General features: G+C 68.4%; 41 protein-coding genes. 33 read left to right on the plus strand and 8 right to left on the minus strand.

What is annotated here, in order from left to right; all coding sequences use genetic code 11:
- A partial coding sequence (locus tag MRBLMU1_RS20860) for an ABC transporter permease (protein ID WP_363505144.1) occupies positions 1 to 1,185 on the plus strand: 1,185 nt, incomplete at its 5' end.
- 2 nt (positions 1,186 to 1,187) lie between these two features.
- Complete coding sequence (locus MRBLMU1_RS20865; protein ID WP_363505147.1) at positions 1,188 to 2,327, plus strand: ABC transporter permease; 1,140 nt, start codon at positions 1,188 to 1,190, stop codon at positions 2,325 to 2,327.
- A 12-nt stretch (positions 2,328 to 2,339) separates the two neighbouring features.
- Here MRBLMU1_RS20865 and MRBLMU1_RS20870 read toward each other — a convergent pair whose 3' ends face one another.
- The 3 genes from MRBLMU1_RS20870 to MRBLMU1_RS20880 form a co-directional block, all read right to left on the minus strand.
- Positions 2,340 to 4,571, minus strand: a complete 2,232-nt coding sequence (locus MRBLMU1_RS20870; protein WP_363505150.1) for an FN3 associated domain-containing protein — start codon at positions 4,569 to 4,571, stop codon at positions 2,340 to 2,342.
- Between the two features lie 115 nt (positions 4,572 to 4,686).
- Entirely contained in the window at positions 4,687 to 5,076 is a 390-nt protein-coding gene (locus MRBLMU1_RS20875; RefSeq protein ID WP_363505153.1) for a bacteriohemerythrin, read from the minus strand.
- Between the two features lie 116 nt (positions 5,077 to 5,192).
- Positions 5,193 to 6,683, minus strand: a complete 1,491-nt coding sequence (locus tag MRBLMU1_RS20880; RefSeq protein WP_363505156.1) for a TolC family protein — start codon at positions 6,681 to 6,683, stop codon at positions 5,193 to 5,195.
- A gap of 91 nt (positions 6,684 to 6,774) precedes the next feature.
- Here MRBLMU1_RS20880 and MRBLMU1_RS20885 point away from each other — a divergent pair, with 91 nt between their 5' ends.
- The 3 genes from MRBLMU1_RS20885 to MRBLMU1_RS20895 all read left to right on the plus strand — a co-directional run bounded on the left by MRBLMU1_RS20885 (position 6,775) and on the right by MRBLMU1_RS20895 (position 11,702).
- Complete coding sequence (locus MRBLMU1_RS20885; protein ID WP_363505159.1) at positions 6,775 to 7,392, plus strand: TetR/AcrR family transcriptional regulator; 618 nt, start codon at positions 6,775 to 6,777, stop codon at positions 7,390 to 7,392.
- An 84-nt stretch (positions 7,393 to 7,476) separates the two neighbouring features.
- Positions 7,477 to 8,583 carry an efflux RND transporter periplasmic adaptor subunit gene (locus MRBLMU1_RS20890; RefSeq protein ID WP_363505162.1) on the plus strand — a complete coding sequence of 369 codons (1,107 nt, stop codon included), beginning with the start codon at positions 7,477 to 7,479 and terminating at the stop codon, positions 8,581 to 8,583.
- Positions 8,580 to 11,702, plus strand: a complete 3,123-nt coding sequence (locus MRBLMU1_RS20895; RefSeq protein WP_363505165.1) for an efflux RND transporter permease subunit — start codon at positions 8,580 to 8,582, stop codon at positions 11,700 to 11,702. Before MRBLMU1_RS20890 ends, MRBLMU1_RS20895 begins: the two co-directional genes overlap by 4 nt.
- Here the strand turns inward: MRBLMU1_RS20895 and MRBLMU1_RS20900 are convergent.
- The 3 genes from MRBLMU1_RS20900 to MRBLMU1_RS20910 form a co-directional block, all read right to left on the minus strand.
- Complete coding sequence (locus MRBLMU1_RS20900; protein WP_363505167.1) at positions 11,650 to 12,231, minus strand: TadE family protein; 582 nt, start codon at positions 12,229 to 12,231, stop codon at positions 11,650 to 11,652. The genes MRBLMU1_RS20895 and MRBLMU1_RS20900 overlap by 53 nt on opposite strands.
- On the minus strand, positions 12,228 to 13,697 hold the full coding sequence (locus MRBLMU1_RS20905; protein ID WP_363505170.1) for a pilus assembly protein TadG-related protein: 1,470 nt from the start codon (positions 13,695 to 13,697) through the stop codon (positions 12,228 to 12,230). The genes MRBLMU1_RS20900 and MRBLMU1_RS20905 overlap by 4 nt, the downstream gene beginning before the upstream one ends.
- A 142-nt stretch (positions 13,698 to 13,839) precedes the next feature.
- A complete protein-coding gene (locus MRBLMU1_RS20910) occupies positions 13,840 to 14,694 on the minus strand; it encodes a MipA/OmpV family protein (protein WP_363505173.1) in 855 nt (284 codons plus the stop codon).
- A 177-nt stretch (positions 14,695 to 14,871) separates the two neighbouring features.
- On the opposite strand from MRBLMU1_RS20910, the gene MRBLMU1_RS20915 reads away from it, so the two are divergent.
- From MRBLMU1_RS20915 to MRBLMU1_RS20935, 5 genes are all read left to right on the plus strand, one after another.
- A complete protein-coding gene (locus MRBLMU1_RS20915) occupies positions 14,872 to 15,585 on the plus strand; it encodes a 4'-phosphopantetheinyl transferase family protein (protein ID WP_363505176.1) in 714 nt (237 codons plus the stop codon).
- 145 nt (positions 15,586 to 15,730) lie between these two features.
- A complete protein-coding gene (locus MRBLMU1_RS20920; protein WP_363505179.1) occupies positions 15,731 to 17,029 on the plus strand; it encodes an MFS family transporter in 1,299 nt (432 codons plus the stop codon).
- Positions 17,030 to 17,138: 109 nt separating this feature from the next.
- A complete protein-coding gene (locus MRBLMU1_RS20925) occupies positions 17,139 to 18,011 on the plus strand; it encodes an RNA polymerase sigma-70 factor (protein WP_363505182.1) in 873 nt (290 codons plus the stop codon).
- 200 nt (positions 18,012 to 18,211) lie between these two features.
- Complete coding sequence (locus tag MRBLMU1_RS20930) at positions 18,212 to 21,130, plus strand: patatin-like phospholipase family protein (RefSeq protein ID WP_363505185.1); 2,919 nt, start codon at positions 18,212 to 18,214, stop codon at positions 21,128 to 21,130.
- Between the two features lie 112 nt (positions 21,131 to 21,242).
- Positions 21,243 to 21,716 carry a carboxymuconolactone decarboxylase family protein gene (locus MRBLMU1_RS20935; RefSeq protein ID WP_363505188.1) on the plus strand — a complete coding sequence of 158 codons (474 nt, stop codon included), beginning with the start codon at positions 21,243 to 21,245 and terminating at the stop codon, positions 21,714 to 21,716.
- 18 nt (positions 21,717 to 21,734) lie between these two features.
- Here MRBLMU1_RS20935 and MRBLMU1_RS20940 read toward each other — a convergent pair whose 3' ends face one another.
- Positions 21,735 to 23,192: a right-handed parallel beta-helix repeat-containing protein gene (locus MRBLMU1_RS20940; RefSeq protein ID WP_363505191.1), complete on the minus strand. Its 1,458-nt coding sequence runs from the start codon at positions 23,190 to 23,192 to the stop codon at positions 21,735 to 21,737.
- Positions 23,193 to 23,435: 243 nt separating this feature from the next.
- Between MRBLMU1_RS20940 and MRBLMU1_RS20945 the strand changes: the two genes are divergently transcribed.
- The 19 genes from MRBLMU1_RS20945 to MRBLMU1_RS21035 all read left to right on the plus strand — a co-directional run bounded on the left by MRBLMU1_RS20945 (position 23,436) and on the right by MRBLMU1_RS21035 (position 48,190).
- Complete coding sequence (locus tag MRBLMU1_RS20945; protein ID WP_363505194.1) at positions 23,436 to 26,222, plus strand: TonB-dependent receptor; 2,787 nt, start codon at positions 23,436 to 23,438, stop codon at positions 26,220 to 26,222.
- Positions 26,223 to 26,224: 2 nt separating this feature from the next.
- Positions 26,225 to 27,145, plus strand: coding sequence for an EamA family transporter (locus MRBLMU1_RS20950; protein WP_363505197.1), 921 nt, complete (start codon positions 26,225 to 26,227; stop codon positions 27,143 to 27,145).
- A gap of 25 nt (positions 27,146 to 27,170) precedes the next feature.
- Positions 27,171 to 28,472: a D-tagatose-bisphosphate aldolase, class II, non-catalytic subunit gene (locus MRBLMU1_RS20955; protein ID WP_363505200.1), complete on the plus strand. Its 1,302-nt coding sequence runs from the start codon at positions 27,171 to 27,173 to the stop codon at positions 28,470 to 28,472.
- On the plus strand, positions 28,466 to 29,656 hold the full coding sequence (locus MRBLMU1_RS20960) for an SIS domain-containing protein (protein WP_363505203.1): 1,191 nt from the start codon (positions 28,466 to 28,468) through the stop codon (positions 29,654 to 29,656). Before MRBLMU1_RS20955 ends, MRBLMU1_RS20960 begins: the two co-directional genes overlap by 7 nt.
- The gene (locus tag MRBLMU1_RS20965) at positions 29,640 to 30,620 is read left to right on the plus strand and encodes an N-acetylglucosamine kinase (protein ID WP_363505206.1); all 981 of its coding nucleotides are present in this window, start codon (positions 29,640 to 29,642) and stop codon (positions 30,618 to 30,620) included. The genes MRBLMU1_RS20960 and MRBLMU1_RS20965 overlap by 17 nt, the downstream gene beginning before the upstream one ends.
- Positions 30,621 to 30,832: 212 nt before the next feature.
- Positions 30,833 to 31,942, plus strand: coding sequence for an amidohydrolase family protein (locus MRBLMU1_RS20970; RefSeq protein ID WP_363505209.1), 1,110 nt, complete (start codon positions 30,833 to 30,835; stop codon positions 31,940 to 31,942).
- A gap of 97 nt (positions 31,943 to 32,039) precedes the next feature.
- The gene (locus tag MRBLMU1_RS20975) at positions 32,040 to 32,867 is read left to right on the plus strand and encodes a DeoR/GlpR family DNA-binding transcription regulator (protein ID WP_363505212.1); all 828 of its coding nucleotides are present in this window, start codon (positions 32,040 to 32,042) and stop codon (positions 32,865 to 32,867) included.
- A 63-nt stretch (positions 32,868 to 32,930) separates the two neighbouring features.
- Positions 32,931 to 35,099: a glycoside hydrolase family 36 protein gene (locus tag MRBLMU1_RS20980; protein WP_363505215.1), complete on the plus strand. Its 2,169-nt coding sequence runs from the start codon at positions 32,931 to 32,933 to the stop codon at positions 35,097 to 35,099.
- Positions 35,100 to 35,305: 206 nt separating this feature from the next.
- On the plus strand, positions 35,306 to 37,288 hold the full coding sequence (locus tag MRBLMU1_RS20985) for a TonB-dependent receptor plug domain-containing protein (protein ID WP_363505218.1): 1,983 nt from the start codon (positions 35,306 to 35,308) through the stop codon (positions 37,286 to 37,288).
- A 10-nt stretch (positions 37,289 to 37,298) separates the two neighbouring features.
- A complete protein-coding gene (locus MRBLMU1_RS20990) occupies positions 37,299 to 37,784 on the plus strand; it encodes a YfiR family protein (RefSeq protein ID WP_363505221.1) in 486 nt (161 codons plus the stop codon).
- An 8-nt stretch (positions 37,785 to 37,792) separates the two neighbouring features.
- Positions 37,793 to 39,676 carry a putative bifunctional diguanylate cyclase/phosphodiesterase gene (locus MRBLMU1_RS20995; protein ID WP_363505224.1) on the plus strand — a complete coding sequence of 628 codons (1,884 nt, stop codon included), beginning with the start codon at positions 37,793 to 37,795 and terminating at the stop codon, positions 39,674 to 39,676.
- Between the two features lie 525 nt (positions 39,677 to 40,201).
- Positions 40,202 to 40,813 carry a helix-turn-helix domain-containing protein gene (locus MRBLMU1_RS21000; protein WP_363505227.1) on the plus strand — a complete coding sequence of 204 codons (612 nt, stop codon included), beginning with the start codon at positions 40,202 to 40,204 and terminating at the stop codon, positions 40,811 to 40,813.
- Complete coding sequence (locus tag MRBLMU1_RS21005; protein ID WP_363505230.1) at positions 40,810 to 41,559, plus strand: substrate-binding domain-containing protein; 750 nt, start codon at positions 40,810 to 40,812, stop codon at positions 41,557 to 41,559. The genes MRBLMU1_RS21000 and MRBLMU1_RS21005 overlap by 4 nt, the downstream gene beginning before the upstream one ends.
- A complete protein-coding gene (locus MRBLMU1_RS21010; protein ID WP_363505233.1) occupies positions 41,552 to 42,385 on the plus strand; it encodes a substrate-binding domain-containing protein in 834 nt (277 codons plus the stop codon). Before MRBLMU1_RS21005 ends, MRBLMU1_RS21010 begins: the two co-directional genes overlap by 8 nt.
- Positions 42,386 to 42,402: 17 nt before the next feature.
- Positions 42,403 to 43,509 (plus strand): TAXI family TRAP transporter solute-binding subunit, encoded by a 1,107-nt coding sequence (locus tag MRBLMU1_RS21015; RefSeq protein WP_363505236.1) that lies wholly within the window; start codon positions 42,403 to 42,405, stop codon positions 43,507 to 43,509.
- Positions 43,510 to 43,513: 4 nt separating this feature from the next.
- Positions 43,514 to 45,370, plus strand: a complete 1,857-nt coding sequence (locus MRBLMU1_RS21020; RefSeq protein ID WP_363505239.1) for an SLC13 family permease — start codon at positions 43,514 to 43,516, stop codon at positions 45,368 to 45,370.
- Positions 45,370 to 46,398 carry an ABC transporter substrate-binding protein gene (locus MRBLMU1_RS21025; RefSeq protein ID WP_363505242.1) on the plus strand — a complete coding sequence of 343 codons (1,029 nt, stop codon included), beginning with the start codon at positions 45,370 to 45,372 and terminating at the stop codon, positions 46,396 to 46,398. The genes MRBLMU1_RS21020 and MRBLMU1_RS21025 overlap by 1 nt, the downstream gene beginning before the upstream one ends.
- Before the next feature lie 126 nt (positions 46,399 to 46,524).
- Positions 46,525 to 47,622, plus strand: a complete 1,098-nt coding sequence (locus MRBLMU1_RS21030; protein ID WP_363505245.1) for a poly(3-hydroxybutyrate) depolymerase — start codon at positions 46,525 to 46,527, stop codon at positions 47,620 to 47,622.
- A gap of 13 nt (positions 47,623 to 47,635) precedes the next feature.
- A complete protein-coding gene (locus MRBLMU1_RS21035; RefSeq protein WP_363505248.1) occupies positions 47,636 to 48,190 on the plus strand; it encodes a hypothetical protein in 555 nt (184 codons plus the stop codon).
- 52 nt (positions 48,191 to 48,242) lie between these two features.
- Here MRBLMU1_RS21035 and MRBLMU1_RS21040 read toward each other — a convergent pair whose 3' ends face one another.
- A complete protein-coding gene (locus MRBLMU1_RS21040; protein WP_363505251.1) occupies positions 48,243 to 49,718 on the minus strand; it encodes a hypothetical protein in 1,476 nt (491 codons plus the stop codon).
- Between MRBLMU1_RS21040 and MRBLMU1_RS21045 the strand changes: the two genes are divergently transcribed.
- The 4 genes from MRBLMU1_RS21045 to MRBLMU1_RS21060 all read left to right on the plus strand — a co-directional run.
- Positions 49,717 to 49,872 carry a hypothetical protein gene (locus MRBLMU1_RS21045; RefSeq protein ID WP_363505254.1) on the plus strand — a complete coding sequence of 52 codons (156 nt, stop codon included), beginning with the start codon at positions 49,717 to 49,719 and terminating at the stop codon, positions 49,870 to 49,872. The two genes, MRBLMU1_RS21040 and MRBLMU1_RS21045, sit on opposite strands and share 2 nt — an antisense overlap.
- Positions 49,873 to 49,908: 36 nt before the next feature.
- Positions 49,909 to 50,439, plus strand: coding sequence for a DUF2589 domain-containing protein (locus MRBLMU1_RS21050; RefSeq protein WP_363505257.1), 531 nt, complete (start codon positions 49,909 to 49,911; stop codon positions 50,437 to 50,439).
- Between the two features lie 22 nt (positions 50,440 to 50,461).
- Entirely contained in the window at positions 50,462 to 50,743 is a 282-nt protein-coding gene (locus tag MRBLMU1_RS21055; RefSeq protein ID WP_363505260.1) for a hypothetical protein, read from the plus strand.
- The coding region (locus MRBLMU1_RS21060; RefSeq protein ID WP_363505263.1) for a hypothetical protein at positions 50,730 to 51,173 on the plus strand (444 nt) is incomplete at its 3' end. The genes MRBLMU1_RS21055 and MRBLMU1_RS21060, both read left to right, overlap by 14 nt.

Consider the following 51,173-nt stretch of genomic DNA (forward strand, 5'->3'; position numbering starts at 1 on the left):
GTCCCGGACACGCCCGCCGCCCCGGCCCCGGCATCGGCATCGGCGCCGGCGCCGCGCTGGCGCCGCGCCGCCGGCCGCGCGCTGAGCTACACGCTGCGCGAGACGCTCGAGCTGCGGCGCGACCCGGTGCGCGCCACGCTCGCGCTGCTGGGTACGGCGATCCTGATGTTCATCATCGGCTACGGCATCAACATGGACGTCGACAACCTGTCGTACGCGGTGCTGGACCGCGACCAGAGCGGCCTGAGCCAGAACTACGCGCTCAACCTGTCCGGCTCGCGCTACTTCGTCGAGCACGCGCCGCTGGCCGACCTCGCCGAGCTCGACCGGCGCATGCGCAGCGGCGAACTGGCGCTGGCCATCGAGCTGCCGCCCGGCTTCGGACGCGACCTCGAGCGCGGCGCGCCGGTGGCCGTCGGCGCCTGGGTCGACGGCGCCATGCCGATGCGCGCCGAGACCACCCGCGACTACGTGCAGGCGATGCACCAGGGCTGGCTGGCCGAGCTGGCGCTGCGCCGGCTCGGCGCCACCCTGGCCGGCGCCGGCACGCTCGAGACGCGCTACCGCTACAACCCGGACGTGCGCAGCCTGCCGGCGATGATCCCGGCGGTGATCCCGATGTTGCTGATGATGATACCGGCCATGCTCAGCGCGCTGTCGGTGGTGCGGGAGAAGGAGCTCGGTTCCATCCTCAACCTGTACGTGACGCCGGTCACCCGCGTCGAATTCCTGCTCGGCAAGCAGCTGCCCTACATCGGCCTGGGCATGCTCAACTTCGCGCTGCTGACGGCGCTGGCGGCGACCGTGTTCGGCGTGCCCGTCAAGGGCAGCCTGGCCACGCTCACGCTCGCCGCGCTGGTGTACGTGGTGTGCGCCACCGGCCTCGGGCTGCTGGTGTCGACCTTCACCCGCAGCCAGATCGCCGCGCTGTTCGTGACGATGATCGGCACCATCATCCCCTGCGTGCAGTTCGCCGGCCTGCTCAACCCCGTCTCCGGGCTGACCGGGGCCGGCGCGCTGATCGGGCGGATCTACCCGGCCACCCACTTCCTGACCATCAGCCGCGGCGTGTTCAACAAGGCGCTCGGCCTGGCCGACCTGGGCGGCTCGCTGTGGCCGCTGCTGGCGGCCGCGCCGCTGATCCTGGCCGCCTCGGTGGCGCTGCTCAAAAAGCAGGAGGGCTGACGGTGCGCGCCGCCCCGTCCACCCGGCTGGCCCACATCTACCGGCTCGGCGTCAAGGAGCTGTGGAGCCTGCTGCGCGACCCGGCCATGCTGGTGCTGATCGCCTACACCTTTTCGCTATCGATCTATGTGGCGGCCACGGCCATGCCGGAGAGCCTGCACAGCGCCGCCATCGCCATCGTCGACCTGGACGGCTCGCCGCTGTCGGCGCGCATCGCCGCCGGCTTCTATCCGCCCCACTTCAAGACGCCGTCGCTGGTGGACGCCGCCCGCGGCGACGCCGGCCTCGACAACGGCGACTACACCTTCGTGCTGTCCATCCCGCCCGGCTACCAGCGCGACACCCTGGCCGGGCGGGCGCCGGCGATCCAGCTCAACGTCGACGCCACGCGCATGAGCCAGGCCTTCACCGGCAACGGCTACATCCAGCAGATCGTCGCCGACGAGGTGGGCGACTTCGTGCGGCGGCGGCAGCCGGCGGCCGCGCCGCCGGTGGCGCTGGCGCTGCGCATGCGCTTCAACCCCAACCTCGAGCAGGCCTGGTTCGGCTCGCTCATGGAGATCATCAACAACGTCACCATGCTGTCGATCATCCTGACCGGCGCGGCGCTGATACGCGAACGCGAACACGGCACCATCGAGCACCTGCTGGTGATGCCGGTCACGCCCGGCGAGATCATGCTGGCCAAGATCTGGTCGATGGGCCTGGTGGTGGTGCTGGCCGCGCTGGCGGCGCTGGTGTTCATCGTGCAGGGCGCGCTGCAGGTGCCGGTGCGCGGCTCGGTCGCGCTGTTCGTGCTGGTGGCGGCGCTGCACCTGTTCGCCACGACGTCGATGGGGATCTTCCTCGCGACGCTGGCGCGCAGCATGCCGCAGTTCGGCATGCTGATGGTGCTGGTGCTGCTGCCGCTGCAGATGCTGTCGGGCGGCACCACGCCGCGCGAGAGCATGCCGGCGCTGGTGCAAGACCTGATGCTGGCGGCGCCGACCACGCACTTCGTCGCCGCCGGCCAGGCCATCCTGTACCGCGGCGCCGGCATCGACGTGGTGTGGCCGCAGATGCTCGCCATCGCCGCCATCGGCGCGGCGCTGTTCGCCGGCGCGCTGCGGCGCTTCCGCCGCACCATCGCGCAGATGGCGTGAGGCCGGCGCGGTTTAGTTGCCGGGCTTGGCGTAGACGGACGCCTCGAAGATGCCGGCCGACCAGCTCGCGCCCTGGTTGTGCACCATGTCCCAGACCTGGCTGACGTCGATCCGCACGTGGCGGTAGGTGCCGCTCAGCGGATGGCTCTGGAAACCCACCCGGCTGTTGGCCGAATTGTCGAACAGCTGGGTCCAGGTCGCGCCGTCGTGGCTGCCCGAGACCTTGTAGCGGTGCGCCGCGTCCGAGCCGCCCACCGACCGCAACGACAGATCGATGCGCGCCAGGTCGACCTCCTGCCGCAGATCGACCTGCCAGAAGAACGGCACGCCGGTCGGCTGATAAAAGTGGGCGGCCTGGTCGATGATGCCGTCGTTGGCCTGGTCCGCCGTGCGGCGCGCCGTCGCGCTCGAGGCGACGTTGGCGGTGGCGGTGACCGGCTTGTTGAGCGACACCAGCCGGTCCGGTACGCCGCTGGCCTTGCCGGTGGCGTCGTCGATGTAGAGCCGGGGCGTCCAGGCGAAGCGCATGCCGCCGTCCGCCTCCAGGCTCAACGGCAGCCACACGTAGGTCGAACCGCCCAGCAGCGCCGGGTTCCAGCGGTCGCCAAGATACACATACTCGGGCGTGGCGGTCTTGCTGGTGTTGATGATCTGCGTCGGCTGGCTATGGAAGCCGGTGTTGTCGCCGATCGGACGCTGCGCCTCCCAGCCGCCGGGATTGGCGATGTCCAGCGTGCGCGTGTACAGCAGCTGGTTCGGATACCAGCCCGACTGCTTCGACGTGAGCATGTAGATGTAATCGCCATGCCGCACCAGCGCCGGCGCCTCGCGCGCCTGGTTGATGAACATCGCGTACTGCGTCGACGGCACGACGTCGGTGAAGTCGGCGCTCAACTGCCACACGCGTAGATAGACATGGTCCTGCGCGGTGACCAGATAAGCCTTGCCGGTCGCGGGATCGAGGAAGACCGAGAAATCGCGCGAGCCGAAGCCCATGTTCCCGCCTTTGACCGGCGGGTCCGGGTCCTTGCCGTCCGCCGTGAAGTAGGTGGTGGTGCCGCTGCTGGTGGCGTAAATTTTGACCGCCGCGATGGCGTCGGCGTAGTTGCCACCCGGGACGGAAATCACGGGCGGATAGATGGGCGCCGTGAAACCGGCGGGTGCCAGCGCGTAGTTGACCGTCGCCACAGTGCTCTGCGCTCCGCCGCGAACGGCGATCGCCTTGACGGTCTTGTTGCCGTCCAGCTTGATCGCGGCGCCATCCGCGTACAAGGTCGTGCCGGCCGCGCCGGGAACGGGCGTGCCGCCGTCGACCGTGTAATAGATGCTCGCGCCGGCGGTCGGGCTGGTGATGTAGGCGTTGTCCAGCTTGTTGGCGTTGACGACAACTTGCGTGCCCGCGCCGGCGAACGGCGCGATCACCGGCGCCGCCAGCGTGGTCGACGGCGTCGCGCCGATGTTGTACTGCACGGTATTGACGGCGGAGCGCGTGCCGGTGGCGTACCCTTCGGCGTCCAGCACCACCGCCACCGCCTTCAACGTCGTGTCGTAGCCGAAGTTGAGCAGTTCGTTGGAGGCCGCGCCGCTCGCCACCTGGGGCGGATAGGCGGGCTTGGGAAGGAAGGTCGGATAGTTGCCCGACGCGTCCGGCGTGGCGCCGTAGTCGGGTGTCGGAATGCCGACGTGATAGCCGACACCCTCGCTGTTGCCCTCGCCCGGCCGGAAATGGCCCTTGGCGGTGACCACGTAAGGTCCCTCGATGTTGCTGGCCGTCGCCACGACCACCCGCGACGGGCCGTAACCGTCATAGGTTTCCCAATGTCCCCACAGGACGAACTTGCCGGTGGCCTGGTTGAACAGGATCTTGGGCCGCTCGATCTTGCAGTGCGCGAGCACCTTGTTGCCGTAGACGTCCAAGGTCTCCGGCGTCAGGATGGATCCGACCAGCTGCCAATTCTTCAAGTCGGCGGATTTGTACAAGGCCACGCCGCGGAACGACGCCCGGTTGTGCGTCTTGTCCTCGCCCACCCAGTAATACATGCCTTCGTGCTTGACCGTGAAGCCGCCGTGCGCCTGGATCGGCACGCCGGCGCTATCGAGATAAGTTTCCCCGTTCGGGATCGCGGTATAGCCCTGGGCGGCGACGGCGGCGGGCGCGCCCATGGCCAGCGCGGCCATCAGCGTCAGCAGCGCCGTCGCGGCCCAACGTCCCGTTGCTTGTGTGCGAGGGTGGATTGTTTCCATGTCCCACTTTCTTATCGATAGCCGACGACGAGAAAAACTCAGGGGACAATTCTGCCTTGATTTGAACGCAACACTCTCCGCGGGCTAACAATAATCACAAGGTTGAACAGACGGGCTATTGCGGCGTGGCGCGCCCCGCCATCTGCAAGGCGATGGCCAGCGCCGTATCGGCGGTGGCCAGGTGCATCTCGAACCATGGCAGGATCAGGCTGGCGGCGTGGCGCGCGGCGGCGACGTCGCCCGGCGCCAGGCGGTGCAGCGCGGCGAGCACCCGGGCGTGCTGTTCGCGGTGCGAGCAAATCGCCGGATAGTCGATCGCCTCCATCAACGACTCCTCCAGGCGGAAATCGTCCTCGAGCGCCTCGGTCAGGCGCGTCATGCCGGCCTCGACCTGCTCGTCGGGGCCGTCCAGCAACTGCACGACCTGCTCGGCCATGGCCTCGTGTGCCTCGTCGAACAGCGGAATGCCCAGCGCCATGTCGGCGCTCCAAGCCTTTGTTTCCATATCACCTCCATCGTCGGCGCCCGGCCCACGGCCGGCGGTGCGGTGATTATGGTTGGCGCCAGCCCGGTAAGGATATGATCCAGATCAAGGACTTGCGGAATCGGGAGCCAGGCGGCTTACCTGCTCGCCACCGCTTCGGATGGCCCCGCCTGCCAGCCGCCGCCGAGCGCCTTGAAGGCGGCCACCGCCGCGCGGGCGGACTCGGTTTGCGCCTGGGCCCGCATATCGGTGGCGCGCAGCAGGTTCTCGTCGGCTTGCAGCACCTCGATCAGGCTGACGACCCCTTTCTGATACGCCGCGAACGAGGCGCCCCTGGCCCTGGCGAGCGATTCCACGCCCTGCGCCAGCACGCCGGCCTGTTCCTCGCGCTTGACCAGCGCCGAGAAGACGTTTTCCACCTCCTCGGTGGCGCGCAGCACGGCCAGGCGGTAGGCGGCCAGGGACTCCGCCTCCTGCCCCTTGGCCAGGTCGATCTGGGCGTTGATGCGGCCGAAGTCGAACAAGCGCCAGCGCAAGCCCAGCACGCCCGCCGCCTGGCTGGCGCCGCTGGAGAACAGGTTGCCGCCGGACACCGACGTGGCGCTGCCCACCAGTCCGGTCAACGAGAACTTCGGATAGTACTCGGCGATGGCCACGCCGATGCGCGCGTTCGACGCCGCCAGGCGGCGCTCGGCCACGATCAGATCGGGCCGGCGGCGCAACAGGTCGCCCGGCGATCCGGTGGCCGCGATGCGCGGGGCCGCCGGTATCGCCACCGGTGTGGCCGCTGGTGTGCCCGACCCGGCGCCGGCCTGCGCCAGCTCCTCCCGGTGCGTGCCGGGCGCCGTGCCCAGCATCACGTCCAGCGCGTTCATGGCCGTGTCCAACCCCGCTTCGAGCACCGGCACCGAGGCCCGCACCTGGGCCAGCGCGCCCTCGACCTGCCGCACCTGGAGTTCGGCCGCCAGACCCTTGCCATATAACAGATTGAGCGTCGACAGCAGCTCCTGCTGCGTCCTCACCTGCCCGCGCGCGATATCGAGGCGGGCCTGCAGGCCACGGATGCCTATATAGATGTCGGCGGTCTGCGCCGCCACCGCCAGCCGGGTGGCGGCGGCGCCGGCCTCCGAGGCCTGATAATCGGCCAGCGCCGCCTCGCGTCCCCGGCGCAGGCCGCCGAAGGCGTCCAGTTCCCAGCCCGCGTTCAGATTGGCCTCGTAGGAGTTGCCGTAGCGATCGAAGCCTGGTTGCGAATTCAACACCTGCCCCAACGGCGTCTCCACCGACTGGTAGGCCCGCGCCCCTTGCGCGCCGACGGTGCCCGACGGCAGCAACGCGGCGGTCGCCGCGCCCAGACCCGCCCGCGCCTGCGCCACGCGGGCCGCCGCCTGCGCAAGGTCCAGGTTCTGCGCCAGCGCCAGCGTGACGTAGCGCGTCAGTTGCGCATCGCCGAAGCCGTCCCACCACGCGATCAGGTCGGCGCTGGCGGTGGCCTGGCGCTGCTCGACGGCGGCTTGCCCAAGATATCGCTCGGGCAAGGGGGTGGCGGGCCGGCTGTAATCCGGTCCGACGGCGCAACCCGCCGCACCGGCGGCGACGAGTATCAGGAGAAAGCGTTTGAGCGGCATGGGGATTTCCATGTAGAGTGACGATTTTGTGACTATATCACTAAATGGTCACTCGTTGTACAATCTCGATACACCGAGTAAGCTAAACCACATGACCAAACCCAGCACCCCTTCGGCTTCCGCGCGAGGCCCCGCCGATCACGACGTGCGCGACCAGATCGTCGCCGCCGCGACCGAACATTTCCGTCTGTACGGCTACGAAAAAACCGCCGTCTCCGACCTCGCCAAATCCATCGGCTTTTCCAAGGCTTATATCTACAAGTTCTTCGAATCGAAGCAGGCCATCGGCGAGCAGATCTGCGCCAACTGCCTGGGCGAGATCGAAAACGATATCAGGGCCGCCGTCGAGGGCACCGACAGCCCGCCCGAGAAGCTGCGGCGTCTGTTCAAGACCGCCGTCGAATCGAGCCTGCGCCTGTTCTTCGAGGATCGCAAGCTGTGGGATATCGCGGCCTCGGCCGCGACCGAACGCTGGCCGACGACGCGCGCCTACGACAATCGTATCCAGGCGATGCTGCGGGACGTGCTGCGCCAGGGCCGCGAGAGCGAGGATTTCGAACGCAAGACCCCGCTCGACGAGGCGGCGGCGGCGATCCATCTGGTGATGCGCCCGTATCTCAATCCGCTGCTGTTACAGCACGGCCTCGACCACACCGCCGAAGCGCCGGCCCTGCTTTCCAGTCTGGTGCTGCGCAGCCTCTCCCCCTAAAAACCGTCGTATTGGATGTGACCATTGACAAATTTAGTCACTAGTCACAAAATAGGATCCTGTTCAGTTCTCCACGGGATTCCCATGCTCGGCCACCGCTACGCTCTTTCCTCGGTCTTTGCCGTCCTTCCGCTCGCGCTCGCTGCCTGCGGCGACAAAGCGCCCCCCGATCCACGCACCGGCGCGCCGCTGGTGCGCGCCGCCACCGTCGAGGGCGCCGGCGCTGCCACCTCGCGCACCTTCAGCGGCACCGTCGCGGCCCGGGTCCAGAGCGACCTCGGCTTCCGCGTCTCCGGCAAGGTGCTCGAACGCCTGGTCGACGCCGGCCAGAGCGTCAAGCGCGGCCAGACGCTGATGCGCATCGATCCGGCCGATCTGCAACTGGCCGCCAGCGCCCAACGGGAGGCCGTCGTCGCCGCCCGCGCCCGCGCCCGCCAGGCGGCCGACGAGGAGGCGCGCTACCGCGACCTGCGCGGCACCGGCGCCATCTCGGCGTCGGCCTACGACCAGGTCAAGGCGGCGGCCGACGCCGCCAAGGCCCAGCTCAACGCCGCCGAAGCCCAGGCCGAGGTCGCCGGCAACGCCAGCCGCTACGGCCAACTGCTGGCCGACGCCGACGGCGTCGTCATGGAAACGCTGGTCGAGCCGGGCCAGGTGGTCGCGGCCGGCCAGGTGGTCGTGCGCGTGGCGCACGCGGGGCGGCGCGAAGCCGTCATCCAACTGCCGGAAACCTTGCGCCCCGCGCTGGGCTCGGCCGGCGAGGCCACACTGTTCGGCAAGGAAAGCACCACCGTCCCGGCCAGGTTGCGCCAGCTGTCCAACGCCGCCGACCGCCAGACCCGCACCTTCGAGGCGCGTTACGTGCTCGAGGGCGGGCTGGCCGACGCGCCGCTGGGCACCACGGTCGCGGTCCGGATCGCCGACGGCCCCGCGCCGGCGCAGGCCGGCTGGTCGGTGCCGATCGGCGCCCTGTACAACGCCGGCAAGGGCACCGGCGTGTGGGTCATCCAGGGCACGCCGGCCAAGGTGGCCTGGCGGCCGGTCACGGTCCAGCGCATCGGCGACGACAACGCCCGTGTCGCGGGCGAGCTCAAACAAGGCGACCGCGTCGTGGCGCTGGGCACGCATCTGCTGCGCGACGGCGAACAAGTGCGGCTGGCGGCCCAGCCCGCCACAGGAGCGAAGCAATGAGCGAAGGCCGATTCAACCTGTCGGCGCTCGCCGTGCGCGAGCGCTCCGTCACCCTCTTTCTGATTTGCCTGATCACCCTGGCCGGCATCGTCTCGTTCTTTAAACTGGGGCGGGCGGAAGACCCGGCCTTCACCGTCAAGGTGATGACCGTGATCACCGCCTGGCCGGGCGCCACCGCGCGCGAGATGCAGGACCAGGTCGCCGAGAAGCTGGAAAAACGCCTGCAGGAACTGCGCTGGTACGACCGTTCCGAGACCTACACCCGGCCCGGCTTGGCGTTCACCACCTTGACCCTGCTCGACACCACCCCGCCGGCCGAGGTGCCGGAGCAGTTCTACCAGGCGCGCAAGAAGGTCGGCGACGAGGCCGCCAACCTGCCGGCCGGCGTGATCGGGCCGATGGTCAACGACGAATACGCCGACGTCACCTTCGCGCTGTTCGCGCTCAAGGCCAAGGGCGAAGCGCAGCGCCTGCTGGTGCGCGACGCCGAGACGCTGCGCCAGCGGCTGCTGCACGTGCCGGGCGTCAAAAAAGTCAACATCGTCGGCGAGCAGCCGGAGCGCATCTTCGTCGAGTTCTCGCACGAGCGCCTGGCGACGCTGGGCATCGCCCCGCAGGAGGTGTTCGCCGCGCTCAACGCCCAGAACGTGCTGACGCCGGCCGGCTCGGTCGAAACCAGGGGCCCGTCGGTGTTCCTGCGCCTCGACGGCGCCTTCGACGAATTGCAAAAGATCCGCGACACGCCGGTCGTGGCCCAGGGCCGCACGCTGAAACTGTCCGACATCGCCACCGTCAAGCGCGGCTACGAGGACCCGGCCACGTTCATGATCCGCAACGGCGGCGAACCTGCCCTGCTGCTGGGCATCATCATGCGCGACGGCTGGAACGGCCTCGACCTGGGCAAGGCGCTCGACAAGGAAGTCGGCGCCATCAACGCCGACATGCCGCTGGGCATGGCGCTGACCAAGGTCACCGACCAGGCCGTCAACATCAGCTCGGCGGTCGATGAATTCATGGTCAAGTTCTTCGTCGCGCTGCTGGTGGTGATGGTGGTGTGCTTCGTCAGCATGGGCTGGCGCGTCGGCATCGTGGTCGCGGCCGCCGTGCCGCTGACCCTGACGGTGGTGTTCGTCGTCATGGCCGCGACCGGCAAGAACTTCGACCGCATCACGCTCGGCTCGCTGATCCTGGGCCTCGGCCTGCTGGTCGACGACGCCATCATCGCCATCGAAATGATGGTGGTCAAGATGGAGGAAGGCTACAGCCGCGTCGCCGCCTCGGCCTACGCGTGGAGCCACACCGCCGCGCCCATGCTCTCGGGCACCCTGGTGACGGCGGTCGGCTTCATGCCCAACGGCTTCGCCCGCTCCACCGCCGGCGAATACACCAGCAATATGTTCTGGATCGTCGGCATCGCGCTGATCGCCTCGTGGGTGGTGGCCGTGGTGTTCACGCCCTACCTCGGCGTCAAGATGCTGCCCGAGCTCAAACAGGTCGAGGGCGGCCACGACGCGCTGTACGACACGCCGCGCTACAACCGCTTCCGCCGGGTGCTCGGGCGCGTCATCGCCCGCAAATGGCTGGTCGCCGGCGCGGTGGTGGGCCTGTTCGTGCTGTCGGTGCTGGGCATGGCCGTGGTCAAGAAGCAGTTCTTCCCGATCTCCGACCGTCCCGAGGTGCTGGTCGAGGTGCAAATGCCGTACGGCACGTCGATCGCCGAGACCAGCGCCAGCACCGCCAAGGTCGAGGCCTGGCTATCGAAGCAGCCGGAGGCCAAGATCGTCACCGCCTACATCGGCCAGGGCGCGCCGCGCTTCTATCTGGCGATGGGACCGGAACTGCCCGACCCGTCGTTCGCCAAAATCGTCGTGCGCACCGACAACCAGGAACAGCGCGAGGCACTCAAGCACCGCCTGCGCCAGGCGATCGCCGACGGCATGGCGCCCGAGGCGCGGGTGCGCGTCACCCAGCTCGTGTTCGGTCCGTATTCGCCGTTCCCGGTCGCCTACCGCGTCAGCGGACCGGACCCGGACAAGCTGCGCGCGATCGCCGCCGACGTCCAGCTGGCCATGAGCGCCAGCCCGATGATGCGTACCGTGAACCAGGACTGGGGCACGCGCACGCCGTCGCTGCATTTCACGTTGCAGCAGGACCGCCTGCAGGCGGTCGGGCTGACCTCCAGCGCGGTGGCGCAACAACTGCAGTTCCTGCTCAGCGGCGTGCCGCTGACGGCCGTGCGCGAGGACATCCGCACCGTGCAGGTGGTGGCCCGCTCGGCCGGCGAATTGCGGCTCGATCCGGCGCGGATCGCCGACTTCACGCTGACCGGCGCCAACGGCCAGCGCATCCCGCTGTCGCAGGTGGGCGAGGTCGACGTGCGCGGCGAGGAACCGATCATGCGCCGGCGCGACCGCATGCCGACCATCACGGTGCGCGGCGACATCGCCGAGGGCTTGCAACCGAACGACGTGTCGGTCGCCATGACGGCGCAGCTGCGGCCGCTGATGGCCAAGCTGCCGGCCGGCTACCGCATCGACGAGGCCGGCGCCATCGAGGAATCGGGCAAGGCGATGCAAGCGATGCTGCCGCTGTTCCCCATCATGCTGGCCATCACGCTGCTGATCCTGATCTTCCAGGTGCGATCGATGTCGGCGATGGTCATGGTCTTCCTGACCAGCCCGCTGGGCCTGATCGGCGTGGTGCCGACCCTGCTGCTGTTCGCCCAGCCGTTCGGCATCAACGCGCTGGTCGGACTGATCGCGCTGTCGGGCATCCTGATGCGCAACACCCTGATCCTGATCGGCCAGATCCACCATAACGAACAGGCCGGGCTGGCGCCGTTCGAGGCGGTGGTCGAAGCCACCGTGCAGCGCGCCCGGCCGGTGGTGCTGACCGCGCTGGCGGCGATCCTGGCCTTCATCCCGCTGACCCATTCGGTGTTCTGGGGCACCCTGGCCTACACCCTGATCGGCGGCACCTTCGCCGGAACGATACTGACCCTGGTGTTCCTGCCGGCGATGTATTCGATCTGGTTCAAGATCCGGGCGGACCAGCCCCGGCCGCCGCTCACGGGCACGGCGCCTGCCCCGGCGGCGCCCCCAGTGTCTCTACCGTGTTGATGGCCGGCGCCCTCGGCAGGCTAAGCGGTATGGCGATGAAGGAAAACAGTGGCTGATACGCGACCCTGACGCATTGGGCGGTGTCGGCCGGGTCGCAGATCCGCGCCCGCACCATCCGGATGCAACTCGGACCGTACGGATCCTGCATGCAGTTGACGCGGTTGTTGGCCGGGCACGCCGGCAACGACGCTGCCGGGATCTCGGTGATGGCGGTGCCGCCGGCGTCCGCCAGCGACAGGTAGTCGATGCGGATGTGGTTGTCCGTGACCGGCGCGCCGATGGACAGCGTGCCGGCGGAACCGCGGAAGATGGCCCGCTGGCGCACACCGGCCATGGCGGCCGCGTCGCTGAAGTCGGCGTTCGCCGCCGCCGCCGCCGCCCGCTGCGTCACCACCTGCAGCGTATTAAATAGGTACAACACGCGCGCCAGTTCAACCACGCCGCAAACGATGGCCAGGAAAATGGTGATCACGATCGCGAACTCGGCGGTCACGGCGCCGGCATGCGAGCGGGCGCCGGCGCCCCTCATGGATAGAGCTCCACCGCGCCGCCCAACGATTGCTCGGCCACCAGTCCGCCGAACTCCGCATGGACGCTGGTGGCGGTGGCCGGCACCGTCATCAGAAACTTGCCGACGCCGAGCACCGTGGCCGTCGACAGCGCGCCGGCGGACACCGGACAGGCCAGCAGGGCCACATTCAGCACGCGGCGCCCCGCCACGCCCCTGTGCGCCTGGGGCGGCGCCAGGAAGTTGGTGCCGCTGGTGGCCCTGTAGGGCGTGGCGCTCCCGGCCGGGTACGACGCGGCGGCGGCGGGCGCCCCCGGCCCGTACAGCGTGCTCCAGGCGGTGGTGGCGAACGCGGTGTAGCCGGCGGCCGGCTCGGCGGCGCCCGCCACATAGGAGGAGTACGGCACGGCCCTGGCGTAGGTCCACAGCGGTCCGTACATCGGGCCGGTGGTGCCGGCCGGCTGCGGCAGGGGATCGGCGACGGTCCACAGCTTGCCGCCGGCGGTCGTCGCCTGCGCCACCTGCCCGGCGGGGGCCACGCTCATCCACGGCGTGCCGCTGCCGGCGCCGCCGAACGCGTACTGCCGGATATTGGTGTCGGGCGGCGCGGTGGCATAGGAGCACAGCGCGCCGGTGTACTGGTCGAAACGGGAATTGAGCTGGTTGAACAGCGACGCCAGCGGGAACGGCCGGCCGACGGTGAGCGCGCCGCCGCTCACGCGCGGCATGCCGAGTTGCCCCGTGCAGACATAGGGGCCGAGCAGGCCGGGCGCGAGGTTGGCCGCCGCGCCGGCGACACCGGGCGGCGAAAACGGGTCGATGACGAAGTTCTCGGCGCCGGTGCCCCCGGGGTTGAGCTGCATCAGGTCGTAGGCGACGCCGCGCCGGAAGCCGTATTGCACCAGTTCGACGTTGGCGGGCGGATTCGGATTGGCGCGCGAGACCGCCTCGCTGTTGGACAAGGCGCACACCGCCAGCGGCGCGACGTCGATCGTCGAGCGCCCCGCCACCGCCGTCACCCCGACGTCCATCGAAGCCAGCGACTCGGACAGCACGCGCAAGAAAAACATCTCGACGTGCCCCATCGACGCGTCCAGGTTGCCGGTGGCGGCGCGCACATAGGCCAAGCCATCGGGGGCGCTGCGGGCCGTGTCGGCGTCGACCCAGCCGCCGTTCGGCGAGGCGCTGAACGACAGCGCCTGCTCGTCCCATGCGATGGGCAGCCGGTTGTATTGATACTTGAGCGCATTCATCGCCAGCAGCGCCTGGGCCGTGGCGTTGTTGACGCCGGCCAGGGTGCCGTTGAGCTGGCGCGCCGCCGTCAGCGCCGCCACGTTCGCCACCGCCTGCAGATCGGCCCGGCGGTTATACACCCGCGACAGGTCGAGCGCGATGCCGACGAAGCCGATCAGGCAGGCGAGCATCAGGCCGAAGACGATGGCGATGGCGCCGCGCTGCCGCATCTTGCTGTTGACGCCCCGATTCATACATTCGCCTCCGGCAGCGACGGCGCCAGGCGGACCGTCGAGCGACACATGGTAGAGAGACTATTGTAGCGGGGCAATTAAACCAAATAGTTGACGAGCAACAAGAAACCGCGTGCCGCGGAGGGGCCGCGCGGCAGGCCGCCTACTCCCACGCCCGCGCCGCCGAGCGGTGTATCGTCCATGTGAAGCCGGCGCCGACCGACAGGCCGCTGTTGCGCAGGAACAGCGGACTGTCGCGGTTGCTCGCATGGCTGTAATTGTCGTAGCGGGTGAACCCGAACACCCGCCAGTCCGGCGACAGCCGGCGCGACAGGCTCAGGCCGAGCCTGGTCATCATCAAGCCGCCCGACGCGTGGTAGGCCGGGCGCGTCGCCGTCGCGTAGCGCGGCTCGACCTCATAGAAATACTGGTGCAGGCGGGCGTTGCCGAACACCGCGCCGAGGTTGGCATCCGCCTGCCACTTGCCGGTGGCGTCGCCGGCCTCGAACACCACGCGCGGTTCGAACACCAGGCCTTGGCGCCGAAACCCGCTTTTAAGCTCGATCGGCACCCGCAGCGGCAGCTCCAGCCGCACGCGGCTCGTCGCCGTGGGCTCGGCCAGCAGCACCTTCAAACGCGGGCCGAACTCCAGCAGCGAACGTAGATCCGGCATGCCGGCGCGGACGGCGACGTCGTCGGAGCGGGCCGGCAGCGACAGCGCGAAACCAAGGTCGAGCTCGACCCGCTCGGTGTTGATCAGGCGCGCGCCCACGCCGGAGCGGTCGGCGCGCAGCACCTTGCCGCGATAGATCAGCATGGGCAGCACCAGCGCGCGCGTGGAGCGGTCCTCGGAGCCGGGGTAAGCCGGGGTGGAGGCGGCACCGCCGAAGAGGCCGACCTCCCACAACGGCAAAGCGGGGTCCGGCGTCGGCGCCAGCTGCTGGGCGGCGGCCGGCGCCAGCATCGCCAGCATGGCCAGCGGCGCCAGGACGAATTTCGCCCGACGGCGCAGCGTCATGGTTGTACTCCGACAGGATTTCGATGCATGGGACTTCCTTCGACGTTATGCGGTGATGTAAAAACGAACACGATACCATGCCCGTCCCTCCACCGGCAGAGCCGATCCTCCGGTAAGATTCGCGTCAACTATTGATTTTTAAGAATATTAATTTGCATGAGCGACTTATCGCGACACGTGTATCTACTGGATTGGCCTGTCGACGGCGCGGCGACGCTCCCTGTGGCGTGCATCCGCTTCCAGCCGGCGGCGATCGACGCCGACAGTTTCCGTTCGGCCGGCATCGATTGCCCCGCCCACATCGCCGCCGCCGTGCCCAAGCGGCAGCGGGAGTTCTTTTACGGCCGCTTGTGCGCACGATCGGCGATGGCGCCGCTGCGCCGGGACATCCCCCAGATCGGCACGGGTCCGATGCGCGAACCGCTGTGGCCGGCCGATCTGATCGGCAGCATCACCCACGCGGCCGACATGGCGGCGGCCGTGGTACTACCCGTCGCCATGGGCTATCACGGCGTGGGCATCGATATCGAGACCATCCTCGGCGGCCAGGGCGCGCAGGAGGTGCGCGCCATCGTGGCCAATGACGGCGAATTGCGCCACCTGGCCGGATTTGAAGAGGCGCTTGGCCCCGACGTCCCCCTGACCCTGGTTTTCTCCGCCAAGGAAAGCTTCTTCAAAGCGGTGCATGGCGAGGTGCGGCGCTACTTCAACTTCGATGCCATCGAGCTCGAACACCTCGATCTGGCGGCGCAAAGCATGCGCTTCCGCGTGTGCGAGGACCTCACGCCCCGCTTGCGGCGCGGGGTCCGCTGCGAGATCGGCTTCCAGATACTCGACGCCACGCACATCGCCACCTTGTGCCTCTGGCGGCGCGCGGCGGAAGGCGCCTAGCCAGGACGGCTCGGCCGCACGGGGCGTCCCCAACCTAACGCGCCAGCAGTTTCAGCTGGGATACTTTACAATCGCAAGCCATATCGCGGCCTCGTTCATATTGCGCCGCGATGAACAGTATCCAACTATCTCGCGAGGAACCCACATGGCCGCCACGGACCACCCCCATTACACCGCCGAAGAAAAACGCAAGCGGGTATTCGCCATCATCAGCGCGTCGTCCGGCAACCTGGTCGAATGGTTCGACTTCTATGTCTACTCGTTCGCATCGATCTACTTCGCCAGCCAGTTCTTCCCTAGCGGAAACTCCACCGCCGAATTCCTGAAAGCGGCCGCCGTCTTCGCGGTCGGCTTCCTGATGCGCCCCATCGGCGGCTGGATGTTCGGCCGCATCGCCGACCGGGTCGGCCGCAAGAAGTCGATGGTCATTTCCGTGCTGATGATGTGCGGCGGCTCGCTGGCGATCGCGGTGCTGCCGACCTACGCCACCATCGGCGTCGCCGCGCCTATCCTGCTGCTGGTCATCCGCATGTTCCAGGGCCTGTCGGTGGGCGGCGAGTACGGCACCACGGCCACCTACATGAGCGAAGTGGCGCTGCGCGGCCAGCGCGGCTTCTTCTCGTCGTTCCAGTACGTGACCCTGATCGGCGGCCAGCTGCTGGCGGTGTTGACCGTGGTGGTGCTGGAGCAGTTCCTCAGCGAGGCCGAACTGAAGGCCTGGGGCTGGCGCATCCCGTTCGTGATCGGCGCCATCGCCGCCGTGGTCTCGCTGATGCTGCGCCGGACGCTGCACGAAACCATCAAGCCGGAAGACAGCAAGAACAAGGACGCCGGCACCCTGGCGGGCATCTTCAAGCACCACCGCGCCGCCTTCATCACCGTGCTCGGCTACACCGCCGGCGGCTCGCTGATCTTCTACACCTTTACCACCTACATGCAAAAGTACCTGGTCAACACCTCGGGCATGCCCGCCAAGACGGCCAGCGTGGTCATGACCGGCGCCCTGTTCCTGTACATGTGCATGCAGCCGCTGTTCGGCATGCTGGCCGACCGCATCGGCCGCCGGCAATCGATGATGCTGTTCGGCGCGCTGGGGGCGCTGGCGACCTACCCCATCCTCGCCATCCTGCGCGGCAACACCAGTCCTTACCTCGCCTTCGCGCTGATCACGGTGGCGTTGGCGATCGTCAGCCTGTACACCTCGATCAGCGGCCTGGTGAAGGCCGAGATGTTCCCGCCCGAAGTACGGGCACTGGGCGTCGGATTCTCCTACGCCATCGCCAACGCCATCTTCGGCGGCTCTGCCGAATTCGTCGGCCTCGGCTTCAAGAACCTGGGCCACGAAAACTGGTTCTTCATCTATGTGACGGTCATGATGGCGATCGCCTTCCTGTTCAGCCTGCGCCTGCCCAAGACGCCGTCGTATCTGCATACGGATCACTGAAACACGGCGCTCCCTGACCAGTCCGGAGGGGGGTGCCAGTTAAGGTAGGATGTCACAAAACGCGCCGCTCGCGCGTCTAGCAGGGAAGACCACTCCATTTGCAGACACCATGACAGACTCCGCCGCCTTCACCGCCCTCAGACCCCGCCTGTTCGCCATCGCCTACCGCATGCTCGGTGTGCGCGCCGATGCCGAGGACGTGGTGCAGGACGCGTGGCTGCGCTGGCACGGCAGCGACCAGTTGGCGGTGCAATCGGCCGAAGCCTGGCTGGTGACCCTCACCACCCGCCTGGCCATCGACCGCCTGCGCGCACGCCAGGCCGAGCGCGAAACCTATGTGGGCTGGTGGCTGCCCGAGCCCATCGTCGAACTGGATGAGCGCACGCCCGAAAGCAGCGCGGAAATGGCCAGCGAGGTATCCATGGCGTTTTTATGGGTGCTCGAACGCCTGTCGCCCGAGGAGCGCGCCGCCTTCCTGATGCGCCAGGTGTTCGATCACGACTACGCCGACATCGCCGACATGCTGGGCAAAAGCGAGGCCGCCTGCCGCCAGATGGTGCACCGCGCCCAGGAGCGGGTGCGCCAGCAAACACCCCGCTTCGACGTGCCCAAAGACACGCACCGCGCCCTGCTCGGACGCTTCATGGCCGCCGCCCAGGCCGGCGACCGCGCCGCCATGAAGACCATGATGGCCGACGACGTGCAATTGGTGTCCGACGGCGGCGGCAAGATCAAATCGTTCATGCGCATCCTGCGCGGCGCCGGCCGGGTGGCGGGCGTGTTCTGGTCGCTGGAGCACCAGTATCCCCACAATGTCGCCTACCGCCAGGCCAGGGTCAACGGCGAACCGGGATTGCTGCGCTATGTGGAAGGCAAACTGGAGTCGGCGCAATCGTTCGTCATCGAGGACGGCCGCATCGCCGCCGTGCTGGTGGTGCGCAATCCGGACAAGCTGGCCGGCATTCCGCAAACGATAGTGTGAAAGTCGTCCCGGGCGGCGGCGACCCGTCCGCGCTGTCGCCAACCCTTAAAAATATCACAATTGCAAGTTTCACGGCACACATCTTCACAATTACAACAGTTATATTTTTTATATCATAAGGCGTTTTTGTTTCATCCGACGGGCGTATGCTTATCATGCAAGCGGCTTCAACGACTTGAGAAAAATCAAGGAGAGATGTCATGGCTGATAAACAAACGCCGCACACATTCGCCGCGGTGTTCGCCCACGAGCAGGCGCTATTCACGCCTTCAAAATCATCGGACACGGCGGCCGACGCCGGACAGCCCAAGACCGCGGACGCCACGATGTCATCGCTCTATGCCAGCGCGGCGAAGCGGCAGTTCGCCGGACTTGCCCTGTCCGGCGGCGGCATCCGCAGCGCAACGTTCAATCTCGGCGTCCTGCAGGCGCTGGCGGACCTGGGGCTGCTGAGCAAATTCGACTATCTCTCCACGGTGTCCGGCGGCGGCTACATCGGCGGCTGGCTGAGCAAATGGATACATGGCGAGCCGGGCGGCGTGGCCGAAGTGGAAAAGCAATTGCGCAGCGCCGGCGACGGTCCCGCGCCCCGCTCGGAGCCGCCGGAAGTGCAATTCCTGCGCAAATACAGCAACTACCTGACGCCAAAGAGCGGCCTGTTCACCGCCGACACCTGGACGCTGATCTGCACCTATGTGCGCAACACGCTGCTGAACATGACCATGCTGGTGACCTGGATGGCGCTGCTGTTCCTGCTGCCGCGCGTGATGCTGCTGGTGGTCGACGGGCTGCGCGACCATCAGCGCGCGGTCGTCCTGCCACTGGGCGCGCTCATTTTCCTGCTGTGCGTCTCCAGCATGGCATTGAATATCTCGCTCAAGGGGCCGGTGCTGCAAACCTACGGCTGGCTGCAGGATCAAAAGTGGGTGCTGCGCAGCGTCTGCTACCCGCTGATGATCGCCGCCTTCCTGGGCAGCATCGCCTTCGTGCAGTACCGCGACGAAATGATCCGCTACCTGGACGAGCTTACCTTTCCATCCCGCGAGGCCGCCTACCTGCTGTTGCCGGGCCTTGTGTACTCGCTGTTCTGGGGCGGCGGCTGGCTGCTGGCGCAAGTTCTGAACCGGCGCGCGGCGCTGGCGCCGGACGCGCCGAAACGCTGGCGCTTCTCGCCGGGCGCGTGGCGCCAGACCGGTTCGGAGGCGCTGGGCCACGCGCTGTGCGCCATCGGCGCGCTGGCGGTAGGCACCCTGCTGACGGTGTGGTTGTGCAAAAGCTTGGGCGCTAGCGCCTTGAGCGGCTTGATCAACGTCCATCTGGTAACACTGGGCATGCCGGCCATGCTGTGCGTCTTCGGCGTGACGATGACCTTGATGATCGGGCTGATCGGCCGCCTGTACAGCGACGCCAGCCGCGAATGGTGGGCCCGCCAGGGAGCGTGGACCGTGATCATGGCGGCGGCCTGGCTGGTGGTGTGCTGCGCCACGTTCTATCTGCCGCCGCTGCTGGCCTGGGCGTTCGACCGCTACGCCACATCGGCGTCGCTGGCCACCGGCTTCACCACCCTGGTCACCTACCTGGGCCTGCGCTCGGGCAGCGGCAAGGGGACCGGCCAACCGGGCAAATCCGGCAGGCTGGAACTGGTGGCGCAACTGGCGCCGTACGCGTTCAGCGTGCTGTTTCTCGGCCTGCTCACCACCGGCTTGATGGCGCTGATCGCCGGCGGCCTGCCGCCCGTCCCGTATCCAGCTTTCTTCGACGACGCGGCGGTCCTGCCGCTGTTCTTCGACCGCTATCTTATGCTCAGCGACAACCTGGCCTGGCGCGATATCCTGCCGACCATGGCGGTCTGCGCACTCGCCGCCGTACTGCTGGGCTGGCGGGTCGACATCAATAAATTCTCGCTTTATATGATGTACCGGCTGCGCCTGGCCCGCGCTTATTTCGGCGCCAGCAACAACACCCGCGTGCCGCATCCCTTCACCGGATTCGATCCCGGCGACGACCTGCCGCTGAACGACCTGCTGCATCCGCGCGCGGAAGCGGGCGAGCCGGTGCGCGCCGGACCCGTGCCCCGGCCCTACCATTTGTTCAATAGCGCGGTCAATCTGGTGCAAGGCTCGGAACTGGCGTGGCAGACCCGCAAGGCCGCGAACTTTGTTTTCAGCCCGGCTTTTTGCGGCTTCGAATTGCCGGCCGAGAACGTCGCGGCCGGCGGCTTTCGCCCCACCGCCTCCTACGCCGCGCAAAGCGCCTTCGGGGACGACCACGACAACGGCATCAAGCTGGGCACCGCCGTCGCCATCTCCGGCGCGGCCGCCAGCCCCAACATGGGCTACCACTCGTCGCCGCCGCTGAGCTTCCTGATGACGCTGTTCAATCTGCGCCTTGGACGCTGGTCGCCCAATCCGGCCGGGAACACCTGGCGGCGCGCGTCGCCGTCCTTCGGTCTGTTTTGCATCGTCAAGGAACTGTTCGGACTGACCAACGCGGAATCCGATTTCGTCTATTTGTCGGACGGCGGTCATTTTGAAAACCTCGGCTTGTACGAGCTGGTGCGGCGCCGGTGCCAACTGATCGTCGTGGTCGACGCCAGTTGCGACAACGACGACCGCTTCGAAGACCTTGGCAACGCCATCCGCAAATGCCTGACCGACTTCAACGTGCCGATCACGCTGGACGTGGCCAAGCTGCCCGGCGTGGCCGGCGGCGCGCCGCGCGGCAGTTTCGTCAACGGCCGCATCCACTACCACCAGGCCGACGGCGGCACCCAGGAAGGCGTGCTGTTGTACCTGAAACCGGCGCTGACCGGAGGCGAGAACGCCGATATCTTCAACTACAGCCGCTTGCATCCGTCGTTTCCCCACGAAACGACGGCCGACCAATGGTTCGACGAGAGCCAGTTCGACAGCTATCGCAGCCTGGGGCGGCACATCGCCACCCGGGCGTTGGGTCCGGCCGTGGTGGCGGCGGTCAGGGGCGGCTCGCGCGGCGACGAGCAGGGTTTCATCAGCCGGCTCGGCGACGCGTTGGCGACACCGCGTCCGCCGCCCCGGCGCGTATCGATCCGCCGCAAAGGGCCAAACGGACGCGGCCGCGCGCAGGCGGGTCGCCCATGAAGGGCCACGCCGCAAACTATTTTCCAAAAGCTGTCACAGGCCGCGCGGCCGGCCCGTCTAACAAGGTATGAGCGGCGCACGGTGCGCCCCTCCTTCCTTGAAAGGCACCATCATGACGCAAGCCGCCCGTATTTCCTGCTTCTACTCCGCCGCCCCGGCCAATCTGCAAGCCATGATCGCGCTATCGGCGTCGGTCAAGAAAAGCTCGCTGGGCGTGCGCCTGGTCGAGCTGATCAACCTTCGCGTGTCGCAGATCAACGGCTGCGGCGTGTGCGTCGACATGCACTGGCGCGACCTGATCAAGCAAGGCGCCGACCCGCGCCACCTGAACGCCATCGCCGGCTGGCGCGAGGCGCCGTCCTCGTTCTTCAGCGACGGCGAACGCGCGGCGCTCAACTGGGCCGAAGCGGTCAACGCGCTGCCCCACAAGCAGCCGACCGACGCCGATTTCGCCCTGCTCAAGGAACATTTCAACGAGACCGCGATCGCTGAAATCAGCTACGCGATCGCGGTGATCCGTGGTTGGAACGTGATCAACGCCAGTTTGCACAACCAGATCCCGGAAGTGCCGGCGCCGGGATTCTAATTCACCCCTGCCCTTCGGCTAAGGCGCGGTGCCGTATTCGTCCGCGCCCAGATCGATCACGCCTTCCGCCCGCGACTGGCCGTTGATGTCCTTGACGCCGTTGACCGGGATCGCGCCGGAAGGGAAGTAAGTCGCCCACAGCGGCGAGGTCCAGGTGGTCAGCGCGGCGCCGACGGCCCCGACGTTGATGGCCGGCGAGGTCTGTTGAAGGTTGAGGTTGCCGGTCTGCGGCGCCACGTAGCGCGGATCGGCCTTGACCTGGGTGCCCGGCAGGTTGGTCGAGCCGGATGCGCCGCCCCACCACAGATTGACGCCCCACACATTGCCGCTGTGTCCGCTGCCCTCGACCACGTAGTTCTCCGCGATCGTGCCTTCGCCGTAGAAGATGTTATTGCTGAAGCGGGAATCGAGCACCTTGTACTGGAACACCACCTCCGTTCCCCAGCCCATGTTCTTGTAGAAGGAATTGTTGTTCACGTGGATGCGGCGCGCCTGGCCCGCACCGGAAGAATAGCCGCCCACCGACAAGCCTGCCTCGCGGTTGTTGTAGACGAAATTATTCGTCATCACGATATCTTCGGTGGCCTTGCCGCTGTGTTCGCTGGCGAATTCAAATCCGATGTCGTTGCCGCTCGAGACGTTGCGGTCGAAGATGATGTTGCGCCCGCCGTCGACATAGAAGCCGCCCGCCGAGCCCTCGCCGCCGTACCACGGATTGGTCGAGCTCGAATTGTTTGTCGCGATGTTGTTGCGGACCATGCCGTTGCGGACCCGGTCGTTCTCGCCGCAACCCGAGCACTCGCCCTCGTAGCCGATGAAGTCGAAACCGATATTGTTATTGTCGTGCACGTTGTTGTTCAGCACCTCGAAGCGGTCGACGTTGCCGTTGATGACCAGCGCCTCGCTGGCCTGCAGCACGTTTTTATAGACCTCGTTGCCCTGCACCAGCAGGTCGGTGACGCCGGTCGCGTTCGTGCCGAACACGGCCACACCATGGGCGCCGACCGAGCACGGGTCCTTGCAGGTGCTGGTGTTGCGGATGTCGTGGACTTTGTTGTTGACGATCTGCAGCTTCGCACCGTTCCCTTCGATCAGGATGCCGACCGGCGTATTGCTGCCGCTCGACGTAAAACCCGTCACGTCGAACCCTTCCACCCGCACATAGTTTGAATTCTTGATCGTGATCAGCCCCTGGCGGCCGGTCGGGCTCAACCCGCTGCCGCTGATGATGGCGCCGGGATCGCCTTTCAGCGTGATAAAGGCGCTGGCGGTGCCGGATTTCCCGGAGATCTGCACCTTTTGCGCGTAAGTGCCCGCCAGCACGCGGATGGTATCGCCAGCGCCGGCCTGGTCCACGGCGGCCTGTATCGATTGGCCCGGGCTGACGGTCATGCTGGCGGCAAGCGCGGCGCCAACACAGGTGGATAGCAGCAGGCCGGCAACCACGCGGCCCGCAGTAGTTTTGACACAGTTCATAGGCATTTCTCCAGTTGGGTTAAGCGACCGGCCATCTCATCCGGGTCGCGAAAAGAATAGTAGTAAGCAAACAAAGAAAATACAAGAAACTTTCGAATTATTTCGATTGCAGTCAAAAAGGCTTATACGGCACTTTTGCAACGCTAGTCTCGATGCTTAACGAAAGACTTCGAAAGTTCCTTGCATTTTCGATTTCGTTTTATTACTATCGGTGGCAGACAACAGAAAAAACAGGAGAATGGCATGGATGGAGCAATTGGCAAGGGACTTCGACGCAGCCTGATGGCGGTGGCCGTGGAGATGGCGTTGTATGGGATCGCGCATGCCCAGGCCCAACCGGCACCGGTGCAGCAACAAGCCGGCGCGGAGCAGGAGCCGCCGCCGGTCGTCGTTGTGACCGGCGCGCGCGCCGCGCTGGCCCGATCGCTGGAACTGAAACGCAACGCCGACGTGATCCAGGACTCGATCTCGGCGACGGAACTGGGCCGCTTCCCGGACGATAACGTGGCCGACTCGCTGACGCACATCTCCGGCATCTCGGTGTCCCGCACGCGCGGCGGCGAAGGCCAGTACATCAACGTGCGCGGGCTGGGTTCCGGCTACAACATCGTCACCCTGAACAAACGCATCCTCGCCACCGACGGCGACGGCCGCGACTTCGCCTTCGACGTGCTGCCGTCGGAGGTGATCAGCGGCGCCGACGTGATGAAATCGGCCGAGGCGGCCCAGATGGAAGGCAGCATCGGCGGCTCGGTCAACCTGCGCTCGGCGCGGCCGATGGACAATCCCGGCTACCACGCGTCGGTGCGCTTCGAGGGCGACCGCAACGACCTGTCGCGCAAGAACGGCGGCAAGCTCTCCGGCGTCGTCAGCAACACCTTCAACAACAACACCATGGGCGTGCTCGTCGGCGCCGTGCTCTCCAGGCGCAACGTGCGCACCGACTCGCTCGGCTACCAGACCTACAACGCCGATTCTCCGGGCAGCTTCGACGCCAACGGCGACGGCGCCATCGGCAGCGGCGAAAGCAATCTGCTGGCGCCGTGCTGCATCTCCTTCGGTTCCATCTTCGAGGAAAAGAAACGCACCGCGCTGTCCGGCGCGTTCGAATGGAAGGTCACGCCGCAGTTCCGCATGACGGTCGACGCGCTGGCCACCCGCCTCGATTCGCCGCAGGTGGGCTACCAGCAGTCGTACTACGTCGAGCACGCGCCCGGCCGCTGGTCCGACGTGGTGATCAAGGACCGCCTGATCACCAGCATGACGGTGAGCGACCTGGTGCCCGAAATGAGCAACGTGACCACCGACCGCGTGGTCGACACCCGGCAACTGGGTTGGCACGGCGACTGGAAACCCAGCCCCGCCCTCAAGCTGTCGGGCGACCTGTACCGCTCGACGTCCGAGCGCGATTCCGGCGGCAAGGATAGCTTCGTCGTCGCCGGCATCGCCGGGCGCAACACCGGCTACTACCGCGCCAACAACGGCGCCCTGCCCGACATCCGCGTCACGCTCGAAGATGGCCGCGACCTCGCGACCGAACTGGCGGCCGGCCGCCTGGGCAACAAGGACTACGGCGTCCACTTCGCCGGCCTGACCGGCACCGACATCAAGGACACCGTCGACGGCGCCACGCTCGACGGCCGCCTGTCGCTGGGCGGCGCCTGGCACGTCGACGCGCTGCAGTTCGGCGTCAGCGCCACCAACCGCAAGAAGGACCGCAACGCCATCGGCAACGAGAAGAGCGGCGGCGCCTGCCAGTACTGCAATATGTACTCGACCACCTTCTCCTCGCTCGGCGCCGACGTCGTCAGTCCGATGACGCTGCCGAACTACATGCGCAACGCCGGCGGCAGCTTCCCCGGCAGCTTCATCCGCTTCGACGTGCCGGCCTATTTCGCCGCGCTCAAGAGCCTGGACGGCAAACCGGTCCTCGACGACAGCGGCAACCCCACCGGCGAGACCTTCGACGTCCGCAAGTCGCAACCGGTGTTCGTGCCGACCGACTCCTATTCGGTGCGCGAGAAGACCGCCACCCTGCACGGCCAACTGGAGCTGTCGGGCGAAAACTGGAACGGCAACATCGGCGCGCGCCTGGTGCGCACCAGGACCAGCTCGCGCAGCGCGATCGACCAGATCGTCGCCATCGACGACGCCACGCCGGACATCCCAACCAGCAGCCCGATCGTGACGTACAGCCCGGCGGTGCCGGTGTCGCAGGACGGCAGCTACACCAAGCTGCTGCCATCGGCCAACCTGAGCTGGTGGGCGCGCGACGACTTCGTGGTGCGCGGCGCGCTGGCCAAGGTCATGGCCCGTCCCTCGCTCGACAAGCTGGCGCCGACCCGCACCGACAACACGCTCGACCGCAGCTACATCCTCAACATCGTCGGCGATCCGAATCTGCAGCCGACGACGGCCGTGCAGCAGGACCTGTCCGTCGAGTGGTACTACCGTCCGAAATCGGCGATCACGGCGGCCGTCTTCGCCAAGCAGATCAAGAATTTCGTCACCTACCAGACCGACGAACACGTCGACATCGGCGTGCCGGGCTACCTGTACACGGTCACGCATCCGGTCAACGGCGACAAGGCCCGCGTGCGCGGCATGGAGATCGGCGTCCAGCACCTGTTCGACAACGGCTTCGGCATCAACGCCAAGTTCGCCAAGACCTGGACCAAGGCCTACCAGGGCGGCGCCTACGTCGGCCAGCTCGAAGGCGTGGCGCCGACGGCGTCGTCGCTCGGCTTCCTGTACGAGAAGAACGGCGTCAACGCCTCCATCTCGTTCGACTACACCGGCGAATACACGCAAAGCACCAATGTGCTGGCCGGCTTCCCGAACAAGGTCGACTCGCTGACGTGGATCACCGCCTCGGCCTCGTGGGACATCACGCCGACGATCACGCTGTTCGTCGAAGGCAAGAACCTCGGCGATGCGGTCATGCGCTCCAACCTGGGCCGCGCCGACGCGCAGTACGGCTTTGAAACCTGGGGCCGCACCTACGCCGCCGGCATGAGCGTGAAGTTCTAACCATGACATCTTCGATAACGATGCCCAACAAAGCAGGCACCCGTCCCACCGGCTGGCTCGGCTACGCGCTGACCACCACCCTGCTGTGGGGCGTGTGGGGCGCCTTCGCCGGCCTGCCCGGCCAGAACGGTTTTCCCGAAACCTTGATCTACGTGGTGTGGGCGCTGACGATGGTGCCACCGGCCCTGCTGGTGCTGGCGCGTAACGGCTGGCGCGTGCGGCGCGACGCCCGCTCCATCGCCTTCGGCCTGACGATCGGCCTGCTCGGCGCGGGCGGACAGATGATCCTGTTCTACGCCGTCAAGGCCGGACCGACCTATCTGATCTTTCCGCTGATCTCGCTGTCGCCGGTGATCACCATCGCGCTGTCCTATCTGTTCCTGCGCGAACGCACGGGCATGCTCGGCGTCGCCGGCATCGTGCTGGCGGTGTGCGCGCTGCCGCTGTTCGACTTCACGCCGGGCGGCGCGCCACGCCAATACGGCCTGTGGTTCGTGCTGGCCATCGGCGTGCTGCTGGCCTGGGGCCTGCAAGCCTACTTCATGAAGCTGGCCAACGCCAGCATGGACGCCGAGAGCATCTTCTTCTACATGACCGCCAGCGCCCTGCTGTTCATTCCGGTGGCGCTGGCGATGACCGACTTCTCGCAGCCGATCAACTACGGCCCGAGCGGACCGTTGCTGGCCGCCGCCACGCAAATCCTCAACGCGGTCGGCGCCCTCACGCTGGTGCACGCCTTCCGGCACGGCAAGGCGCTGGTGGTCTCGCCCCTGGTCAATGCCGGCGCGCCGCTGCTGACCACGGTGATCGCCATGACCTTGGCGGCCACGCTGCCGAATGGCTACAAGCTCGCCGGCATCGCGCTGTCGCTGGCGGCCGCGCTGTGCCTGGCCCTGCAGCCGGACGACAACCCACCCGCCTGAACCAACAGACTTCAAGGAACCTGACATGCAATATCTTCTCAACCTGGTGCGGCGCCACAAGGCCGGCGAAGCGGCCGGCATCTACTCGGTGTGCTCGGCCCACCCGCTGGTGATCGAGGCGGCCATGGAGGTGGCGGCCGCCGCCGGCGAGCCGGTGCTGATCGAGGCCACCTCGAACCAGGTCAACCAGGATGGCGGCTACACCGGCATGACGCCCGTGGCCTTCCGCGACTTCGTGCACGGCATCGCCGGCAAGGTCGGCCTGCCGCGCGAACGCGTGCTGCTCGGCGGCGACCACCTGGGCCCGAACGCCTGGCAGGACCAGCCGGCCGACGACGCCATGGCGCGCGCCGAGGTGCTGATCGAACAATACGTGCTGGCCGGTTTCCGCAAGATCCACCTGGACTGTTCGATGTCCTGCGCCGGCGATCCGGTACCCCTGCCCGACGCCATCGTCGCCCGCCGCGCCGCGCGGCTGTGCGCGGTCGCCGAAACCGCCTGGAAGCAGGCCGGCGGCGAGGCCCCGGTCTACATCGTCGGTACCGAAGTGCCGGTGCCCGGCGGCGCGCATGAGGACCTCGACGAACTGGCGGTCACCACGCCGCAGGCCGCGGCCGCCACCAGCGCGGTGCACCGCGCAGCCTTCGCCGAGGCCGGCCTGCACGCCGCGTGGCCGCGCGTGATCGGCCTGGTGGTGCAGCCGGGCGTGGAGTTCGACCACCACAAGGTGATCGACTACCGCCCGGAGAAGGCGCAAGAACTGAGCCGCTTCATCGAGGGCGAGTCCACCATGGTCTACGAAGCCCACTCGACCGATTACCAGATCCGCGACAGCCTGGCCGCGCTGGTGCGCGACCACTTCGCCATCCTCAAGGTCGGCCCCGGCCTGACCTTCGCGCTGCGCGAGACACTGTGGGCGCTGGCCGACATCGAGGAGGAAATGCTCGACGGCCGTCCCGGTTCGAACTTCAAGAACGTGGTGCTGGAGACCATGCGCGCCGAGCCGGGCTACTGGCTCAAGTACTACGGCGATCCTGTGCGCGTCCGCTTCGACCAGCAGTACAGCCTGAGCGACCGGATTCGCTATTACTGGCCGCACCCGGATATCCAGCGCGCCCAGACGGCGTTGATCGACTACCTCGAACGCCACGCGCCGCCGCTTACCTTGCTGAGCCAGTATCTGCCGGCCCAGTACGAGGCGGTGCGCGAAGGCCGCCTGCGCAACCGGCCGGCCGACTTGCTCAAGGAAGGCGTGGCCAGAGTGCTGCGTCAATATATGGACGCCTGCGCGGCAGGCGCCGCAACAAAGGAGTTGGAAACATGTTAGTAGTAGATAGCAACACAAGCATCCTCGGCATCGACGAGGCCTCGCTGGACGCGGCCGGCGCGGGCCTGACGGCGCGCGAAGTCGCACAACAAGGCGTCGTCTGGCCGAAGATCGCCGCGCTGCTGGCCGGCCGGCGCGCCGGCCTGGACGCCTTCCTCGCCCCGCTGCTGGCACGGCCGGACCTGCGCATCGTGCTGACCGGCGCCGGCACCTCGGCCTTCATCGGCGAATGCCTGGTCCCAGCGCTGCTGCGCCAGGGCTTGCGGGCCGAGGCCGTGCCGACCACCGACCTGGTATCCGGCCCGCATTCGTTCCTGCAACCGGCCGTGCCGACCTTGCTGGTGTCGTTCGGCCGCTCCGGCAGCAGCCCGGAAAGCGTCGCGGCGGTGGCGCTGGCCGACCAGCTGGTCGCCAACGTGCACCACCTGGTCATCACCTGCAACGCCGACGGCGAGCTGTATCGCATGGCCGAAGGCCGCGCCAACGCGCTGGCGATCCTGCTGCCCGAGGAGACCCACGACCGTGGCTTCGCCATGACCACCAGCTTCACCTCGATGTTGCTGTCGGCCGCGCTGGCCTTCGGCGCGGTGAAGGACGCCGCCGTGGGCGCGCCATCGGCCGCCGCGCGCCAGCTGCCGCACACCGCCTTGCCGCTGCTGAACGAACTGGTGGCGCAACGCTTCAACCGCGTCGTCTACCTCGGCAGCAACGAGCTGGGCGGGCTGGCGCGCGAGGCCGCGCTGAAACTGCTGGAACTGACCGACGGCCAGGTGGTGGCGCTGTTCGATTCGCCGCTGGGTTTCCGCCACGGGCCGAAGACCATCGTCAACGACCGCACGCTGGTGGTGGTCATGCTGTCGAACGACGCGCACGCGCGCCGCTACGACCTCGACCTGCTGCGCGAGTTGCGCAACGACGGCCGCGCCGGCCGCGTCCTGGCGTTGAGCGGCATCGCCGAACCGGCCCTGGATGGCGATTGCGTGCTGTTGGACGGCATGGGCGACGCCGGCGAACTGGCGCTGGCGCTGCCGTATATCGTATTCTGCCAAAGCTACGCGCTGCTGCAATCGCTCGACCTCGGCCTGCGCCCGGACACGCCCAGCGTCTCCGGCACGGTCAACCGGGTGGTGCGCGGCGTGACGATCTATCCATGCGAAGGAAAAAACGATGTTTCTGGGCGTTGACGGCGGCGGCACCAAAACCGCGTTCGCACTGGTGGACGCGGACGGCTACGTGCGCGCGCGGCACGAGGAAGGCAGCGCCTACTATCTCGAGGTGGGGATGGAGGGCGCCGCAGCGATGCTGGAACGCGGCTGCCGGGCGCTGTTCGCCGCCGCAGGCATCCGCGCCGACGATGTCGCGCAAGCCTTCTTCGGCCTGCCCGCCTACGGCGAGGACCGCGCCGTCATGCCCGCGCTCGACGCGCTGCCGCGCGCCATCCTCGGCCACGACCGCTACAGGTGCGGCAACGACATGGTGTGCGGCTGGGCCGGCTCGCTGGCTTGCGCCGACGGCATCAGCGTCATCGCCGGCACCGGCTCGATGGCCTACGGCGAATATGGCGGCAAGCAGGCGCGCGCCGGGGGATGGGGTGAATTGTTCAGCGACGAGGGATCGGCCCACTGGATCGCCCGCGCCGGGCTGGGCTTGTTCTCGCGCATGAGCGATGGACGGGCGCCGCGCGGCGAGCTGTACGACCTGGTGCGCCAGCGGCTGGCGCTGCGGGAGGATCTGGACCTGTGCGGCGTGGTCTACGGTGATCTGAAGGGCGAACGCAGCGGCGTGGCGCGGTTGTCGCGGCTGGTGAGCGATGCCGCCGCGCTGGGCGACCGGCAGGCGGTGGCGATCATCGACGCCGCCGCCGGTGAGCTGGCGGCCCTGGTCGATGCCGTGCGTGGCACGCTGGGCGTGGCGGATGATGTCGAGGTCGCGGTGTCGTTCACCGGCGGGCTGGTTGGGGCGGACGGGCCGTTGCGGGTGCCGCTGACCAGGGTGCTGGAGGGCCGCGCGCGGCCATACCAAGTGGCGCCGCCACTGTTCGCGCCGGTGCTCGGCGCAGCGTTGTATGCAGCCCGCGACGCCGGCACGCCGCTCGACGCCATCGCGTTGCATCGTTTGTCCGGGTCAGGGCCGGACGGACCGGCGTGATTGGCAATGTCATGCGACGCCGACGGCGCATAGATGGCGGATTACGGCGTTCCGCCTAATCCGCCCTACGTGTCACCGTGGTCCATTGAATCCACGTATCTGCGGACACGTCAACCCGCAAATCACGGAGACACGTAGGGCGGATTAGCGAAGCGTAATCCGCCATGCATGCGGCCACGCGGCATAAATAAGCACCAATAAAGAGGAACCCCATGCGTTTCACCCTAATATCAATCGTACTCGCCGCCTTGTCCGCCCTGCCCGCCCACGCGGCCAACGACACCTACACCATGGCCGACTTCGAAAAAGTAGCGAAGATCGACGCCCACCTGCACCTGCACGGCGACAGCCAAACCGCCTACCTCGCCCAAGCCCGCAAGGACAACTTCCGCGCGCTGACCATCAACGTCGACTACGGCGACTTCCCTCCCCCGGCGCGGCAACGAGAAGTGGCCAGCAAACTGGCCCACGCCCACCAAAAGGATGTCGCCTGGGTCGCCACATTCTCCACCAAAGGTTTCGAGCGCCAAGACTGGACCGCAACCACCCTCAAAGACCTCGACACCGCCCTGGCCGACGGCGCCGTCGGCGTCAAGGTGTGGAAAAACATCGGCATGGACCTGCGCGACGCCACCGGCAAACTGGTGATGGTGGACGACGCCCGCTTCGACCGCCTGTTCAACGGTCTGACCCAACGCGGCGTCATGGTGCTGGGCCACCAGGGCGAACCGCACAACTGCTGGCTGCCACTGGACAAAATGACGGTCAACAGCGACCGCGAATATTTCAAGGCCCATCCGGCCTACCACATGTACCTGCACCCGGAAATGCCAAGCTACGACCAGCAAATGGCCGCCCGCGACCGCCTGCTGGCCAAGCACCCGACATTACGCTTCACTGGCGTCCACCTGGCGTCGCTCGAATGGGACATCGACCGGCTGGCGGGTTTTCTGGACGCCCACCCGGCCGTCAATGTCGATGTCGCCGCGCGCATCGGCCAATTGCAATACCAGTCGCAGCGCGACCGCGAGCGCGTGCGGGCATTCTTCATCCGCTATCAGGACCGGCTGATGTACGGCTCCGACCTGGCCCAATCGGCCGCCCAGCCCGACCAGGAGTTCGCCAAGGACCTGGACACCGTCTGGCGGCGCGACTGGCGCTACTTCGCGACCGGCGACAGCGTGACGGTGCCCGAGCTGGACACGCCCGCACGCGGTTTGTCCCTGCCACGACGGGTAATCGACAAGCTGTTCCGTGAAAACGCCGAAAAAACCTTCCCAAACGCCTGGCAAAACACGCCGGCAAGGGCTTCCGGGCGCTGAACGGAAGGATAACGCCGAACTTTCGATTCTTTTCGCGCCGGGCGTCCTGTATCATCGGGAACACTCTTTATTTGCGCAAAAATTGGAAAGATCGGCAATGAAAAAAACCCAGAAGACGGAAACGAAAGCCATAGCGAAGGAAGCACCCGCGGACAACAACCTGCTGGTGGAGGAACGGCGCCGCCATATCCGCGAGCTGGTCGCCGAGCGCGGCCGGATCACGGTGGCCGAGCTGGTGGCGATGTTCGACATCTCGCAAGTCACCGTGCGCAGCGACCTGAACGCGCTGGCCGAGATCGGCGCCGTGGTGCGCACGCGCGGCGGCGCGCTGGCCCAGCGGGCCGACGAGGACCTGCCGATCGGCGTCAAGCAAACCTTGCGCCGCGCCGAGAAGATGCGCATCGCCGAGGCGGCCGTGCAGCTGATCGGCGAGGGACAGACCATCGTGCTCGATTCGGGCACGACGACGGCGGAAATCGCCAAGCAGATACGCGGCTTGAAGCTGCAGTCGATCAACGTCATCACCAACGCGCTCAACATCGCGGTGCTGCTGGCCGGCGCGCCGCACGTGACCCTGATCATGCTGGGCGGCGTATTGAGGCCCAGTTCGTACTCGCTGGGCGGGCCGCAGGCCGAGGCGGCGTTGCAGGGGCTGCACGCGGACATCCTGTTCCTCGGCTTCGACGGCCTCGATCCGGAGATCGGCGTGATGACGCCGCATCTGCTGGAAGCGCGCCTGAACTCGCGCATGCTGGAGATCGCGCGCAGCGTGGTCGCGGTGGGCGACTCGTCCAAGATCGGACGGCGCAGCCTGTCCGTGATCGCGAAGATCGAACAAGTCGACCGCATCATCACCGACGCCGGCGCGGCGCCGGAGACGGTCGAAGCGCTGCGGGCACGCGGCGCGCAAGTCGTGCTGGTGTAGGTGGTCGCTGCGGCCGCCCTGCGCCGGCCATGCAGTCCACCTACAAGACAGACGAGGAGATGTATGAAGCAAGCGCACCACAAGGCCAACGACCGGGACAACGAACAGGGACAGAATAACGAGCACGACCAGCGGCGCCGCACCCTGCTGGGATGGCTGGCCGGAACGGCGGTGGCATCGGCCACGCCGGCTTCCAGCGCGTGGGCCGCCGAAGCGGCCACGATGGCCACGGCCGCCGCAAAGGCCGACCGCAAGAACGTCGCGCGCATCGGCGACGCCGCCATGGCGCTGGAATTCGACGGCCAGCTGCGCTGCCGCGTGCTGTCGAAACACGCGCCGCGCGCCACCGCCGTCACAGCGTTCGCCCCGAGCGAACGGCTGCGGCTCAAAGACGGCCGCTGGATCGAGCGCTTCGCGCTGACCGCGCAGGCGGCCGACCGCGTCGACGGTCCGCACGGCGCCGGCATGCGGCACCGCTTCACCGGCGTGGCGGCCGAAGGCGTCGAAAAAACCGTCAACGTCACCTTCTACGAGCGCCATCCGGGCTTCGCCATCGTCCGCGTCAGCTACCGCAACACGGGCGCCGGCCCGCTCGCCGTCACCGCCTGGAGCAACAGCGGGCACACCTTGCAGCCCGCCGCCGGCCGCAAGCCGGAATTCTGGACCTATTCCGGCGCCAGCCACCTGGACCGGCGCGACTGGGTCCAGCCGCTGAAGGCCGGCTTCGACCAGCGCAACTTCATGGGCATGAACGCGTCCGACTACGGCAGCGGCACGCCGGCGGCCGACGTCTGGCAGCGCGACTGCGGCCTGGCCGTCGGCCATATCGACACCGTGCCGCGCCTGGTGGCCCTGCCGGTGCGCGCGGTCAAGGGCGGCGCCGCGCTCGCCGTCGAATGCGAACTGGAGGCCACGTTGCAGCCGGGCGAATCGCTCGACACGCTCGACACCTTCCTGGCGCTGCACACGGGCGACTACTTCGGCGCGCTGGACCGCTACCGCCAGGTGATGGCCGAACGCGGCCTGCGCTCGCCCGACTGCCCCGACGAATGCTACGAGCCGATCTGGTGCGCCTGGGGTTACGAGCGCGATTTCACGGTCCCGCTGATGGTCGGCACGCTGAAAAAGGCCAAGGAACTGGGCCTGGAATGGGCGGTGCTCGACGACGGCTGGCAGACCAACGAGGGCGACTGGAAGATCGACACCAGGAAATTCCCCGGCGGCGAAGCCGACATGCGCGGCCTGGTCGGCTCGATCAAGGATGCCGGCCTGAAGGCGCGCCTGTGGATCACGCCGCTGGCGGTCGATCCCGGCTCGGACCTGCTGCACGACCACACCGACATGCTGTTGCTGGACAAGGACGGCGCGCCGCAACTGGTGACGTGGTGGAACAGCCTGTACCTGTGCCCGGCCTACCAGCCGACCATCGACATGACCCGCGACCTGGTGCGCAAGATCCTCGGCGAATGGGGCTACCAGGGCCTCAAGCTCGACGGCCAGCACCTGAACGGCGTGGCGCCCTGCCACAACCCGGCCCACAAGCACGCGCGCCCCGAGGAATCGGTCGAGAAGCTGCAGGATTTCTGGAAGATGGTGTACGACACGGCGATGGAAATCAACCCCAAGGCGGTGGTCGAGCTGTGCCCCTGCGGCACCTCGTACTCCTTCCACAACATGCCGTACATGAACCAGGCGCCGGCCGCCGACCCGCTGTCGTCGTGGCAGGTGCGCCACAAGGGCAAGACCCTGAAGGCGCTGATGGGGCCGTCGGCGCCGTACGCGGGCGACCACGTCGAACTGAGCGACGGCGGCGAGGATTTCGCCTCGACCATCGGCATCGGCGCGGTGCTGTCGACCAAGTTCACCTGGCCGGTCGATCCCAAGCCGAAGGACAGCTTCCTGCTGACGCCGCGGCGCGAGGACAAGTGGCGCAAGTGGATCGGCATCTACCGCGACAAGATGCTGCCCAAGGGCGTCTATCGCGGGGATCTGTACGACATCGGCTTCGACAAGCCGGAAGGCCACGCCGTGGAGAAGGACGGCAGGCTGTATTTCGCCTTCTTCGCGCCGCGCTGGGACGGGCCGGTCGAGATACGCGGCCTCGGCGCGGGGCGCTGGCGCCTGCGCGACTATGTCGACGGCCGCGACCTGGGCGAGGTGGGCGGCGCCGGCAACGCCAAGGTGGCCTTGCGCTTCGAACACGCGCTGCTGCTCGAGGCGGTTCGGGTCTAGGCGGTTCGGGTAAGGCGCCCACGGCGTCGCGCCCCCGGCCTGTGCGCTGTTGCTACAACGCACAGGAACATTTCTTAATTGCTAAAAAACGGCATTTATGGTCTTCACAGGGAGTAACATACTTTCCATACACCAATAATTTAATCGATATCGTGAACCCCTCTGATTGCCGTGCACCGCGCCTCCGCTGCGTCACGTTGTTTGTAATGCTGACGCTGCAGGCTGTCCGAGTCCAGGCGGCCGACGTCTCCCCACCAGAGGAACTGAGCACCCTGCCGCTGGAGAGCCTGATGGAAGTCACCATGGTGACTTCCGCCTCCCGCTTCGCCCAGCGCGTCAGCGAAGCGCCATCGGCCGTCTCGGTGCTGACCTCGCAGGATGTCCGCGAGCACGGCTGGCGCACCCTCGGGGCGGCCCTGGCCACCCTGCCCGGCCTGTACGTATCGAGCGACCGCAATTACGATTACCTGGGCGCGCGCGGCTTCCTGCGGCCGGGCGACTACGACAGCCGCTTCCTGCTGCTGATCGACGGCGTGCGCGTCAACGACAGCGTGTACGACCAGGCCTCCATCGGCGACGACAGCCTGGTCGACATGGACCTGGTGGAGCGCATCGAGTACGTGCCCGGCCCCGGCGCCGCCGTCTACGGCTCCAACGCGCTGTTCGGCGTGATCAATGTCATCACCAAGACCGGCAGCGCCATGGCCGGCGCCCAGGGCACGCTCTCGGCCGGCGGCAAGGGCGAGCGGCGCGGCCGCGCCAGCTACGGCTACCACACCCAGGACGGCACCGACGTGCTGTTCTCGGTCAAGGCCTCCACGCTGCGCGGCGGCGCGCTGTACGCGGCCGAATTCGATACGCCGGACCAGAACAACGGCCTGGCCGAGGGCCTGGACTACCAACGCACGCGCGGCGCCTTCATCAAGGCCAGCCGCGGCGGCTGGGGCTTCAGCGCCGGCCATATCACCCGCGTCAAGGGCGTGCCGACGGCGTCTTTCGGCGCCGTGTACAACGCCCCCAACTACACGCGCGACGCGCAAAGCTTCGCCAGCGTCTCGTACACCGCCGCGCCCACCGACACGGTCGCCGTGTCGACCCGCCTGGACTGGGGCCGCGCCGACTACCTGGGCATGGGCAGCTATCCGGACGACCAGGGCCGGCCGCGCGTCAACGTCGACGGCGACCACGCCGCATGGCACGCCCTGAACGTCAACGCCACGCTCACCGGCTACGCCGGACATAAGCTGCTGGCGGGCCTGGACCTCCAGCGCAACGCGCGGCGCGACCAGTTCAACTTCAATCCCGATCCCTACGAGTCGATGCTGGACGACCGCCGCGCCGACCACCGCATGGGCGCCTATGTCGAGGACGAGATGCGGCTCACGCCGAAGGTGATCGTCAACGCCGGCCTGCGTTTCGACCGCGACAGCATCACCGGCAGCCGCTTCAATCCGCGCACGGCGCTGATCTGGCAGGGCACGGACGTCGACACGGTCAAGCTGATCTACGGCACCGCATACCGCTCGCCCAACGCCTACGAGTTGTACTACGCGGTGGGCGTGGGCGAAGGCGGCCAGGCGGCCAACCCGCGCCTGCGCGCCGAGGAGATCTCCACCCACGAACTGGTGTGGGAACGCCGGCCGGACGCCTACAGCAAATTGTCGCTGGCGATGTTCCACTACCGCATCGACGGTCTGATCACCGAAACCTTGCGCGAGGACGGCCTGCTGGTGTTCGACAACACCGAGCGCGCGTCGGCGAACGGCATCGAACTGGCGGGCGAACGCCTGTTTTCGGGCGGCACCCGGCTGCGCGCCAACTACGCCTGGCAACACGTGCGCGACGGCGACGGCGCCAGGCCGGTCAACTCACCACGCCACCTGGCCAAGCTCAACGCCACCTGGCCGCTGCCGGGGACGGGCGCGGGGCCGCTCGAAGCGCTCCGGCTCGGCGTGGAGGGCCTATGCATGTCGGGCCGGCTCACCGAGAACGCCGCCACCGCCGGCCACTGCACCTGGAACCTGACCCTGGTGCCCGCGCGCAAGCGCGCCTCCGGACTGGACTGGTCGCTCAGCTTCTACAACGCCGCCAATCGCCGCTATGCGGACCCGGCCGGCCCGGCGTTTGTGCAGGAAGCGATTCCACGCGAGGGGCGCACCATCACCGCCAAGCTCGGTTATGCATTCTGAACCGAACACCATGAAACTCCTGCTGCTGTGGTGCACCGCGCTGTCGCTGCTCGTGCTGGCGCGGGCCGGCCTGGCGCAGTCCGACGACGCCGCGCTCAAGGCGGCATACGTCTACAACATCGCCCAGTTCACCACCTGGCCCGGCGCCGAGGCGGCGCGCCCGCTGACCGTTTGCCTGAGCAGCGCGCACGCCCTGTGGGACAGCCTGCGCAAGCTGCAGGGCAAGCCGGTCGGCGAGCGCAAGCTCGCCGTGCTCGAACCGGGGCCGGGAACGCAATGCGACGTCGCCGTGTTGCGCGCCGGCGCCACGCGCCCCACCACCGCCGCCAGCGGCACCCTCGCCATCGTCGACGAGCCCAAGAACGGCTACGCCGGCGCCGTCGCGCTGGTCGAGGAGGACCAGCATCTGCGCTTCGACATCGACACCGTGGAAGCGGCGCGCGCCGGCCTGCGGTTCAGTTCACGCCTGCTGCGGCTGGCGAGGAACGTCCGATGAAGCGCAAGGTGAATCACCAACGCGCCCTCGCGCCGGCGCCGATCTCCAGCGCGCTCGGCACCGGCCAGATCATCGCTGCGGCCGCCGCGCTGGTGATCGCCGGCGCCGTGTTGATCGCCTACCAGCTGCTCGACATGCGCCACACCTTGATCGAGGGCGCCAGGGTGCAGGCGGCGATCGTGGCCGACAGCGTGACCGCGCCGCTGATGTTCCGCGACCGCGACGCCGGCCGGGACGCGCTGCACGCGTTCCGCTACGCCCCCGGCCTGCGCGCGGTCGGCGTGTACGACCGGGAGGGCAATCTGTTCGCCGAGTTCTCCTATCCCGACAGCCGTCTGCCGGCGCGCCAGCCGCCCGACGGCGCCGTGCCGGACGGCATGATCACCGTGACCGACACGGTGCGTTACCGCGACACGACGCTGGGCCGCACGGTGCTGCATACCAGCACCGCCAAGCTGCGCGCGGTGCTGCTGCGCTACCTTGGCCTGCTGGCGGTCGCCTCGCTGCTGGCCATGCTGGTGGTGGCCGCGCTGAGCCGCAAAACGCGGGCGCGGGCCGCCGCCGCCGAGCGCAAGCTCGATTACATGGCCCACACCGACCACGTGACGCGCCTGCCCAACCGCCACGCCACCTACGCCCGCCTGAGCGCCGACCTGGCGCGCGCCCAGGCGGAGGGACAGCAACTGGCGCTGCTGCTGGTCGACCTGGACAACTTCAAGCTGGTCAACGACACCGCCGGCCACGCCGTCGGCGACGAACTGCTCCAGCATGTGGCCGAGGCGCTCACCGGCGCGGTCCGTCCGTCCGACCTGGTGGGCCGCATCGGCGGCGACGAGTTCGCGATCATCGCCGGCCCGGTGCCGGACCGCGCCGCCGCGCTGGCGCTGGCCGCCGGCGTGACGCGGGCGCTGCAGGCGCCGTTCCAGCTCACGCAGGGCGAGTTCTTCGCCACCGGCAGCGTGGGCTTCTGCCTGTACCCGGACGACGCCCGCACCATGGGCGAGCTGATGAGCAGCGCCGACACCGCCCTGTACCATGCCAAGCACGGCGGGCGCAACCGGCTCGCCGAGTTCGTGCCGGCCATGACGGCCGCCACCCAGCGCCGCGCCGCGCTGGAACGGGAGCTGCGCCGCGCCATCGAGCAGGACCGCCTGTCGGTGCACTACCAGCCGCAATTCGGCTGCGCCGGCGGCGCGCTGGTCGGGGTCGAGGCGCTGCTGCGCTGGAACCATCCGGAACACGGCCCGGTGTCGCCGGCCGAATTCATTCCGATCGCCGAAGAAAGCGGATTGATCGTGCAACTGGGCCGCTGGGTGCTGCATCGCGCCTGCGACCAGGTCGCCGCGTGGGAGCGCGCCGGCGCGCCGGCGCTGACGGTGGCGGTCAACATGTCGGCCCGCCAGCTGCGCGAGCCGTGCTTCATCGACGATGTGACGCGCGCGCTGGCGCGTAGCGGCCTGGCGCCGGGCCGGCTCGAACTGGAGCTCACCGAGAGCGTGCTGATGGAGGACGTCGACGGCGCCATCGCCTTCATGCACGCCGTGCGCGCGCTCGGCGTGCGGCTGGCGATCGACGATTTCGGCACCGGCTACTCGTCGCTGGCCTACCTGCAATGCTTCCCCATCAACCAGCTCAAGGTCGACCGCAGCTTCGTGCAATTGCTGCCCAAGCGCGGCGAAACCATCGTCCACGCCATCCTGGCGCTGGCGCGCGGCTTCGGCCTGTCGGTCGTGGCCGAAGGCGTCGAGGAACAGGCGCAGCTGGACTGGCTGCGCGAGGCCGGCTGCGACATCGCCCAGGGTTTCCTGCTCGGCAAGCCGATGTCACCGGACGAATTCGCCGCCCGCCACCTCGGCGGACGGACCGTGGCGCCGGCCTTGACGCCGCAGTAACGGGACGGGACCGCAGCGCGTGGCCGCAGCGCGCGCCGCTCGAGGCCACGGCATCCAGCGCATGCGGCCAAACCGTACCAAACTGAATAACCGTCCCCGCAATATAAGCTTAAACCCGGGCCTGGACTCGCGCCCGGACATAATCATCGCGCGAAACCGGTTCGATACCGACATTTAATTGACTAGCCTTTCCCCATACTCCGTCAAGCAGCGGAATATTCCCCGCCGACCTTACCTCCCCAACCTTTTAAATTAATACCGGGAGACAGCGCGGGAGAGATTCCAGAAAAGCCCGTTCAAAACGCGCCGTTATATTTCCAATATTAAAAGGAATAAAACTTCACCGCGCATCGCAGGGCCAAGCCTCCCTTATGCGCCCGAGCCGAGTTCAAAAATAAAAGCATGAGGCTTTCCTTATTTCTCTTGATTGGCGTTGCAAGCAAATCGTTCGCCAGATAACGTCAGGATAGAATGTTTTTCGTGGCCTAATATTTATCCGTTGGCAACAAACAATATTGGGCTAATATGAACGATCTTCTTTTACTGGGACGCAGTTCCGACTCGACCGACGAGTTGGCGAACCTCTTCCAAAATGCCGGCTATAAAGTCGTCGAGGTTAAGGATGTAATCGCGTGTTGCCGTCAATTGCGCGAGAATATCCCTTCGACGGAAACCGACAAGGCGCCGCCGCCGCAGGACTTGCCGGTGGCCGAGGACCACCGCGCCATCACCATTTTCAACGCAAACTCCTCCAAAGCGGGGCGCCGAGCCCATTCCCGCGAGGAGCAATTGCGTGAATGCATCGTCAGCCTGGCGCGCCAACTGACGCCGGGCTGGCGCCTGAGCATGCGCCACCGGCATCTGGAAACGCCGGACGGCGCCGTGATCGAACTGACCAGCCTTGAGTTCACCTTCATCAAGATGTTCACCGTGGTGGAGGTCGGCGAGGCGGTCTCGCGCAAGCTCATCGTGCAGGCCTTCGGCGAGGACTACCTGAGCTACGACCAGAACCGCATCGACACGCTGGTGCGCCGCCTGCGGCAAAAGATCGAGGTGCGCACCGGCGTCAAGCTGCCGCTGAACACCGAGCGCGTGCGCGGCTTCTCGTTCGGCGACACCTTGATCATCGACCTATGAGCGCCGCCCCCCTCCGCGCGCCGGCGCTGCAGCTGACCGGCTCGACGACCCTGCAGCCGCGCATGCAGCGCGTCGCCGAGTCGTACATGGGCGCGCACCAGGCCCGCATCGTCGTCAACGGCGGCTGCGGCACCGCGCGCGGCTACAAGGCGCTGCTCGACGGCGTGACCGACATCGCCATGGCCAGCGGCGCGCAGTCCGACCTGCTGTCGGCCGCCGCCGCCGCGCGCGGCCAAGTGTTCCACGCCAGCGTCATCAGCCGCGACCCGATCGTCCCGGTGGTGCACGCCACCAATCCGGTCGAGACGCTGACCTTGCGCCAACTGCGCAACATCTTCACCGGCCGCACGGCCAACTGGCACCGCTTGGGCGGTCCCGACGAGGCCATCGAGGTGCTGGTCGGCCCGCCCGCCGGGGGCGTGTCGATCAGCTGGCGCAATCTCGTGCTGGGCGACGAAGACACCTACACGCCGTCGTGCCGGGTGCTGGACGCGGGCGCCCGGCTGGCGCGCGTGGCGGCGCGGCCGTTCGCCATCAGCTTCATGGCGGCGGCGGCCATGCCGGCGGCGCAGGTGAAAATACTGCGCGTCAATGGCGTCGCCGCCGACCTGGCGCCGCAAGACTACCCGTTGCACGCGCCGATGATGCTGGTCACGCTCGGCCCGCCGACGACGACGGCGGCGCGCTTCATCGCCTACGCCGTCGGCGCCGGCGCGCCGGCGGCGGCGGGAGACGCGCGTGAATAGGCGCGACGCCTGCGCCGTGCTGGCCGCCACGCTGGCCGGCGCGGCATGCGCGCCGAACGGCAACCCGGCGCGCCGCTCGCTGCTGATCAGCGGCGCCGACGCCATGCTGCCGCTGGTCAGGGCGCTGGCGCAAGCCTTCCTGCGCGAGCGGCGCGCCGGCTTGCCGGGCGGGAGCCCGGCGCTCGACGTCATCGTCGAGCGCGGCGGCTCGGTGCCCGCCTACATCGCCGCCAGCCGCCGGGCCATCGACGTGGCGGCGATGACGCGCGCGTTGTCCGACGCCGAGGACGGCCCCGGCGCCCGCCAGCACCTGATCGCCCGCGACGACATCGGCATCGTCGTCCATCGCGCCCTGCCGCTGGCGGACCTGGCGCGCGCGCAGGTGCGCGGCCTGCTCACCGGCGAGATCGCCAACTGGCGCGCGCTGGGCGGGCCGGACCTGCCGGTGACGGTGTACGCCCATCCGCGCGGCGCGCCGGCCCGCCAGTCGACCGAGCAATTGCTGCTCGAGGGCGCCGACTTCTCGCCGGAGGCGCGCGAGCTGGCCGGCGAGGCGGCGCTGGCGGCGGTGGCGGCCACCCCGGGCGCGATCGGCTACCTGGCCGGCCACGCGCGCGGCGGGCGCGAGCCGGTGGCGCTGCTGGCGGTCGACGGCGTGCCGCCCACCGCCGCCACCGTGCTGTCGGGCCGCTATCCCTACACCCACGGCTTCCACCTGCTGCTGCACGGCGAGCCCGGCGGCGAGCGCGAGGCCTTCGTGCGCTTCGCCCGCGGCGCCGCCGGCCAGGCGCTGGTCGCCGGCTTCGGCCTGGTCGCCGTTTGCTGATCCCTCGAGGAGAACCCATGCCCCATCCCCCCACCCTGGCGCCGCTGGCGCGGCGCTGGCGGCGCCACGGCCCGGCGGCGCGCGCGCTGGCGGCGGCCGGCATGCTGGCCCTGGCCGGCCTGGCGGCCGCCTCGCTGCTCGAACTGCTGCCGCGCGAGCATGCGATGACCATCTCCGGTGGCGACCTCACCGGCAACCGCCATTTCCTCGCCCGGGCGCTGCAGGAGACGGCCGCCGGCAACGGCGTGACGCTCTCGCTGCGCCCGACCGGCGGCTCGCAGGAGGCGCTGGCGCTGGTGGCGGCCGGCAAACTCGACCTGGCCTTCATCCAGGGCGGCCTCGACCTGCCCGACCGCAACGTGGTGCAGGTGGCCACGGTGGCGCCGGAACTGCTGCACTTCCTGGCCCGCCCGGACATCGACGCCATCACCGCGCTGCGCGGCCGCCGCGTCAACCTCAACAGCCAAAAGGGCGGCACCCGGCTCATCGCCCACCAGGTCCTGGCCTTCGCCGGCCTGCGCGCCGGGATCGACTACATCGAGTCGAACATCCCCACCGACCAGCTGCTCGAACAGCGCGGCGAACGCCTGCCCGACGCCATCGTCGTCACCTCGTTCGCCCCCTCCGACGTCGTCGACTACCTCGTCAAGCAGCAGGGCTACCACCTGCTGGAAGTGCCGTTCGCGCCGGCCTTCGCGCTGCGCCACGCGTGGGCCGCCGACGCCGAGATCGGCGCCTGCACCTACGGCGGGGCGCCGCCGGTGCCGCCACGCGCCATCAAAACCGTCGGCATCAAGCTGCGCCTGGTGGCCAACCGCCGTGTCGAGGCGCGCGCCATCGTCAAGCTGCTGGAGACGCTGTACGGGCCGGCGCTGGCCGCGCGGCTGCCGATCCGCCTGGACGAGGCGGCCATCCTGTCGGCCGGCGGCCCGGCCCCCTCCGAGGGCACCCGCCGCTTCATCGACCGCGACAAGCCGCTGTTCTCGCGCGCCTTGCTCGAGCAGCTCAAGGCCGCCATCGGGCTGGCGGCGTCGGTCTTTTCGGCCGTGCTGGTGGTGCTCAAGTGGTTCAACGCCGGGCCGTCCGGCGACGCCCCGGCGGGCGACGACCGGCACAAGGAGTAGACCGGTGCGCGCCCCCGACTCCGAGGCCGAGGCCGACATCGACGCCGCCGCCCGCCTGCTCGACGACGCCCTGCTCGGCCGCGCCGGCCGCCCGGGCCTGGCGCGCCTGCTGGCCCAGGCGCGGCGCCGCCGCTTCGGCGCCGGCGCGCCGATCTACGCCGCCGGCGACGCCGCCGACTGTTTCTATCTGCTGCTCGACGGCGCCGTTACGCTGGTTTCGCCGCTGGGCCGGCGCCGCCCGGTGCGCGCCGGGCGCTTCGGCGAGGAGGCGGCGACCGACGCCCACGCCTACCTGACCGGCGCCGTCGCCGCCGCCGACGCCACCGTGCTGTGCCTGCCCCGTGCGGCGATGCAGGCGCTGGCCGAGGCCCATCCGGCGCTGCGCACCGACCTGCTGCTGTCGCTGGCCAGCCACCTGGCCGGCGAGACGCTGGCGCGCCCGCCGCGGCCGCGGCCGCCGGAAGCCCGCCGGCGCCACGCCGCCCCGGGCTGGCTGCTGGTCATCGCGTTGCCGCTGCTGACACTGGCCTGGGGCGACGCCCTCGGCGTCGGGCGCGGCGGCGTGATCTTCCTGGCCATCTTCTCAGCGACGATCGCGATGTGGGTCTTCAGCCTGGTCGACGACTACATCCCGGCGCTGTTCGCGCTGCTGGCGACCTTGCTGACCGGCCTGGTGCCGGTGCCGGTGATCCTGTCCGGCTTCGCCTCGGACGGCTTCATGATGGCGCTCAGCACCCTGGCGCTGGGCACGGTGGTGGTCAGCTCGGGCCTGGGCTACCGCGTCATGCTGCTATTGCTGCGGCGCCTGCCCAACGGCCAGGGCTGGCACAACGCCGGCCTGTTCGCCACCGGGCTGCTGCTGACGCCGATCATCCCCACCGCCAACGGCCGCATCGCGCTGCTGGCGCCGTTCTACGCCGACATGGCCGACAACCTGCGCCTGCGCCGGCCCGGCCCGGCGGCGGGCCGGCTGGCGCTCAGCTGCTTCGGCGGCGGTACGCTGTTCTCGGCCATCTTCATCACCAGCAAGTCAGTCAACTTCGCCGTCTTCGGCCTGCTGTCGCCGCAGGGACAGGACCACTTCCAGTGGATGGCCTGGCTGCGCGCGGCGCTGGTGACGGCGGCCGTGCTGCTGGCGGCGCAGGCGGCGGCGATCGCCCTGGGCTGGCGCAACGGCGAGCGGCCGCACCTTCCGCGCGCCCTGCTGGACCGGCAGCGCGCCCTGCTCGGCCCGCTGACCGGGCGCGAGCGGGCCGCGCTGGCCGGCGTCGCCTTCATGGCGGCCGGCATCGTCACCGGCTCGCTGCACAAGGTGCAGGCGCCGTGGCTGGGCTTCGCGATGCTGTTCGGGCTGCTGTTGTACGGCACCCTCGGCAAGCAGGAACTGAAGGAAAAGGTCGACTGGACCTTCCTGCTGTACCTGGGCGGCATCACCGGCATCGTCGCCGCCTTCAACCACCTGGGCCTGGACCGCGCGCTGGCGGCGCGCCTGCCCGACCTGGGCGCGGCCATGCGCGACCATTTCGCCCTGTTCGTGCTGGCGCTCTACGCCGTCGTCAACCTGGTCCGGCTGGCCGCGCCGAGCAACGCCACCACGGTGATCCTGGCCACCGTGCTGATGCCGCTGGCGCAGGTCAACGGCGTCAACGAATGGCTGGTCGGCTTCATCATCCTGGTGTTCTCGGAGATCTGGTGGCTGCCCTACCAGTGCAGCTACTACCTGCCGATGCGCCAGATGAACCGCGCCGCGCCGCTGTACGGCGAGACCCGTTTCCTGCTGCTCAACGCCTTGCTGAACCTGGTCCGCCTGCTGGCCGTCTACGCCGCCTTCCCCTATTGGAAAATACTGGGGCTACGCTGATGCCACGCCTGGAAAAAATCTTGCTCGGCCTGTTCATGTGCGGCGCGCTGCTGCTGTTCGGCTGGTACAACGTCAGCAAGCCGAGCATCCTGGTGCTGCACAGCTACGATCCTGACTACGCCTGGGTGCGGGACATCAACGTCGGCCTGAACCGCGTACTGGACCGCAAGTACCTGTACCAGGTGCGCTGGTACTACATGGACACCAAACGCCATCCATCGGCCGCGTTCAAGGCCAGCGCCGGCGTGGCCGCGCGCAACGTCATCGCCACCGCCCGGCCGGACGTGGTCATCGCCATCGACGACGACGCCCAGCAATACGCGGCGCGCCACTTCGCCAACGATGCGCGCATCAAGATCGTGTTCGCCGGCGTCAACCGCGACGCCGCCGATTACGGCTACGGGCGCGCGGCCAACGTCACCGGCGTACTCGAACGCATCCCGCTGGCCGCCATGCGCGAGGCCCTGCGCAGCGCCGCCAATTTCCAGGCCTTGTCGCGGCCGCTGCGGATCGCCTTCATCGGCGACCGTTCCGAGACCGTCGGCGGCGACGCCGGCCAGGTGCGGCGCTACGCCTGGGCGCCGCTGGAATTGGGCACGGTGCTGCAGGTCGACACCTGGGCCGAGTGGCAGGCCGGCGTGCGGGCGCTGTCGGCCACCCACGACGTGGTGCTGGTGAGCGGCTACCGGGGCCTGCGGCGCGGCGCCGACAGCGCGCCGGTGCCGGCGCCCGAGGTGGTGGCCTGGACCGAGGCCCACTCGGCGGCGCCGGTGGTCTCGTTCAACGGCTTCTACATCGAGGACGGCGGCATGCTGGCGATCGGCAGCTCGCCCTACGAACAGGGCGAGGTCGCCGGCCGCATGGCGCTGCAAATCGTGCTCGGGCACCGCGCGCCGGCCTCCTTGCCGGTGGCGGCGTCGCGCCAGTTCATCGTCACGATGAACGGCGCCAGCATGCGCGCCAGGCGCTTCGAACTGCCGCTGGTGTACGAGGCGGCGGCGCGCACCGGCAACCAGTATTTGCCGTGATTCGCCTCGATCCCTTGGCCGGGGCGCATGGTCAGCAATGGCCATGTCCGGACGCCGCGCGCTGCCTATAGTTGAACGGCAGCGCCTTCGGCCTGCATCCGTCCGACCCACTCTGAAAGGTAGACCATGACACGCTATATCTCCGCCGCGCTGCTGGCCGGCGCCTGCCGGCTCGCGCTGGCCGCTCCGCCCGCCCCCCTGCCCGCCCTCGGCGCCGACCTGACCCGCACCACGGTGTCCGGGCTCTCCTCGGGCGCCTTCATGGCCGCCCAGCTGGCCACGGCCTATTCGGCGCGCTTCGTCGGCGTCGGCGTCATCGCCGGCGGCCCGTACTACTGCGCCGGCACGTACCCGTCGCAAAGCCTGATGGCCAACGCCACCACCACCTGCATGACGCCGCCGATCGCGGCGGCCGGACCGGACGCCGGCATCTCGTGGATCAACGCCAACCAGTTCGCCGAGCAAGGGTTGATCGACCCGGTCGGCAATGTCGGCAAGCAAACGCTGTACGCGTTCAGCGGCAGCGGCGACCGCACCGTCAAGACCATCGTCGTCGACGCCGTCGAGCGGTACTACCTGAAGGCCGGGGTGCCGCCGCAACGCATCACCTACGACAAGAGCACCGGCGCCGGCCACGCCATCATCACGCGCGGCGCCGGCGTGCCGTGCGAAAAGACCGATGCCCCGTACATCAACGACTGCGGCTTCGTGCAGGCCGACGTGCTGCTGCGCCGCCTGTACGGCGCGGACAGCCGGCCGGCCAACGACGGCGTGGCGGCAGGCCGCACGCTGGCCTTCGCCCAAAGCGAGTTCGTCGACGACAAGCGGGCCAGCATGGACGCGACGGCCTACGTCTACGTGCCGAGCGCTTGCGAACGCGAATCGTGCGCCGTGCATGTCGCCCTGCACGGCTGCGAGCAGGGCGCCAGCCGCATCGGCGACCGCTTTTACGGCGGCACCGGCTACAACCAGTTCGCCGACACCAACCGGCTCATCATCCTGTATCCGCAGGCGGTGGCCTCGGCCGGCATCCCGGCCAACCCCAAAGGCTGCTGGGACTTCTGGGGCTATTCGACGGCCAGGAACACGCCGCCCTACGATCCCGCGCGGCCGCCGTTCTTCGCCAAGGGCGCGCCGCAAATGGCCGCCATCGTGCGCATGATCGACCGCCTGGGCATGGCGCGCCGCACCCCCGCCGCCGCCTCCTCCTCCAACCGCCCTTGAAAAGGACACCACCATGACCCCCACTCCACTTTCCGCCTGGCTCGCCTTCGGCCAGGCGTCGCTGGCCATGTGCCGGCAGCTGAACGAGGCTTCCCAAGCCGGCCTGAAGCAGGCTGGCGCCCGATCACCGGATCGACAGGCGGCGCTGGCGCTCTCGCTCAAGAACGCGCTCGACCTCGGCCAGCAATGGAAGCAACTGCAGGGTGAAGTGTTCACCAGCCTGTTGCACACGCAGTTGACGGCGCTGAAGTCGCAGGGGCAATCGGTGCCGCTGCGGGACATGCTGGCGCTGCGGCAGTCGCTGTCGGACGACCTGGCGGCGCGCCGCAGCGAGGCCGTCAAGGCGCTGGCGGCACGCGCCGAGGCCTGCATCGACGATCTGTGCCGGGCGAACGGCGGCGAGGAGATCGCCATCGTGGTGGCCGGCTTCGCCGAGGATGTCGGCGGCACGCTGCGCGGGCACACCGAACAGAGCTTCACGCTGCTCAACGCCGCCGGCGCGGCGGCCACCGTGCTCACCCACCGCGCGCTCGACGAGGCCATCGCCGCCGCGCCATCCAAAGACTGACGCCGCGCGTCCCCGAAAAAGTCCATCCCGGCCAGCCGCGATGGGCTTTTTTTCATGGTGCTGGCGCGGCCGGCGCCGTCACGACGGGGGCGTCGGCGGCGGCGTCGGCGTCGATCCCGGCCTCCTGCGCCGGCACGGCCGCGTCGGACGGCATGTCCAGCATATAGGCCGGCAACACCCGCCCGAACATGGCGCCGAACATGGCGCCGGCCTGGGCCGCGGCCAGCCGGAATTGCCGCCGCAGCTCCTCCGCCACGCGCGGATCGGCGGCGGCGCGGTAGCGCCGCTGCAGGCTCTGCATGCCGCGCAACTGGTCCTGCAGCGGCGTGAGCTGGTCGGCCGCCGCGCGCCCGCCGACGTAGGCGCCCTGGCTCATGCCCATCAAGGTCAGCAAGGTGGCCGAGATCTGGATGTTGCCCAGCTCGTTGGCGCCGCTGGCGATAACATACGCGGCGATGACGAAGGTGAACACCAGCATCTGGAACTTGTAGATGTCGAAGCGCTTGTTGGTCAACAGCAGGCCGCTGGGACGGCCCTTGCCGTGCAGGTCGGCGATCGGCGCGGTGAACCAGCCGAGCTGCTGCACGTACTGGTAGATCGCCGGGTCGAGATCCTTGCGGATGGCGATCGCGGCCTGGCTGGCGGCGGTGCCGGCGGTCGAGATGCCGATCAGGTACAGCAGGTCGGTCGACAACTCCTGCAGCAGGCCGGTGCGCAGCCACTGGTAGAACAGCAGCGTGGCCACGATCAGCGTAAACACCAGCATCTGCAACTGCGACAGGCTGGCCTGGCCGTTGGCGCCGGTGATATTCCACGGCAGCAGGCGGCCGGCGCCGCCGCGCCAGCGCCGCCCCGGCGCGCCGCCGGCGCCGGGCACGCGCGCGCCCGGCGGAATGGCGGCGGCCGCCACCAGATAGAAGCAGGCGGCGAACAGCAGCGCCGCGACGATGCTCGCGCCCTTGCCGGAGACGGTGAGCGCCAGGTCGCGGCCGAAATACGGCCGGCCGCGCTCGCCGGCGTCGTAGGCGAAGGCGGCGATCTTCAGGTGCAGCGACTGGTCGCGCGCCCAGAACTTCCAGAACGGCGGCGGCGCGGCGGCGCCGTCGAAGTCGTCGACGGCCGGCACGCGGAAGTAGACGCGCGTGGCGACCTCGGTCTGGTCGGCGTCGCGCGGGCTGGCGCTCTTGACCATCTCCACGCTTTCGACCTCCAGCGGCAACGTCAACAGCGCGCGGTGGCGCCGCAGTTCGAAATAGCCCAGCACGCAAATGCGGTCGAGCCGTTCGGCGAAATTGGGCGAGATGGACAGATAGCCCAGCGCGCCGCTTGCCAGGCTCGGCGACGGCAAGGTGACCCGGGCGTTGTCCAGCGTGGCGATGGCGGCGGCGACCGGCGACCGCAGGCGGGCCACCCGCGCGGCGGCCGGCTCGCCCGGACGCGGCGTGCAGGCGTCCCCGCCGCCGGCGTCCTGCGCGGCGGCGGCGCCCGCCCCCAGCGCCCACACCAAGATGCAAAGCAACAATCTCATGGTCGTCCTCCCGATGGCAATGGCGGCCGGCGCGGCGCGCCGGCCCAGCATCATGGTGGGGCCGCCGGCCGCGCGCACGCTGACGCTCGCTGGCGGCGCGCCAGTATTGGTCAGCGACGACGCGCCCCGCCCCGCTATGCTCGATTGGCGCTGACAGCCGTCGGCGACCAACCACTACACGGGAATAGAGATGGCTATCTTGACGAGTCTGGAAGACATGGTGCGGGCGATCGCCGGCTCCGTGATGAACGCGCAGCACATGGTGGAGAAGGCGCAGCTGGCCAACATCGCCTCGTTTTTCGACGATCACAAGCAGCCCACGGTGATGGAGCTGGAACTGCCGGCCATCCACAGCACCGCGCCGGCCGACGCCAACTACCTGTACCGCGTGCCGCTGCTGTCGCTGGTGCCGCACAGCTCGCTGGTGATCGGCGAGGCGGAGATCGAACTGGACGTCGAGCTGGGCGACTTCGAGGAACACGAGCGCACCGGCGCGCACGACGATCTGATCGACCAACTGGGGCGCGCCGCCCCGGCCGAAAGAAAGGCCGCGCTGATGGTCAACCTGGCCCACGGCGGCCTGGCCGCCAAGAACGGCAACGCCGTGCACATCAAGCTCAAGCTGGTCGCCAACGACAAGTCGGAAGGGCTGGCGCGGCTGGTCGACGACGTCGTCAAGGCCCAGGGCCCGGCCGCCGCGCGCACCCAGCCGCTGGCCTGAGCCCCATTTCAAGGAGACCGGCATGAGTATGGCGACCTTCCAATTGACGAACATCCGCTTCATCAAGCGCATCGTCGTCGGTAATGACAATCCGCAGAACATGCGCACCGAGGCGGAGGTCCAGGAATCGATGGACCTGGTCAACCGCTGCCTGACGGTGTCGCCGCGCGGCTACGTGCTTAATGTCGAGAAGAGCTTCGGGCTGTACAACATCGGCGAGCACCAGATCGTGCTGCAGTACGCCGTCTACCACATCGGCTTCGAGCGCAGGCCGCTGTTCCTGGACCAGCATGGCGGCGCCTAGGCGGCCCGTCGCCGAGTGCGACGACGCCTTCCTGCGCCGTGCCCTCGCGCATGCCCGGCGCGACGGCAACCTGGCGCTGGCGGCCGATGCCGAACGGCGCCGCGCGGCCATCCGCGTGGCGCCGCCGCCGTCGTTCCGCTACGTGGCGCTGCCCGTGGACGGCGACGGCGAAGGTGGCGGCGGCGCGCGCGCCATCCCGGGCGCCATGTTCCATCGCCAGTACGCGCTCTGCCTCGACACGCTCGAGCTGACCCTGCACGGCTACTGCCTGCAAAGGCGACGCGGCTGGGAGCGACGCGTGGAACAGATCTTCAGTACCCGCCCCCCGCCGCTGTGGCGGCGCCCGCTGGGCCCGGGGCCGCTGCTGGCGCTCACGGTGCGCGCGGACGCCGGCGCCACCAGCGTCCACCTGGCCGTCGCGGCGCCGGCC

Origin of the sequence: Burkholderia sp. LMU1-1-1.1 (assembly GCF_040675865.1) — a bacterium.
In the GTDB taxonomy this organism is placed as follows: domain Bacteria; phylum Pseudomonadota; class Gammaproteobacteria; order Burkholderiales; family Burkholderiaceae_D; genus Rugamonas.

Coding starts and splice junctions, on each gene's coding strand:
- MRBLMU1_RS20870 (WP_363505150.1), bottom strand. CDS start 4,571: ATGGAAACAATCCACCCTCGCACACAAGCAACGGGACGTTGGGCCGCG.
- MRBLMU1_RS20875 (WP_363505153.1), bottom strand. CDS start 5,076: ATGGAAACAAAGGCTTGGAGCGCCGACATGGCGCTGGGCATTCCGCTG.
- MRBLMU1_RS20880 (WP_363505156.1), bottom strand. CDS start 6,683: ATGCCGCTCAAACGCTTTCTCCTGATACTCGTCGCCGCCGGTGCGGCG.
- MRBLMU1_RS20885 (WP_363505159.1), top strand. CDS start 6,775: ATGACCAAACCCAGCACCCCTTCGGCTTCCGCGCGAGGCCCCGCCGAT.
- MRBLMU1_RS20890 (WP_363505162.1), top strand. CDS start 7,477: ATGCTCGGCCACCGCTACGCTCTTTCCTCGGTCTTTGCCGTCCTTCCG.
- MRBLMU1_RS20895 (WP_363505165.1), top strand. CDS start 8,580: ATGAGCGAAGGCCGATTCAACCTGTCGGCGCTCGCCGTGCGCGAGCGC.
- MRBLMU1_RS20900 (WP_363505167.1), bottom strand. CDS start 12,231: ATGAGGGGCGCCGGCGCCCGCTCGCATGCCGGCGCCGTGACCGCCGAG.
- MRBLMU1_RS20905 (WP_363505170.1), bottom strand. CDS start 13,697: ATGAATCGGGGCGTCAACAGCAAGATGCGGCAGCGCGGCGCCATCGCC.
- MRBLMU1_RS20910 (WP_363505173.1), bottom strand. CDS start 14,694: ATGACGCTGCGCCGTCGGGCGAAATTCGTCCTGGCGCCGCTGGCCATG.
- MRBLMU1_RS20920 (WP_363505179.1), top strand. CDS start 15,731: ATGGCCGCCACGGACCACCCCCATTACACCGCCGAAGAAAAACGCAAG.
- MRBLMU1_RS20925 (WP_363505182.1), top strand. CDS start 17,139: ATGACAGACTCCGCCGCCTTCACCGCCCTCAGACCCCGCCTGTTCGCC.
- MRBLMU1_RS20930 (WP_363505185.1), top strand. CDS start 18,212: ATGGCTGATAAACAAACGCCGCACACATTCGCCGCGGTGTTCGCCCAC.
- MRBLMU1_RS20935 (WP_363505188.1), top strand. CDS start 21,243: ATGACGCAAGCCGCCCGTATTTCCTGCTTCTACTCCGCCGCCCCGGCC.
- MRBLMU1_RS20940 (WP_363505191.1), bottom strand. CDS start 23,192: ATGAACTGTGTCAAAACTACTGCGGGCCGCGTGGTTGCCGGCCTGCTG.
- MRBLMU1_RS20945 (WP_363505194.1), top strand. CDS start 23,436: ATGGATGGAGCAATTGGCAAGGGACTTCGACGCAGCCTGATGGCGGTG.
- MRBLMU1_RS20950 (WP_363505197.1), top strand. CDS start 26,225: ATGACATCTTCGATAACGATGCCCAACAAAGCAGGCACCCGTCCCACC.
- MRBLMU1_RS20955 (WP_363505200.1), top strand. CDS start 27,171: ATGCAATATCTTCTCAACCTGGTGCGGCGCCACAAGGCCGGCGAAGCG.
- MRBLMU1_RS20960 (WP_363505203.1), top strand. CDS start 28,466: ATGTTAGTAGTAGATAGCAACACAAGCATCCTCGGCATCGACGAGGCC.
- MRBLMU1_RS20965 (WP_363505206.1), top strand. CDS start 29,640: ATGTTTCTGGGCGTTGACGGCGGCGGCACCAAAACCGCGTTCGCACTG.
- MRBLMU1_RS20970 (WP_363505209.1), top strand. CDS start 30,833: ATGCGTTTCACCCTAATATCAATCGTACTCGCCGCCTTGTCCGCCCTG.
- MRBLMU1_RS20975 (WP_363505212.1), top strand. CDS start 32,040: ATGAAAAAAACCCAGAAGACGGAAACGAAAGCCATAGCGAAGGAAGCA.
- MRBLMU1_RS20980 (WP_363505215.1), top strand. CDS start 32,931: ATGAAGCAAGCGCACCACAAGGCCAACGACCGGGACAACGAACAGGGA.
- MRBLMU1_RS20985 (WP_363505218.1), top strand. CDS start 35,306: ATGCTGACGCTGCAGGCTGTCCGAGTCCAGGCGGCCGACGTCTCCCCA.
- MRBLMU1_RS20990 (WP_363505221.1), top strand. CDS start 37,299: ATGAAACTCCTGCTGCTGTGGTGCACCGCGCTGTCGCTGCTCGTGCTG.
- MRBLMU1_RS21000 (WP_363505227.1), top strand. CDS start 40,202: ATGAACGATCTTCTTTTACTGGGACGCAGTTCCGACTCGACCGACGAG.
- MRBLMU1_RS21005 (WP_363505230.1), top strand. CDS start 40,810: ATGAGCGCCGCCCCCCTCCGCGCGCCGGCGCTGCAGCTGACCGGCTCG.
- MRBLMU1_RS21015 (WP_363505236.1), top strand. CDS start 42,403: ATGCCCCATCCCCCCACCCTGGCGCCGCTGGCGCGGCGCTGGCGGCGC.
- MRBLMU1_RS21025 (WP_363505242.1), top strand. CDS start 45,370: ATGCCACGCCTGGAAAAAATCTTGCTCGGCCTGTTCATGTGCGGCGCG.
- MRBLMU1_RS21030 (WP_363505245.1), top strand. CDS start 46,525: ATGACACGCTATATCTCCGCCGCGCTGCTGGCCGGCGCCTGCCGGCTC.
- MRBLMU1_RS21035 (WP_363505248.1), top strand. CDS start 47,636: ATGACCCCCACTCCACTTTCCGCCTGGCTCGCCTTCGGCCAGGCGTCG.
- MRBLMU1_RS21045 (WP_363505254.1), top strand. CDS start 49,717: ATGGTCGTCCTCCCGATGGCAATGGCGGCCGGCGCGGCGCGCCGGCCC.
- MRBLMU1_RS21040 (WP_363505251.1), bottom strand. CDS start 49,718: ATGAGATTGTTGCTTTGCATCTTGGTGTGGGCGCTGGGGGCGGGCGCC.
- MRBLMU1_RS21050 (WP_363505257.1), top strand. CDS start 49,909: ATGGCTATCTTGACGAGTCTGGAAGACATGGTGCGGGCGATCGCCGGC.
- MRBLMU1_RS21055 (WP_363505260.1), top strand. CDS start 50,462: ATGAGTATGGCGACCTTCCAATTGACGAACATCCGCTTCATCAAGCGC.